Raw genomic sequence first — 56,627 nt, forward strand, 5'->3', positions numbered from 1 at the left:
TTATTTGAGTTACACTTAGATCAAATATATTCAATTTAAGTAACTTTAAATGTTTAAATCATAAATACAGATTACTTCAATTTGTTATTGCAATTTATAATAAAAAAATTTATTTTAAAAATATAATTTATATTTTTAAAGAATATATATTCTTTTATAAAATTTATTCTTCAAAAAAGGAAGACTATCTTATCTCTAGATAGCCTTCCTTTAATATAAAGAAATTTAATTTACTTCAATATTAATATAACCCCTTTAACTTCTATACTTTTATTTATAATAAACTAAAATGCTTTCGTATGGTTTTAACTCCATTTCTTCTAATATTTCTTTTCTTGTATAATTAGTCTCTAAAATTATATAGTTATCTTTACCTATATATTCCTTTGGTAAATTCCACGCTACATTCTTATCACTAAAATTACTAATAACAAGTATTCTCTCATCATCTAATTTTCTTTCATATACATATAAATGTTCATTGTCCTCATTAATTATATTATAGCTACCATCTACAAAGATATCATAATCCTTTCTATATTGAATTAATCTTTTATATGTATAGAATATAGATCTATCATCTTTTAATTCACTTTCCGCAGTTATATCATCATTATTAATTCTTAACCACGGAGTACCAGTAGTAAATCCTTTATTTAATTCATTATTCCATTGCATTGGTGTTCTAGCATTATCTCTAGATTTTTGTTGTAATATTAGTAACGCTTCCTTTTCATCAATGCCCTTGCTTAGCATATCATAATATGCACCTTTAGATTCAGCGTCATCATACTGATCAATAGATGTAAAATATGCATTTGTCATAGCAAGTTCCTCGCCTTGGTATATATAAGTAGTTCCTTGTAAACCAAATAGTGTTATAGCAAGCATCTTAGCACTCTCTTGTCTAAAAAACCTATCATCACCAAATCTTGATACCGCTCTTGGTTGGTCATGGTTTGTATAGAATAGTGCATTCCATCCTTTACCCTTGTCCATCTCTACTTGAAACTCTGATTGTGCTTTCTTTAGCTTTGCTAAATCAAACATCTCATTCGTCCACTTAACTCCATCCTTATAGTCTGTCTTCATATGATGAAAACTAAATACCATGCTTAATTCTTCTCTATCTTCTCTAGTATACTTAATACATTCAGCTGCATTAGTTGAAGACATTTCTCCTACAGTAACTAAGTTTTTAGGTCCAAAAACCTTTTTATTCATATTATGTAGATATTCATGAATTCTTGGACCATCTGCATAGTGGGTTCTCCCATCACCTTTAGGCCCAACTATTGGATCATCTGGTAAACCAGGTGTTTTAGATAACAAATTAACTACATCTAATCTGAATCCATCAACTCCCTTATTCGCCCAAAACTCTAAAATCTTATAACATTCTTCTCTAACTTCTTCATTTTCCCAATTTAAATCAGCTTGAGTTTCTTCAAATAAATGAAGGTAGTATTGATTAGTTTTCTCATCTAACTTCCAAGCTGGTCCACTAAATCTCGATATCCAATTATTAGGAACACTTCCATCTTCCTTTGCATCTTTCCAGAAATAATAATCTCTATACTTATTATCTTTGTTTTCTCTAGCCTTTTTGAACCACTCATGTTCCGTAGATGTATGGTTTAATACCATATCTAACATTATTTTTATGTTTCTGTTATGAGCCTCACTAAGTAATTCTTCAAAATCTTCCATAGTTCCATATTGAGGTTCTATATTATAATAATCTGATATATCATATCCATTATCTCTTTGAGGGGAAACATATATAGGAGTAATCCACAATAAGTCTACACCTAAATTAGATAAGTAATCTAATTTCTCAGTTATACCTCTAATATCTCCTATACCATCTCCATTACTATCATTAAAGCTTCTTGGATATATTTGATAAACCGTAGCCTTTTTCCACCAATTATTCATTTTAAGTACTCCTTTTACTATAATTAATCTACATTTATTACTTTTTCCCTTTAGCTCTTCCAACTACTAGTGTTAATACTAATGGTACTAAACCAGCTACTGCCATTGCCATAAATTGAGGTCCCCAAAATTCTCTTGGAACTGATAAAAATGATAATAATCCAGATACACCAAGTGAGAATGCTTCAACTCCATTCATCATAATAATCATTCCCGATAATCCTGTACCTATAAGCGCACATATAAATGGGAACTTAGCTCTTAAGTTAACACCAAATATTGCTGGCTCTGTTACACCTAAGTACGCTGATCCCATAGCAGTTAATGCCATAGATTTCTCCTTCTTGTTCTTTGCTAATATTGACATAGCTAGACATGAAGAACCTTGCGCTAAACATGATAATGCTATAACAGGGAATAAGAATGTTGTTCCTGTACTTGCTATTAACTCTAAGTTAACTGCTATAAATGCATGATGCATTCCTGTTATAACCATAAGTTCAAATGTACCACCAACTATTAATCCAGCTAATATTGGATAAGTCTTAAATAACCAAACAACGCTTCCTGTTAACTTACTTGCAATACCATATGTTATTGGTCCTACTATTAAGAATGTTAAGAAAGAAGTTACTAATAATGCAATTGGAGCAACTAAAATTAATTGCAATGAGTCCGGTACTAGCTTCTTTAACTTAATTTCTAATTTAGCTAGGATAAATGATGATGCTAAAACAGGTAATACTTGAGCTTGATATCCTATTTTATCTATTGTTAATCCAAAAATATTCCAAACCTCTGGTTCAGTTTGTCCAATTTGATATGCATTCATTAATGCTGGATTAACCATAACTAGGCCTAAAACTATACCTAATAATGGATTTCCACCAAATCTTTTTACTGCAGACCATCCTACTAATACTGGTAAGAATGAGAATGCCGTACTTGCTATCATATTTATAAGATCCGCTATATCTGCAATTCCTGTATATACTTGTACTAATGATTCTTCAAAGAATATTCCAGGTCCAGTTAAAACATTATTAACACCTAATAATAAACCCGCTGTAATAATAGCAGGTAATATCGGAATAAATACATCGGATAATACCTTTACTAACCTCTGAAGTGGATTTAATTTTTCTTCTTGAATCGATTTCAAATCAGATTTAGTAGCTTCTTTAACTCCAGTTTGTTTAATCACTTCATCGTAAGCTAAATTTACAGCTCCTTGTCCAATAATTACTTGAAATTGACCATTCGAATTAAAACACCCTTTTACTATATCGATTTCCTCTAATTGTTTAACGTCAACCTTTGATTCATCATTTAAAACAAATCTTAATCTAGTTACACAGTGTGTTAACATATTGATGTTTTCTTTACCACCAACATATTCAATAATTTTACTTACATTTTGTGAATTAACCTTAGCCATTTTAATTCCTCCTCCCAATGTTTACCTTTACATAGTAATATCTATTGAACAACTTGTCAATATATTTTCAAAAATTTGTTTAAACAATTTTTGATATCAACGATTAAAGCTTGTATTATAAACACATTGCTCCTTTTTATTGTTTTAAAATATTGTTTAAACAACTTTCTATTTCAAAGATATTTGTATATGTTTTGATTTTGTTTAAACATATTCATTCAAATTTTTAATGAGATAAAGTATAATATTAATATAAAGTTTTAAGGAGGCATTTCTTTGGCACAAGTAAAGTTTAAAAGCATCTATGAAAAACTAAGAAAAGATATTAAAAATGATGTATATAAAGATTCAATGATGTTACCTACAGAAATGGAATTAATAAAAGAATTCTCTTGTAGTCGTAATACTGTTCGTCGTGCAATTGATGAATTAAGTAGAGAAGGATTAGTTAAAAGCGTTAAAGGAAAAGGTGTTATTATTTTAGAAAACCGTAACTCTATAGAATTTTCCATAAGTAGTCTATCTGGCTTAAAAGAACAAAGCAGAAGAGATAATAAAACTTTTACTACTAGTGTTGCACACTTTTCCAAAATTTTAATTGATGAAGAATTATCTAAAAAAACATCTTTAAAGGAAGGTACGGAAGTTTATCATCTACATAGAATTAGATATGTTGACAACGAGGCTATGATTCTTGATATAAACTACTTTGACATTGATGTAGTTAAAGACCTTACTGTTGAAGTAGCTCAAGATTCCATTTATGAATATATAGAATCTAAACTTAGCACTAAAATACTAACCTCAAGAAAAGTAATTGTTGTTGAAAAAGCTACTGAACTAGATAAAAGATTTTTAGACCTTGGTTCCTATGATTGCGTGGCTGTTATAAGAAATTATGTTTATACCGATGCAGGAAAACTCTTTGAATATACTGAGTCTAGGCATAGACCTGATAAATTCATATTCGTTGAGTCTGATTCTAGGAGGTATAAAACAAATATATAACAAAACCTCAGGCTTATTAAGCCTGAGGTTTACATGGCATTCATATCTTTAACTATTTCGTTTATACAATCTTCCACTTGAGGATAATATCCACATTTATCTATAAATGCATGATCCATGCCTTTATATCTTATTCCCTTAGCTTTTACTCCAGAATCAATTAATTTCTTTAAATAAGCTTCTCCTTGAACTCTTAGAAAATCATATTCAGCAGTAATAACCAAAGTCTCAGGTAAACCTCTCAGATCACTTAATAATGGAGATACCTCAACATTATCGTCGCTAACTTTCCCCTGTAAATATAACTTCTTAACTATATCCATAGTACTTTCTAAACTCCTTATTGTTCTTTCCATAAGCTTATTATCACTACGTATATCATACTTATCTATATCCCAACTATAATATGAATCCTCTTTATCTGATAAGGTAACTACAGGATATAATAATGCTACATATTTAATCATATTTGTTTTTAAATTTCTATCTCTAATTGAGCAAACTGTAGCAATATTACCACCAGCACTATCTCCTGAAATTGCAATCTTGTTTTTATCTATATTAAATTCACCTGGATTATTATATACGTACATCAATATATCAAAACAATCATCTAGACCACATGGGAATGGATTTTCAGGTGCTAATCTATAATTTATAGAAATAACTACTGCATTAGCTTTATCAGCAATTAATTTACATGGATTCTCTACAACATCTATATCTCCACCAAAAAAGCCCCCTCCATGTATAAATATCATACATTTCATATTCCTATAATGTGTTATTGGTGAATATATTCTAATATCAATATTTCTATCTCCTAAGTTAATAATTTTTGTTCTTGTTACCACATCTTTTGAAATATCAATATTCGGCCATCCCATTCCTAACCTCATTTCTCCTACAGGTACTCCATCAAAAATATATTGATTAGGAATAATGTATCTCTTTTTGGGTTTTAACTTTTCATTGTATACCCTTGGATCCAGTATCCCTTCTTCACTTGAATCTGGGATACTCTTAATTAAAATATCTATATCATCAGTATTTACTATCTCGCCATTATTTGATAATATATCCACTAAATTTTTATAATTAGTATTTTTCATTTATGCTTCCTCTCAAATATTATGTTAAATTCACTTGTTCGCCGCCTTTAATCTCGTATATCTCTCCATTAACACTTATCCATACTGTTTGTACTGAAGGATTATAAACGAATGAACTATCCATTGAAAATCTTAAATTTTTAAATGCATTCATATAATCTACAATTTCAATATTTGTAGCATACCAAATATCATCTCTATTACCTATCTTCTCACAGAACTCTTCTATAAGCTCCCAATTATCATCTCTATTGAATTCATAACTATGTCCCCAAACATAGAATAGGTATAGTAATTGACTTCTATATAATCCAAGGAATTCATCTGTTAATTCTAATAATCCATTATTGTGATGACATGTTGCTTTCCATTCATATAAATCTGCAGGTAATTCAAAATTTCTTGTTTCCTCAACAACTCTAGAATATTCTATACCAACATGAGGTAACATATTCTTAATTTCTTCACTATATGATCCATTAGGGTATGACATTCCCCTCACAGGATACTTTACTATCTCCTCAAGCCCTCTTCTATCTTCTACAACTTCATTTACTACATGTGGCATAGGGCACCTTGCTACAGTTGGGTGTGTCATAGTATGAGCTGATACTTCATGACCTGTATAAACATCTACTATTTCATTTCTTGGAATTCTATGCCCATACTTATCATTAGGAACTTGATTCTCCATATCTATTAGCCCTGCATTTAAATGAAATGTTCCCTTAATTCCATATTTATTAAATAATTTTATAAGTCTTTTATCAGCTTCTCTTCCATCATCATAACTCATTGTTAATGCTTTAAATTTCCCTCCTGGAAAACAAATATAAATAGTCTTCATAGTTTCAATCCCCTCTTCTTCTATTTTAATCAAATATTAATATAAACGAAAAACAGAGTCAATAAAAATCCAAAAATTTGTTTAAACAAATTTTATTTTTCCCAAAAAAGCTGCTTCTTAAATAAAGAAACAGCTTTCTCTTGCTAAACTATTAATCTCCAAATTTGAGTTGTTATTAAACAAACTACTATTCCTGCTATAGTTGGAATTAGGAATGATAGTATCGTCCATTTCCAACTCTTTGTTTCCTTCTTGATTGTCCATAACGTTGTTCCACAAGGATAGTGCATAAGACAAATTATCATCATATTAATAGATGTTAACAGTGTCCACCCATTAGCAACTAATAATTCTTTTAATGCAATCATACTATCAAGCTCCAACATTGTAGTCGCCCTCATATAACTCATAATGATTATAGGCATAACTATCTCATTAGCAGGAAGACCTAATACGAATGCCATTAAAATATAACCATCTAATCCTATTAAATTAGCAAAGGGTTGTAGGAAATCAGCACAATAAGTTAACAAACTTACTTCTCCTACAGGAACGTTAGCAAAAATCCATATAACTATCCCAGCAGGTGCTGCTACTGCCATAGCTCGTCCAAGCACATATAATGTTCTATCTAATAATGATCTAACAAGAACTTTACCTATTTGAGGTTTTCTATATGGAGGTAACTCTAATATAAAGTTTGATGGTACTCCTTTTAAAACAGTCTTTGATAAAACCTTAGACGTTATAAGTGTCATAAATACACCCACTATTATAACTGATGTTACAGCTAGCGCAGATACAAGGCTACCAGTAAATCCACCAATTACAGATCCCCCTATAAATAAAGACGCTACTGTTATTAAGGTAGGAAACCTTCCATTGCAAGGCATAAAAACATTGGTTAATATAGCTATTAATCTTTCTCTTGGGGAATTAATTATTCTACATCCTATTACACCAGCTGCATTACATCCTAATCCCATACACATAGTTAGGGCTTGTTTACCACAAGAACAGCACTTTTTAAAACACTTATCTAAGTTAAAAGCTATTCTTGGTAAATATCCTAAGTCTTCAAGCAAGGTAAACATAGGGAAGAATATAGCCATTGGAGGTAACATAACAGATATTACCCAAGCTAAAGTAACATATATACCATCCATTAAAACACTACTAATCCATGAAGGTATAAAACTATTTGCAAGTATTCCTCTTAACCAAACCTCAATATTACCAAACATGTTTGATAATAATTCTGACGGATAGTTTGCAAGAGTTATTGTAATCCAAAGTACTATTAATAGTAAAACTATCATTATAGGAATTCCAGTAATCTTTGATACTAGTAACTTATCTATCTTCTTATGGAATTCGTTATATTTATCTCTTTCTTTTACTACATCTTTTGCTACCATTTCTGCATTCTTAACTAATGTTTCTACTATCTCATCTTCTATTGATTTTTCAACGCTTACTTCTTCTCTTATTTTGTTTACTTTATCCATAGAATCATTATCAATATTAAACTTTTTAACTAATGAGCTTACTATCCCCTTATTATTTTCTAATAACCTAATAGATGCCCATCTTAACTTTTTTTTGTCATTAGATAACATCTCATTATTAGATAGAACAGCTTGTATATCTTTTATGGATTCTTCAATTGTTTTTTCATATCTTACAAGAGCATAAGTATCTCTTTTCTTATTTATTTCATCTAGTACTTTCTTCTTTAGATCATCTATTCCTTCATTTTGCCTCGCTGCTGTAACAACAACACAAGTATTAAGCTCTTTAGCTAATTTTCTTTCATCAATTGATATGCCTTGTTTTTTAGCCTCATCTATTAAATTAACACAAAGTATAACCTTTTCTGTTATTTCAGATATCTGATAAAATAAATTTAAGTTTCTTTCTAAAGATGTAGCATCTGCTACCACTACAACTAAATCAGGATCTTCAAAACATATATAATCCCTTGCAATCTCTTCTTCTTCAGAATTAGATAGCAACGAATAAGTTCCTGGTAAATCTACCACCTTAATTTTTTCTCCATTAACTTGGAATATACCTTCAGCATTTGCTACAGTCTTCCCAGGCCAGTTTCCTGTGTGTTGATTTAAACCTGTTAATGCATTAAAAACTGTACTTTTACCTACATTAGGATTACCAGCCAGCCCTATTCTGTACTTATAATCACCACTAGCTTTTCCATTTTCTCCTGATAGAACTCCAATACCTGTTGAATTTTTACTTAAGCCCATGTCTCCTCCTACTTATAACTTACTACCTGAATCTTTTCACTATCTTCTCCCCTTAATGCTATTAAGGCTCCTCTTATTAGATAAGCTGTTGGGTCACCAAATGGTCCTCTATACATGACATCTATTTCGGTTCCCTCAATTATCCCCAAATCAAAAAATCTTCTCCTAAGTTCTCCCTCCGCATCTACACCTACAACTTTAACAGTTGAAGCTAAATCTGCATTTACTAGATTCATAATATTTTCTCCCTTCGTTTAATTTTAGATATAGATTTATTTATATATATATTTTTATCCCTATTCTTAAACTATGACAGATTAATATATATTGTGTCTTTTATCATCATAAATTTTTATATTACGATTAATTATAAGAAAGAGGTTGGTACTTAAATTTACCAACCTCTTTCTTATTCAAAAATAGAATTTAAAATTTCATCTTTATATAATAGTTCTTTTGCCTCTTTTCTATATTCTTCTTCATGAATAAATGTATGTCTATTAGGTTTTATGCTTGGTGCAATGTCAATGGCATTTTCAAAATCTTCTCTTTTAATTTTCAATGTTTTTACATAATCCCAAAATCCTGTAGTAGTTAATACTTCATTAACTCTTTTATATCTATGTTCTTGAACCTTACTCATGATATATGTAGCAATTCCAACCTGTACTCCATGAAGTTGTGGCTGATCTAATATCTTATCTAAAGCATGAGAAATCAAATGTTCACTACCACTAGTTGGAGAACTATTACCAGCTATCTCATTGGCTATTCCACTCATAGCAAGGGAATCTACTAACTCTTTTAAGAACAAGTCATCTTTTATAGATTTAAATGGAGTTCTAATAAAACTATTTACTGCCTTTTTAGCTATCATTAATGCAAAATCATCTAATTCACCTACACCTTTATTAGCTTCATAAATCCAATCATATAAAGCTGTTATCTTAGAAATTAAATCTCCTATTCCTGAATAAATAAATTTTTCAGGTGCACTTTTTATCACATCTAAATCAACTACTATTCCATAAGCCAACCTTGCTGGTACTGAGGTTCTCTTACCATCTACAAGTAATGATGCACTAGAACTTGAAAACCCATCACTAGATGATGATGTTGGTATACTTATAAATGGTATTTTTCTTAGAAACCCAACATACTTTGCTACATCAATTACCTTTCCTCCTCCAATACCTATAACTGCATCTATATTATTAGATATTGAAAAAGCTAGCCTTGTAATATCTTCAATATCGGTAGTATCTAGTTCTTCATAGTGTAAAAGTTCTATATCTTCTTTCTCTAAGGACTCAAATACCTTATTTCCAAACAATTCAATAAGACCATTACCAAAAAATATACATACTCTATTAAATTTATTTTCACTTAAAAATTGACCTAAATATCCTAAAGTACCTCTTCCAACCTTTAAGAAAGCTGGTATAGAAATACTATGTGACTTTACTTTCATTCTTCTATTACCCTCTTTTCAATTAAACTTTTTTCTATATCCCTATAATCACTTATAGGGATAAAATTCACACCTTCCTCTTGTAACATTCCTTGAAGTTTTCCCTTGGCAAAGCATATATCTGCTAACTTACATGGTGGAATATCTGGTGCACTATCTCCAGCATAATAAACATATGAATATTTATGTTTTAAATCTGCCACAACTTTTCCTTTATCTATTCCATACACCTCAGAATAATATGGATTATTTTTATCTATATTTAAATGAATACCTCTATCCTTATATTCCCCTGGATTAGAATAAACTTTAATATTGGACAGCCCTTTTTCCTTAAGTAATCTATCTATATAGTAATTAGTTCCTGCACTTAAAATAATAAAATCTCCACCAGCTTCTTTTACCTTTTGAATTACTTTATCTGCATTTTTATCCCATTCAATTTTTAATATATCTTCTAATATTTCATCTTCATCTCTATTAATTGAACTATAAATCTTATGTAAAAAATCCTTATCTTTATATTCACTCCTACGCCATGCTTTGTATAACTCTTTTCCCTCTTCACCTAAGTATTCATCTATTATCATTTTATAAAAATCTTTATGTGTTAATGTTCCATCAAAATCTGATATAAAAGCAAACTTTTTATGTTCCATAATTTACGACCTCCTAAGTTATTTATCTTAGTTTTCCTTAGTTATCTCTGTTTATACTAGCTATGCATTTCTTATTCAATCCAATGAGATGGTCTAACTATGGAGGTAGGAATCACTGTACTAATATCTCCTTTAGCTGAATTAATTTGAGCTTGTGTAATAAATATACTCTCTCTTAGGTTAGCTCCTCTTAAATCTGCATCTCTTAAATCTGCTCCAATAAGGTCTGTTCCAATTAAACTCACACCTCTTAAATCTGATGCAATAAGGAGGGCTCCACTTAAATCCTCTCCTACTAAATTAACCTTTTTAAGATCTGCTCCAATTAAATTTAGTCTTCCTGATATCATCTTTCTATTTCTTAATCTATTATTACTATTTTTATTTAACTTATTTCTAATACCCTTACTAGTATTTAATAATAGCTTATTTACCCTAAACCTATGTCCAACTAAATCAATTTTAATGATAGAATCCTTATCTAACTTTGTAAGACTTTCTGTTTCATCTATCATATTACTTATTTCCTCTTTTATCTTATCATCTTTTTATAATCTATAAGCTTCTGCTAAATACCATAGCATCTCATGTAGTTGCCTCATTACTATGAATACATCATACATCTTATTTGAATACTCAGGACTTTCTCTCCAATAATGTCCTTTATATGTAACCTGAGCAACTTTTTGTCCTGCACCAAAACAATCATATGCAGTACATCCCTTTAGTCCTTTTTTTCTTAAATCCCTATGTACCTTACACTTAAAATCACTTTGTAAATTAATGCATGGCTTACCAGGCTCCTTATCCTCAGGAAATCCATCTACTTTTGAAAAATATAACGCTATGCAACAAAAACCAAAACACTTTTCACAATCTATTTTTAACTCTTTATATATATCTTTATTTATATATTTCATCTAACTTCTCCTAACTAACTTTGCTTTACTAAATTATATCATTTATTTCCACTTCTGTATATTAATTGAAATAAAAAGATATACTAACTGAACAAAACTAGAGGAATAAAAAAAGACTAGTTATTTAATATAAATAACTAACCTTTTAACTTTTTATCTTATTATAACTTAATATTTCTAACAAAAAATTCAACACAATTTATAAACCATTCACTTAAATTAGGATATTCTTTCTGTATTAGTATTTTTATATCTTCTATTTGAGTATCTAATGGTAATACATTTGCTCCTTGAACCTTATTTCCTATAGCCATATTCGCTCTTGCATAATCTCCTATTGCTATATCTGATGCTATAGCTGCTGCTCCAATTGAGTATTTTCCTATAGATATCGCTCCCAAAGAAAAAACTCCAATAGATATAGCTCCCATTGAAAAAGTTCCTATAGATATAACACCAATAGCTAAAAGCAATGCTATTGATATAGCTGCTAGACTAATTATACCTATGGACATACAACCAAAACTTAATACTCCTAAAGAAATAATACCTGCTGATACAATTCCATATGATATATTTCCTATAGCAACTATTCCTTTAGCTTTCTTAAATCCCTTACCTATATTAATATGAATAAGTGGTAAGCCAAGTAATGTCCTTTTGCTCCTATATTCATACTCTAATCTTCCTCCGTGAAGATTTATAATAATTTGAGTTGATTTAGTATCATTGTCTATTATATTAACCTTTGAATCCTTAGCATCTTTTTCTTGTAATATATCATACTCATCACTATCTTTAACTAAATTATCAATAGTAACATTATATATATCTGATAATATTATTAATTTCTTTAAATCTGGTACAGACTGTCCAGATTCCCACTTTGAAACTGATTGTCTTGATATGCCTAATCTCTCTGCTAATTCTTCCTGAGACATTCCATTCTTACTTCTTAATAATTGTAGCTTCTCACCTAATTGCATGCCTCTCACCTCCATGAAAAAGTATAGTAACTTTTCATATAAAACTCTACCAACTATCCCTTTCTTTTTGTCAACTAGCAGTTGCAACTGTGTATTTTCAACAACTTTATTCTAAAATCATTTTTACGTGAGGTATATCAACTTCTTCATATACATCCGAAATCACCTTAAAACCAACCTTTTCATAAAGATCTTTGGCATATAGTTGAGCAGACAAAGTAATCTTATTCTCCTTTAATTCTTTTTGTATAAATTCAATACCTCTCTTCATTAATTCAGAAGCAATGCCTTTTCTTCTATATTCATTTAATACTAATACTCTTCCTATAGCTGCAGTATCATATGTTATTCCACTAGGAATTAATCTAGCATAAGCAACTATCTTCCCTTCATCTTCTAAAAATATATGAAATACCTTTTTATCAACATCATCAAAATCATTTTCTTGATAAATTTTCTGTCCACATACAAAGACCTCATACCTTACTTTACAAATTTCATATAACTCATCTAGCGTTAAATCATAAAATCTTTTTATCTTCCAGTTCATTGTTAAATATTCTCCCCTAACTATCTATACATTTATATTTTTAAAAATATATAAATATAAGAAGCCACCTTAGTAGCTCCTTAAAAATTTATCTTATTTGTCCATTACCATAGATAATATACTTTGTGGTTGTTAATTCAGTTAACCCCATTGGCCCTCTAGCATGTAATTTTTGAGTACTTATTCCTATTTCAGCTCCAAAGCCAAATTCACTTCCATCAGTAAATCTTGTTGATGCATTAACATATACAGCAGCAGCATCTACTCTTTGTAAAAACCTTTGAGAATTATCATAGCTCTTAGTAACTATTGCTTCTGAATGTCCTGAACCATACTTATTTATGTGTGAAATAGCTTCATCTACATCTTTAACTATTTTAACTCCAATAATATAATCAAGATATTCTCTTCCCCAATCTTCCTCAGTTGCTGCCTGAACATCTTCTATTATAGTTCTAACATTTTCATCACCTATTACTTTTACATTCTTTTCTCTTAATGCATTAATAACCATAGGTATAAATTTATCAGCAACCTTTTCACTTACTAAAAGCTTTTCTTCTGCATTACAAACAGCTGGCCTACTTGTCTTTGCATTTATTACTATATTTTTAGCCATTTCTAAATCTGCATCACAATCAACATAAACATGACAGTTTCCTGTACCAGTTTCAATAACTGGTACTGTAGCATTCTTTACTACAGCTTTTATAAGACCTGCTCCCCCTCTAGGTATAAGCACATCTATATATTCATTTAACCTCATCATTTCTGTTGCAACTTCTCTACTTGTATCTTCTACTAGTTGTAATGAATACTCTGGAAGTCCTGTTTCCTTTATTCCTTCCACTAAAGCTTTAACTATAGCCATATTAGAGTTTATAGCTTCACTTCCACCTCTTAGTATAACTGCATTACCAGTCTTTAAACATAAACCTGCTGCATCACAAGTGACGTTAGGTCTTGCTTCATATATTATACCTATTACACCCATAGGAACTCTTTGCTTACCTATTTGTAATCCATTTGGTCTCCTCCACATTGAAGTAACTTCTCCAACTGGATCTGCTAATGCTACTACTTCTCTTAATCCATCTGCCATATCAGCTAATATTTTTTCATCTAGCTTTAGTCTATCTAACATCGCTTCAGTAGTGCCTTTTTCAATAGCCTTATCTAAATCTCTCTTATTTTCTGCTATTATATAATCCTTATTTTCTATAAGTTTTTCAGCCATCTTAAGTAAAGCTTCATTCTTTTTTGTTGTAGTTGCATTCATAAGTTCATATGACGCTTCTTTTGCTCTTTGTCCTTTTAAAATTAATTTACTCATTCTTTGCCCCCTTATATTACCTCTTACCTAAAAATAAAGTACCAATATTTTCTCCTGCTAATATATCTAGTAATATATTTGGCTCACTTCCATTAGCTAATACCATATTAACTCCAGCCTCTGCAGAAACCTTAGCTGCCATTAATTTAGTAATCATTCCTCCAGTTCCTAAATTAGATCCTGCACCACCAGCACATTCTTCTAATTCAGGAGTAACCTCTTCTACTATTTCTAGCATCCTTGCATCTTCATTACTTCTTGGATCTGAATCGTAGAATCCATCTATATCTGATAGTATTACTAAAAGATCTGCTTTTACTAATCCTGATACTATTGCAGATAGGTTATCATTATCCCCAAACTTAACTATATTTTCAATTTCATCTATAGAAACTGTATCATTTTCATTTACTATTGGAACTATTCCATTTTCTAATAACGTTTCAAATGTATTACATACATTTTCTCTTATGTGATCATCCTCAACAACATCCCTAGTAAGTAAAACCTGTCCTACAACATGACTATACTCACCAAAGAATTTACTATATATATGCATCAATTCACATTGTCCTACAGCTGCTACTGCTTGTTTTTCTCTTATAGTCTTGGGCTTTTCTTTTAACTTTAACTTGCTTACTCCAACTCCAATTGCACCAGATGTAACAAGTACAACTTCCTTACCTGAATTCATCATATCAGATAATATTCTTGTTAATCTTTCAATTCTTGTTAAATTAATATTTCCATTTTCATAAGTTAACGTAGAAGTTCCTACTTTAACTACTACTCTTTTCGCTTCTTTTAATTGTTTACGAAAGCCCATTTCTACATCCCCCTAATATTTTATTTATAACATTTATATTACTATACCTTTTTTATCTTATCAATAAAAGGGATTTTTACATAATTACTTTCTATAAAGCATTTTATTATTAATTTTAATAAAGAATATATTGGTACTATGCAAAAGGCAACCAATGGTCCTCCTATTGCTGCTCCACCTACTACTAAAAATATATCAGTAATTGGATGTATATTCATTGTTTTTCCCATTATAAATGGAACAACTACTCTTCCCTTTAATGTTTGAGCTATTATAAATAACAATGTTAATTTTATCAACATGTTAAAACCTATTATTGTTGCAACTATGTATGGAATTATCATAGAAATAAAAAATCCTACAAATGGAATAAATGCTAGTATGAATGTAGTAAATGCTAATAATAATGCACTAGGCATACCTATTATTATGTATCCCACAAAGACCATAGTTGCTAAAGATAATGCTACTATAGCCTGACCTATTATATATGTAGATAGAATATCATCACATTTAGGTAATAACTTTTCAATAGTATCTTTATATTTTCCCGGGCAATATTTTAAAATAACATTTTTAAAATTATGACCGTCTCTTAATAAAAAGAATGTAATTAATATAACTAATAACACATTAGAAAATAACATCATTCCTTTATCAAATATATCTTTAGCATTTGTAACTAATAATGAAATATAATTCATTATCTCTGTACATAATGAACTTATTGATGATTGTATACTATCATTATTTATAACCTCATTAGTAAACTCAGCTATCTGATTTCTATCGATATAAGCTAGTATTAATGATTTAAGTTGTACTAACTGAATTACAAGGTATTCTCCAAAATATCTAATAACAGCAGCTAGTATAAATGCTGTTATTGATAGTGTTAATAAGGCTGACTTTGAAGTTTTCATTCCCTTTTTTATGAATATATCATTCAATGGTTTTAGAATATAAAAAAGAAATACACCAAATATTATAGGTGCTACTATTACTAATAATATAACCTGTAAAAATTCATGTATTATACCAAATTTACCCAACATATATAATAAAAATATTGTTAAGTTAGCTATAATTAAATTGTTAATAACCTTCTTTTTATCCATAATAAACTCTCCTTTATTAGAGTTAGTTTATCCATAAAATAATTAAAAATTCTATTTGTTAGATAGTTATATGAAAGTTTTTTCTTCATATACTTACAATTTTTATAGTAACCTTTTAAGATTTTTACTTTTGTTAATATGATAGCTAAAGAATCAGGATAAATTTAAAAGGAGTTTAGATAATCATCTAAACTCCCTTTAATATTAATAGAAATTTTAATACAGAATAATACTGGGGATAGTATTATTTCATGAGTCTAAAGTTATCAAAGATTAATTAATATTGGCAAGTTTCATATTCTCTTTAAATAACTTTAGCTTGATGGCTTAATTTAGCTATCTCTACCACAATTTTAATATATATACTTTTTAATATAAACCATAAAATTTAAATACTGTACCCATACAGCATTATATTTGTTCTCCATTTGATTTAATTACATTCTTATACCAGAAAAAACTCTTCTTTCTTATTCTTCTTAAATCTTTTAAATCAAACTCATCTCTATTCACATATATAAAACCATATCTCTTTTTAAATCCTTGATGTGTGCTAATTAAATCTATAGCAGACCATGGACAATAACCTAATAACTCTACACCATCAGTTATAGCAAGTTTTGCTTGCTCTATATGCTTTCTTAAATAGTCAATTCTATAATCATCGTTTATAGTATCATCATCTTCTAAGTTATCATAAGCTCCCAAACCATTTTCAGTTACTATTAATGGTAAGTTATATCTTCCATATATCTCTCTTAATGTTGTTCTAAATCCTACTGGATCTATTTCCCATCCAAATTCAGTTTTCTCTAAGAAATCATTATGTGCTCCATTAAATACTCCTAAATCTCCTGTAGCAATTTGTTGATCTCCACCGACAAACTTACCTTCTGAATCATCAATTTTACTTTCTTTAACTGTAGCTGTACTATAGTAATTAAATGCTATAAAGTCAGGGTCTCCCCCCTTTAATATTTCCATATCTCCATCTTCTATCTTAGGTTCAATTCCCTTTTCCTTCATATAGCTCCATGCTATTGCATTGTATCTTCCATATACAGCCATATCTAAGTATAGCCAATTTCTTATTGCATTAAAGTTTTGAGCAGCTAGTACATCTTCTGGTTTTGGTGATGCAGGATATATAGCACTTATATTTGGTGCAGGTCCTATCTTACCACCTTCAACCATCTTATGACATAGTTTCATAGTCATAGCTTGTGCAAGCATCATGTGATGATTTTGTTGATATAACTCTTTTTGTATATCTTCACAACCTTCATTTACAGTACCTATTGCTGCACCATGTAAAATCATCATATTTTGTTCATTTATAGTTAACCAGTACTTAACCCTATCTCCAAAATTCTCAAACAATACCTTTGCATATTCTACAAAAGCATCTACTGTATCCCTGTTAGACCATCCTCCTCTTTGTTGTAATACATCTGGCAAATCAAAATGATACATTGTTACTAATGGTTCAATATCATACTTCTTTAGTTCATCAATTAAATTATTATAAAATTCTATACCTTTTTTATTAACTTCACCAGTGCCATTTGGAATAATTCTTGTCCATGATATTGAAAATCTATAAGTTTTAAAACCCATTTCTGCAAATAGTGCTATATCTTCTTTATAGTGGTGATAATGGTCACTTGATACCTTAAAATCAGCTGTTCCTTCTGGTAGTGCCTTAGTATCTTGTACTGATGCTCCTTTTCCATCTTCATTATAAGCTCCTTCTACTTGATATGCTGATGTAGATGCCCCCCATAAAAAATTCTTTGGAAATTTACTCTCAACTTTATGATACATATTTTATACCTCCTAGCTTTTCCTTCTATACCTCCATTCTAATTCATGTTTCTTCCGATTTACACATCTATTTCCTCATACTGTACCCAAACAGTTTTTTCACCATCCAGCTCTGCATCCATAAGATCTTGCTACTCAAAAATTTTTATAACGTAAAAAGGTGTAGCGGATATTTATTTCGCTTGTTCCGTCGCAAGCTCCAAGTCATATCAAAACAAATATCCACCCCACCCGTACTAAAGGTAAGGAAATTATAAAATCACTATCCCTTATTTTATATTTTTTAATATGAAAATGTAATAATACATTTGATTTATAGCTAATTGAAATTTTATACTTTTCTAGACAGTAAAAAAGCTCGCTATATCAGCAAGCTTTTTTTATTCTACTAAATTCATAAATCCTTTTCCTAAAACTTCACTTGTAGCATTAACTGTTATAAATGCTTCAGGATCTTCTTTTTTTATAAATTGTTTTAATTGTATAAATTGCCTTCTACTTAAAATAGTTAATATAACAGTATTTTCTCTTCCCGTATATCCGCCTTTACCTTTAAATACAGTGCAACCTCTATCTACATCTTTATTAATGTACTCTACAACTTTTTCTTCCTCTTGAGTAAAAATAAGTACTTGTTTACAAGAATTAAAACCATCTATAAATTTATCTATTAGTGTTCCAATTAAGTAAACACTCAATAATCCAAATAACCCTAGCTCCATACCAAATGTATACATAGCAAGTAATATTACTATAGAATCAGATATAAGTTGTCCCATACCATATCCAATATGAAGATACTTACTTAATAATTTAGCTATTATACTAGTTCCACCTGTAGAAGCATCCTGAGTAAACATTATCGCTGTTCCCATAGCTAATAATGCACTACCAAAAATAGTTGCAAGTATTAAGTTGTTTGTTAATGCAAATGATATTCCCGACTTTTCAGTTATAGAAAGTATTGTTGAAAGACCAAAGGCCGCATAAATACTCTTTATCCCAAACTCTCCACCAATAAATATAAATGCAACACCAAATAATATTATATTTGCAACAAACATAATAATTCCTGACTCTATTCCAGTTATATCATGTAATACTAAAGCTAACCCTGATACTCCACCACATGCTATATTATTAGGAAAAAAGAAAAATATAAATGAAGCTACTACCAATAATACTCCAAATGTTATAATTGCATACTCTTTTACCTTCTTCATCTTGTTCCCCCTATTATGTATTTATCTACAATATATATTAACACAATAGTCTTTATTTCATAGGCTTGAATAGATAATTTAATTTTTTTATATAAGAATTAAATATTTCTAAATACCTAACTCTTTATATATAGCTTTAGCTACTCCACTATTATCATTAGTATCTGTTATATTTTTTGCAATTTCTTTTATCTCTGGAATAGCATTTTCCATAGCATATGCTTTTTCAAATTCAGTGAATAATGAATAATCATTAAAACTATCTCCAAAAGCTATAACTTCTTCATTCTTTATTCCCATCTTCTCAGTAACTTTCTTTAATATATAACCTTTTTGAGCTCTTTCATCTGTTATTTCAATATTAGTTATAAAAGATGATAAAACTGCTAATCCCCCAATATTATTTAATTCTACCTTAGTTTTATTAATAACTTCTACATCATTGCTAAATGTAATTATTTTTCTTATTTCTATACGACTTTCTATAAACTTATCAATATCATCTATATACTTAAGTGTTTTAAAATGCTCATGTTCTTTAGCTATTTCTAAAGCTTTATCATAGTCTTGAACTTTTTCAAAGTTTTGTACTCTATAAACCATCTCTTTTAGAGCTTCTTCCTTTGTACTTGTTGTATATGAACCCTCATCAGTATATAATTCAACTATTAAATCTTCTTTACAAAGAATATTAAGTATATCTTTTATCTTTCTTTTATCCATGCTTATGCTTTCAACGAGTTCACCATTTTCATTTCTAAATTCTGCACCATTCATTAGTATATACTCACACTTTATTCCATGCTTATCCATAAAAGGTTTTACACTATCATACATTCTTCCTGTGGCTATTATAAAATGTACTCCTAACTCTTTAGCCTTTAATATAGCCTTTACATTCTCTTCTGTTATATCATGCTGAGAATTTAATAATGTTCCATCCATATCTGACGCTATTACCCTTATCAACTTCATATCCTCCATTTTCATTAGCATTCCCTTAATATTATATCAGATGCTGTCTAGTACTATTATTTAATACTTCCACTACATTTTTTCGATAATCAATTCTTAATTTATTTAATATTTCTATGTAATTATTAAATTTTTTGATTATTTATACTATCTTTTTTGTAAAAAGTATAATAAAATATAATTATTGTATAATTATAAACTTAAAGGAGATAAAAATGAATAAAAATTCAAATATAAAAATTTCATCTTTTTTTAAATTTTTTATTCCTTCTATTATAGGTATACTACTTTTTATGATACCTATAAATATAGGTGGTGAAGTTACTATACCGGTAGCATTTCTTTCTAACTATACAGTTAATTTACTAGGTGATATTCTTCCTTTAATTGCTGTATTACTTATTTTAATTTCAGCTTTAGGAAGTATTTTAGTAAAATTTATAAAACCTGAAAATAAAGTTTTAAATGAACTTTTTTCAGTTTCACCAATCTGGCTTTTTGCTAGAATAACTGGAATGATACTTGCTATAATGTCATATTTTAAAATTGGACCTGAATTTATATGGTCTGAAAGTACTGGTTCTATGATTTTATTTGATTTACTACCAGTATTAACATCAATATTCTTATTTGCAGGTTTATTTCTTCCACTTCTACTTAATCATGGATTATTAGAATTTGTTGGTGCATTATTTACAAAAATAATGAGACCTATATTTAAATTACCTGGAAGATCATCCATAGACTGTATTACTTCATGGTTAGGAGATGGAACAATAGGAATCCTTTTAACAAGTAAGCAGTACGAAGAAGGATTTTATACCAAAAAGGAAGCAGCAATAATAGGTACTTCTTTTTCTGCAGTATCTATAACTTTTAGCTTAATGGTTATATCTCAAGTTGGACTATCTCACATGTTTGTTCCTTTTTACATAACAGTTACTTTAGCTGGTATTATAGCGGCAATTATTATATCTAGAATACCTCCTCTTTCAAGGAAACCAGATACATATATCGATGGAAGTTCCAAAAAAGGAGATATTGATTTAATTCCAGATGGATACACTACTTTCTCATGGGGATTACATAATGCATTAAACAAAGCTGAAAAAAATTCTAGTATCAAAAATATTTTATTAGATGGATTCAAAAATGTTTTAGATATGTGGATAGGTGTTTTACCTGTTGTTATGGCTATGGGTGGAATAGCAGTTATAATTGCTGAATATACAACCTTTTTCCAACTACTGGGAATGCCTTTTATTCCTCTTTTAGAATTATTAAGAATTCCTGAAGCCGTACAGGCTTCTCAAACATTAGTTGTTGGATTTGCTGATATGTTTATTCCTTCAGTATTAGCCTCTTCAATAGAAAGTGAAATAACTAGATTTATAATAGCTGCAACATCAGTAACTCAGCTAATATATATGTCAGAGGTAGGGGGCTTATTATTAGGTTCAAAGATACCTGTTAACTTAAAAGACTTAATAATAATCTTTATTCAAAGAACTTTAGTTACTCTACCTATTATTACATTAATAGCAAACATAATCTTTTAAATAGAAATAAGCCAAGTAAAACTTGGCTTATTCTAATATCTATAAGTAAATAAAACTCTAATTCTATTAACCCATACTTTATAACTTTAACAATCTAAATCTATTGTATGCACACATAATTTCCTGACGTCTTGGCTTTGATAGTCTTCCGTTTCCACCAGACATATTACTTACTTTTATTAGTCCATTCTTATCTATATAATTCATAATATTATCTACTACTTCTCTAAGGGTTAGCTTATTATCTATAATATTATCTTCAGCCCACTTGATTATCTCTCCTATTGCATATACCTGCTCACTATCTACTAATTGTTCTACTAACTTAAGATCTATATTTTCCTTATTAATACTTAGCCCATCAATTCCAAGCCCTTTAACTTTTACTCCCTTAGGTCCCCTTTCAATGCTTCCCTTTCTTACTACCCTATTAAAATCAATATTTATTTCAATGTTATTATTTTTTATTCTCTCTAGAATTTTACCACTACTTAGTTCCTTAGCTTCATTTGTAACAACCTTAGGCTCATAAGCTTCCATTTGTATAACATTATCTGCTATATCAAAATAATCTCCTGAGCTACCTACTACAATTATAGTTGATAACTCTATTTGTTCATATAATGCTTTAGCTACTTCAATAAAAGGAGTTATTGGCTCACTTTCTTTTGCTACTAATTTCTGCATTATATCATCTCTAATCATAAAATTAGTTGCTGATGTATCTTCATCAATTAAAATTAGTCTTGATCCAGACTCTATACTCTCAATAATATTAGCTGCTTGTGATGTACTTCCACTTGCATTATCACTTACAAAGTTCTTTGTATCCTTTTTATTAGGTAAATTATTTATAAATAACGATATGTCATCCTTATGAATAACCCTTCCATCTTCTGCTCTTACTTTCATTGCAGAATCATTAGTTATTACAAATTCTCTTCCATCACCTTCAATATGATTATATACACCTAACTCTAATGCCTTTAATAAAGTAGATTTACCATGATATCCTCCACCAACAATTAAAGTTATTCCTTTAGGTATTCCCATTCCTTTTATTATCCCTGAATTAGGAGTATTAAAACTCACTTCTAATTCTTTTGGCGAAATGAACTTAATTCCATTCCTAAGGGGCATTGAAGATACCCCACTTTCTCTTGGTAATATTGAACCATTTCCTATAAAAGCAACTAACCCACAATCTTCTAAACCTTGCCTTATATATTGTTGGTCCTCAACTAATTCTACCCTTTTTCTTAAAGCATCTTTATTAATATTATTGTAGACTATTGACTCATCTATTATCTTTGGAAGATAATCATATAATATCTTTTCTAATTCTCTAGCTAATACACTCCTCCCCCTTGCAGGAAAACCAACTTCTATTCTTACTTCTACCTTATCATTATCTATTAATATAGCCGTTCTATCTAATATTTCTTGAGTACACTTACTAATAGAGATTAATCCACTTTTCCCTGAACCAAAAACCCTTGAACTATACTTATTTATATTTTTGTAGAAAACTCTAACTAAAAAGTCTTGAACTGCAACCTTTTTATTATAGTTATCAAATAAGTTATTAGGTATTTGAGAATATTTTTGACTCATTATTACTCTAACTCTAGATGGGGACGCAAATGGATCTCCTTGAACATGATCTATAGCTAATTTGTAATTATTAAATTCATATATTCCTTCAAGAGACTTGTATGCCTTATAACCTCTACCATCTATATCATAAAGCATTTTTCTTAATTCATTTAAGTTCTTCATTTATTTATCACCTTCTGCAAAATATTCATCCACCATAGCTTCTGCTAACCTTCTATACATATTGCTCATTGAAACCATAGAACATATAAATAAAAACTTTTCTTCATACTCATTAAAGTCTTCATTATCATCTACAATTTCTTTTACACTTTCTAACTGTTTATGTATATTATCCAAAAAATCTTTAAAATTAGATTTGTTTGTATCCAAATATAACTTATACAGACTTCTTAAGTCATATTCCTTATCTTCATCGTACTTTTTTACTATATTGTCAAATAAGTCTTTAATATCACTTATTGATAGAGAACCCTTTAAATCATATATCATGCTCATCAATAATAAATGTTCTTTAGAATACTTTTTATTTTTTATGCTCATTAATAACTTTGCTTTAGCATAATTATTAATCATTGTTTTAGTTAATACCTTATCACTATCCTTTCTTTTAGAGCTAGATAGCTTTTGTTCAAATATTTGAATTACCTGATCCATATATAAATCTATTTCTGGTATATCTTTCTCTTCTACTCTTTCAGTTAAAGATAACTTCTTTATTATTTCGTCAATCCTTGTTTCGTTCATATAAAATCTCCTTAAACTAGTTTTAAAAACTACTTATTGTTATATTTTAATTTTAATAGTAAATAAGAGATATTTCAAGAAAATGGTACACCTTATTATTTAGAACAGCTATGAAACTTTTTTATTAGATTTGACTATAATATATCTATATATAATAATTTAAATATAATTTCAAGTAGTTATTAAAACTACTTGACTTAGATCGGAGGATTTTATGGATAAATATCTTAGAGAACCAATTAATGGATTGACTCACCTTATAGGAGCTATACTTTCATTAATAGGTCTAATACTTATGATAATAAAAATATCTTTAGATAATGGAACATTACTTGAATATACTGTTGCAATTATATTTGGATTAAGTATGGTACTTCTATATTCCGCTTCCGCAACTTATCACTCTGTTATATCTAGTGACAAAGTAATAAAAACATTAAAACGATTGGATCACTCAATGATATTTATACTTATAGCTGGTTCCTATGCACCCCCCTGTCTGTTGGCATTACACAATAAAACTGGGTATATTCTTTTTGGAATTGTAGCTGCTACAGGTATCTTAGGTATAGTTTTTAAAATGATTTGGATTACTTGCCCTAAGTGGATTAGTAGTGTTATGTATATAACCATTGGTTGGTTTGCTATATTTGCAATTTATCCTTTATCAAAAGCCCTTAATCCTATAGCTATATTTTTACTAATTTTAGGTGGAGTTCTATATACTATAGGTGGAGTTATCTATGCTATTAAGTCTGATAAAATAAAAATTGGTGCTTTTGGTGGACATGAAATATTCCATATTTTCATAATGCTTGGTTCCCTATGCCATTTCATATGTTTCTTTAAATATATATTGTAATAAAGCCTACTCTTCATTAATTAGGATAACTTCCAAATTAATGAATTAATAAAAGAAAGCATTTGGCTTCCTCCATTGCCAACTTGCTTTCTATTTTTACATTATTAAATCTTCATATTTTCCATTAATTAAATTTAATATATCATCTGGATTTGCTTCAATTTGCATTCCTATCTTTCCACCACTGAAAATAATTTTTTCTAATGCTTTAGCAGACTCATGTATAAATGTTTTATATAACTTTTTCATTCCTATAGGAGAACATCCACCTCTTATATATCCTGTATACTTGTTTATATCTTTTACGTGTATCATTTCAACATTCTTTTCACCTGCAACTTTTGCAGCTTTTTTTAAATTTAATTCCTCACTAACAGGAATTACAAATACATATAATTCTCTTGAGTTTCCTTGTGCAACTAATGTTTTAAATACCATACTTACATCTTGTGAGAGTTTGTTTGCAACAGATACTCCATCAATATGACCATCGCCTGCTTCGTATGTATATGTATTATATTTTATTTTTGATTTATCTAAAATTCTCATTGCATTTGTTTTTTGCATATCTCTACTCCTCACAATTAATCTTATTTATTATTATACTCCTAATAATTTTCATTTAAAATGCTCTAAGTTCTCGTTTTTTTACCTTATAGTAAAAATTTACTTATATTAAAAACTCTGCTTGTCGATTAAAGCGTTATTCTATGTTATAATAACTGAATGAAAGAATAAATGAAATGAGGTAGAAACTATTGATAACAGTATCTAATGTTAGCTTAAGATATGGCGGTAGAAAATTATTTGAAGATGTTAACTTAAAATTCACTCCAGGTAACTGCTATGGTGTTATAGGTGCAAATGGTGCAGGTAAATCTACATTCCTTAAGATTTTATCTGGTGACGTTGAACCAAATACAGGAGAAGTTATCTTGGCTCCAAATACAAGAATGTCTGTATTAAAGCAAGAGCACAACCTGTACGATAATTATCAAGTTTTAGAAACTGTAATTATGGGTAATGAAAGACTTTACCAAATTATGAAGGAAAAAGATGAATTATATGCAAAGCCAGATTTCAGTGATGAAGATGGTATAAGAGCTTCTGAATTAGAAGGTGAATTTGCAGACTTAAATGGATGGGAAGCAGAATCTGAAGCTTCATCCCTACTTCAAGGTTTAGGAATTGGAACTGAATCTCACTACAAAATGGTTTCAGAATTAACAGGTGCTGAAAAAGTTAAAGTTCTTTTAGCTCAAGCTTTATTTGGTAATCCTGGTGTTCTAGTTCTAGACGAACCTACAAACCACTTAGACCTTAAAGCTGTAAATTGGTTAGAAGATTTCTTATCAAAATTTGAAGGTACTGTTATAGTAGTATCCCATGATAGACACTTTTTAAATACAGTTTGTACACATATGGCCGATGTTGACTTTGGTAAAATTAAGTTATTTGTTGGTAACTACGACTTCTGGTATGAATCAAGTCAATTAGCTTTACAAATGGCTAAAGATCAAAATAAGAAGAAAGAAGAAAAAATTAAAGAACTTCAAGACTTTATTGCAAGATTTAGTGCTAATGCATCTAAGTCAAAGCAAGCTACATCTCGTAAAAAGTTATTAGATAAGATTACTTTAGATGATATTCAACCATCTAGCAGAAGATATCCATTCGTTGGATTTAAACCAGAAAGAGAAGTTGGTAATGATATATTAACAGTAAAAGACTTATCTAAAACTATTGACGGAGTTAAGGTTTTAGACAATGTAAACTTTATGGTTAACAAAGGTGATAAAATTGCTTTAATAGGTAATGAAATAGCTGTTACTACACTATTTAAAATATTAGCTGGAGAAATAGAAGCAGATAGTGGAGAATTTAAATGGGGAATTACTATAACTAAAGCATACTTCCCTAAAGATAATTCTCAATACTTCAATGATTGCCACTTATCTTTAGTTGATTGGTTAAGACAATACTCTGATGAGAAGGCAGAAAGTTATATAAGAGGATTCTTAGGAAGAATGTTATTCTCTGGTGAAGAAGCATTAAAAGAAGCTTCTGTTTTATCAGGAGGAGAAAAGGTTAGATGTATGCTATCTAGAATGATGCTTTCTAATGCAAATGTATTAATGCTAGATCAACCTACAAACCACTTAGACCTTGAATCAATTACAGCTGTAAATAATGGACTAAAAGACTTCAATAGTAATATACTATTTGCTTCACATGACCACCAATTCGTTCAAACAATAGCAAATAGAATTATTGATATTAAGGATGATGGTTCTATAGTTGATAGAACTATGACATTTGATGAATACTTAGAATTTTCTAATGCAATAAACTAATAAAAATAGGTTTCGTATTTTACGAAACCTATTTTTATTTGCTTCTCACTAATTCATTTCAAAACCGCATTTTCCCTATAACTTCTTAACTTCTTAAAAATATATAAATATATATTTTTAATCTTTAATTTAGAAATTCTGCTTTAACTAATAATAGCTGTACTAAACTTCGTACAGCTATTATTATTATTCTACATTGAATCCCGAGTCTTCTATACAATTTTTAATTTTTGATTCATTAGCTTCACCACTATAAATAACTTCCACAGTGCCTCTTGCCATATCAACACAAACGTTTTGAACCCCTTCCACTTTATCTAAAGCATTCTTAAGCTGTGTTTTACTTGTTGAATTAACTAAATTATTTACCTCATAGTGAACTCTATTAATAACTATTTCTCCTTTTCATAAGTTAAAATTAATAGTATGTTCAAGTTCACATTTTTATATTAAATAACTTCTTCTGAAGTTTCTTTTTTCTTATATTTGTAATGTAATAGTTCATGAGCCTTTCCATGACCTGGTTGTCCCATATACTCATCATACATTTTCATTAAAGCAACATTTTCATGTGACTTTCTCTTCTTAGCACTCTTATCTTGATTATAAAGAACAGACGCTCTTACCGATTTAATATCAATCTTTTCTCTTTCTAAATTATTAATATGAGGTTGTCCACCACCATTTACGCATCCACCTGGACATGTCATAACTTCAATAAAGTGATATTCTTTACTATTCATTCTTCCACTTTCAATGAATTCAAATAAGTTGGCAGAACCATTAATTACTGCAACATTATAGTTTTCTCCACCTATATTTACAGAAGCTTCTTTAATTCCATTTAATCCTCTTACTTCTGTATAATCTAAGTTTTCTAGTTCTTTCTTTTCAACAAATTCTTTTGCAGTTCTTATAGCTGCTTCCATTACTCCACCAGTAGCTCCAAATATAGCTCCTGCTCCAGTATATTCTCCCATTGCAGGATCTGCTTGACTATCTTCTAGCTTAGCAAAAGCAATCTTCTTTTCTTTTATAAGTTTAGCTAACTCTCTTGTAGTTAAAACTGCATCTATATTTCTTAATCCGTCAAATTCCATATCTTCTCTATCTGCTTCAAACTTCTTAGCTGTACATGGCATAATTGTTACTGTAAATATCTTTTCAGGAGCTATTCCGGCTATATGCGGATAGTATGTCTTACTTGCTGTACCAAAAATTTGTTGAGGTGACTTAGCAGAAGATAAATTTTCTAATAAATCTGGATAATAATTTTCCACTTGTCTTACCCAACCTGGACAACATGATGTAAACATAGGGAATGGGCCTTTTTTCTCTATTCTTTCTAAAAGTTCAGTAGCTTCTTCCATAATAGTCATATCTGCGCCAAAATTTATATCAAATATCTTATCAAATCCTAATTCTCTTAATGCTGTATATAACTTACCAGTTACATCAACTCCATAGCCCATATTAAATAATTCTCCCATTGCTGTTCTTACAGCAGGAGCCATAGCTACTATTACATGCTTTTCTGGGTCTTCTAAGGCTTCTTTTACCCTATCAATATGAGTTTTTTCTGATAATGCACCAACTGGACAAGCAGCTACACATTGACCACATAATAAACAATTTGTTTCATCAAAACATTTTTGTTCTTCTGGAGTAACTATTCTTTTACCATTAACATTTACTAGCTTAATAGAGCTTGTACCTGTTTTTTCAGTACATGCTGCTGCACATCTTCCACATAAAATACATTTTGATCTATCTATTGTTATAGATTTACTTCTAACATCAACGTACTCTTCTTTATTTTCTACAACAAAAGGAGTATTTGCTTTAGCTTTAGTTTTTATAACTAACTTTAACAATTCACAATTTTCTCTTCTAGGACAAGGACCGCACTTAAATTCATGCTTATTAAGTATTGTTGAAACTCTTGCTTTTACTCTTTCTTGAACCTTTTCTGTATCAGTTCTTACAACCATTCCATCTTCAACTTTTGTTAAACAAGCTAAAGCTAAATTATTTTTCCCTTCTATTTCAACTGCGCATACACCACATTTACCAACATTACCGCATTCCTTTAAGTAGCATAAAGTAGGTATGTCAATTCCATTTTCTCTTGCAACTTCTAATACTGTTTTACCTTCCGTTGCTTTACACACCTTATCATTGATTATGATATTCTCCATCCTGTACCTCCATAAATTTCTTCTTATAAATCAAAATTCTATTTTCTTCCTCTAGTTTATCATATAAATTTAAAAAAACTCTAATTTTCAGATAATTCGTTAAATTTTTATCAAACTGTTTGTCACCTTTATTTTAACGCTAAAAAAGAATTAGTTCAATGTGAATTAAAGCCAATGTTGTTCAAGTATACTTTTCATAAGAATATAATTAAATTTTTATAAATAACTTCATCTTTCTTTTCTTAATAGAATTATAAATTTTGTTTACAATAAATTTATGTGGTAAACTTTAATTTATAATAGAATTTTTTAATAGTTGCATGAGGTAATGTATGATAAAAATTTATGATAGAAAAAAAGACTCTTATGAGATAGAAAAAGTAGCTGGATCAAAATATATAAAATGGTGTTATGAATCACCTATTGGCAAAAGCCTTACAGAATTACTAATCAAAAAGAAACTAGTATCAAAGGTATACGGAAAATACTGTGATACAAAACTTAGTAAAAGGAAAATCCCTAAATTTATAAAAGACTTTGATATAGACATTGATATAGCTATTAAAAAAACTAATGATTTTTCATCATTTAATGACTTCTTCATTAGAGAACTTAATAACAATTCAAGACCTATAGATATGAATTCAAATATTTTAGTGTCCCCAGGAGATGGAAGACTTTTTGCTTATGAAAATATCTCTATGAATAAGCTTGTACAAGTAAAAGGAATTACTTATAGTCTATCTGAATTAATAGGAGATAGTAAAGTAGCCTACCAATATGAAGGTGGCACTTGTTTGGTATTAAGACTTTGTCCTACAGATTACCATAGATTTCATTTTATTGATAATGGTATACCTAAAGAAAGTCACTTTATCGATGGCTCTTACTATTCTGTAAATCCTACAGCTTTAGAAAGAATTCCAAAGTTATACTGCCAAAATAAAAGAGAATGGTCAATTTTTGAATCCGAAAATTTTGGAGATATTATTCATATAGAAGTTGGGGCAACTTGTGTTGGCACAATAATTCAAACTTATGAACCTGGTAAAAAAGTCCTTAAAGGTGATGAAAAAGGATATTTTAAGTTTGGTGGTTCAACAACAATACTATTCTTCAAAAAGGATATGATTGAAATTGATGAAGATATACTTGCTCAAACTGACTTTGGTTTTGAATGCAAAGTTCAATTAGGTGAAAAAATAGGACATAAAAAGAAGACAGATTAAACTGTCTTCTTTTTTATCAAATCTATTAATACCTTCTTAAATATATCTATATTTTTATCTAAAATAACTATGTTAATATTCATTTCTTTTGCTCTATCCATTACAGTCTTCTTTACGGGCTGCTTTGTAGCAACCAATATCTTTATAGCATTTCTTCCCCCTAATCTTTCACTATAAACCTGTAGTTCATTTAAGGCATCTTCATCATACTTATCACTATCTTTACATGATATACATATTAAAACAGAATCTCTTATAGCTACAACATCTAATTCATTACGTACTCTCTTTAAATCATCTCCCCAATAAAATATTAAACCACTTTTTACTTCATCAATATCTTTAATACTTTGAACTACTAGTGTTGTTACTACCTCTAGCCAAGTACCACTCTTAAATATAAATCCCTTTAAATAATCATTTTTAAATACTACTTCAATATTATCCTTATCTTCTATAAACTCAATTTCATTCTTTTCTTTTAAATAATTTAATATGCTATGAATTAATTTTAACTCTTCAGCTTCTACAAGACACTTATTTATATTTATCTTAGAAGTATCCTTGTAATCATGTTTAAAAATATTATTGTCATATAACTTCTGCTTATATCTATGCCATATATCCAAATTACTTAGTATTGCTTTCGTAAATTCTTGAATATCACTTTTTTCTGCCAAACTAGTAGAATCTAATGTTATATTAGCTCCAGAAAGATGTATTGCATCAGATATACTTATATCTTCTAAAGGTTGCTCTATTATTCTATACCCCTTATCAAAAATATATCTTCTCTTTTTCAATAAATCTACATAAACACACTGTAAATTTAATTCAATTGCTATTTTTAACATTATTAAAGATGTTATTCTATTACCACTAGTAAGATTAATTATTATCTCTTTTTCCTTGTATTTTGAAATTATATTTTTAAGATTATCATAATTATCTTCATCTATTAACTCATCAATTACTTCTATCTTATTTAAATCTAGATACAATTGTTTAAATTTATCTAACTTCTTTTTTTCTTTATTTCTATATAACATTACTACAGATTTTATTTTATATTTTTGAGCTAATAAAATTCCAACTTCATTATGTTCATCTAATTGGTTAATAAGTAAATTAAATTTCATCAAACTATCATCCTTATAATTATTCTCCATTTTAATTTAACCAGTTAACTACTTTTTAATCCATATATTAGATTTATAATTTTATCTTTAATTTATAGCTAATTAAAACTTTATATTTTCCCCTATACAAAAAAAGAGAGTCCTAAAAAAGACTCTCTTAATGGCAGGGCGTACAGGAATCGAACCCATAATCTACCGTCCGTAGCGGTATGTTATATCCGTTTAACTAACACCCCACATAATATAAATAACAGAATTATATTATCATAAAGGTTGAAATATATCAAGACTAATTAATGACAATTATTTAAAGGTATATATCTGAAAACTCTATTTCTAGCATTTCTACTTTATCTCTTTTAAATAAATCTTTATAATCATTTTTTCCATCTACTAATGTTATAGGTAAAGATACAGTAAATTTCGATCCCTTTCCTTCAATACTTTCTAACTTTACTTCTCCATTATGAGATTTAGTTAGATAGTTTACTAAATCTAATCCAATTCCACTTCCTTTATACTCACTTTCCTTATTTAATGTTGATTGCTTAAATCTATTAAATATAAGTCCTTGTTCAATTTTAGGTATTCCTGGACCATGATCTTCTACTGATATATTTACTGTATTATTATTCTTTATAATATTAACTAATATATCAGAATCACTTGGTGCAAACTTTATAGCATTGGATAATAAATTCATAACTATTCTATCTATTGCATTAGGGTCTGCTGCTACTATACACTCTTCCACATTAGTATCAAATACCATTTGTATATTTTTACATTGTGAATACTTTTCTATAGAATCAACTATATTCTCTACAACACATACTATATCTATATTCTTTTTATTTAATTCATAATATTGATTCTCTAATTTTGTAGTATCTATTAAGTTATCAATTAATTTAATTATCTTTAGGCTATTTCTTTTTATCATTTCATTATATTCTTCTTTTTTATCTTCAGTTTTAGTATATTTAAAACATTGAAGTATACTTAATATTACATTTATAGGACTCCTTAAATCATGTGATATATTTAATAAAAAATCTTCTTGTAATTTAATTTTTCCATTAAGCTCATTAATTTTTTCTAACAACTCTTCTTTGGTCATATTATTTATAGAAATATTCTCTGTCATATTAATCCCCTTCATTATACAATTAAATTATATCTCATATTTTTTCCATATATTTGAAATTACATATACATATTATCACATTCAATTCATTAAGACAATTAATTTTTGTAAAAAAAAGGAAATGCACATTGTAAAAAAGGGTGTAGCAGATATTTATTTTGCTTGTTTAGTCGCAAGCTCCAAGTCACATTAAAACAAATATCCACCCCACCCGTACTAAAAGTAAGGAAATTATAAAATTACTATCCTTTATTTTATATTTTTTAATATAAAAATGTAATAATACCTTTGATTTATAGCTAATTGAAATTTTATACTTTTCTAGATAGTAAAAATAGAGGGATTTCTCCCTCTAAACTAATTTATATTGAATTTTGTACTACTACCTTCTGCAGATACATTTATTTCTAATTGAGCTTCTATTCTTTCTTTTAATTCTGGTACATGCGATATTATTCCTACCAGTCTTCCACTTCTTTGTAGCTCTAATAATGTGTTTATTGCATTTTCTAAGGATTCAGGATCTAATGTTCCAAAACCTTCATCTATAAACATAGTATCTAATGATATTCCCCCTGCATTAGCTTGAACTACATCAGATAAACCTAATGCTAATGATAATGAAGCCTTAAAGCTTTCACCTCCAGATAGAGTTTTAACATGTCGGCTTTTGCCTGTATAATTATCATATACCTCTAACTCTAACCCTTGCTGCGATGTTCCCTTTCCTTTATCTTCTTTTCTTTTTAATATAAATCTATCGTTAGTCATTTTTGATAATCTTATATTAGCAGAATCTATTATTTCTTGGAAATATGATGCTAAAACAAACCTTTCAAATGTAATATATGGACTCTTTTTACCATTTGCTAGATTTGATAATTCACCTATTACTTTGTATTCTTCTTCTTTATATGAAATTAATTTTTCTATAGCCTTTATTTCTTTTAATATTGCTGAATTATTATTAATTAGCGAATAAACTTCTTTTATGTTTTGATCTACTTCTTTTAAATTAACCTGTTTGCTATTTATCTCCAAATCTAATTCTTCTAAATTCACAAAATTAAAGTTCTCTGTCTTTTTTATTAAATCTTTCTCTCTATCCTTTAAGGATTTTATATCTTCCCTGTAAGAATTAATCTCTAAAGTATATGAATCTATTAGTGAAATATACTTTTTAGAATCTTCATATTCCTCATAGTTAATAAAGTTTAACTCTTTCAGCTTAATATTTATGCTAGTTTTAATATCTTTTATATCATTGTTTAACTCATCTATTGCTTTCTCTAATTCTTTTACCTTTGATTGCTCTGAAGTTAACTTATTATTAAGGCTATTTTTTAACTCTCTTGTATAATCTAAATTCTTTATTAATGTATTTAAATATTCTTCAAGGCTAACTATTTTTTTATTTAATAAGTTTAGCGACCTTAATTCTTCTGGAACTTCCTTCTCTATATTATTTAAAGTCTCTTCTTCAGCTCTTAATTCACCAAATAAATTTGTATATTCATTATTTAACTTATTTAAAGTCTCCTCTTTATCATTAAGTAACTTTTCTATGTCTAATAATCTTAATTCAAGTTTTTCCCTTTTACTTATTTCTTTTTCTAGTGATTCCCTTTGAATTTTTAACTTATTTAATTCATTACTTAACTCTATTCCTTTAATTTTTATTTCTTCAAATGAATTGTCATTAAATATCTCACTACAATTAATTTCACTAGATAACTCTTTTAACCTAGGAGTTATAGCATCACTTATTACTACATCAACTGATTGCTTCACCTTGGCCATTTCCATTAGAATCTTATTATATTCATCTTGTTTTTTCTCATATATATTTTTAATACTCTTTAATTCTTCTTCTGTAGGTATATTATCCATCCTTTTTGCTGGACTAGGATGTTCTAAAGATCCACATACAGGACAAGGAGTATCTTTCTTTAAGTTAAGAGCTAATATTCCTGCCTGTTCCTTCATGTATATTTCTTCTTTTCTTTCGTACTCTTCTTTTTGGTTCTTATAAGAAACTTCAATTCCTTCAAATGTTACTGCGATTTCCCTATGTTTCTTTTTTTCTTCATAAAATCTAGCTATATTTTTATAAACTTCTCTAACCTTAATAATTAATTCATTCTTTTCCTTCTCAATCCCCTCTAACTTAATTCTATCTTTTTCTAACTCATTAATAGCTTTTAATCTCTCAGTAACTTCTTCCTTTTCTTTTTTTAACTCTTTTATTAATCTATTTTCCTCTTCCGATTTCAGCTTATTTAAATCTATACTTCTGTTAAGTATCTTTATCTTACTTTTTTTATCTTCAATACTTTTAACCTTTGATTCCTTTTCCTTAAGGACACTTATCTCTTCTCTTATTTTAGTTCGTTCTTCTTCTTTTTCTTCTTGAGCTTTTAAGTTTTCCTCAGCCTTACTTAATTCATCTTTTACTCTATTTAAAATATTTTTACTATGTTCTACCTCTTCTTCTTTCTGCTTTTTGCTTCTTTCCCTAGAAGATAAATTATCTTCTACATATATTATTTCTTTAGCATTAATAGCTCTTTTTAAAATAACTTCTTTTTTATCTATTTCATTCTTTCTCAAAAGCATATCATTAATTTTTTCAGATATACTTTCTTTTTCTTTCAACAAGTCATTAGTGTTTTTTGATTTTATCCTTCTTTCCTGTAAAACTAATATTTCCTTGGAAATATCGTTATACCTTTTTTCTAATTCTTTATATGATGAAGCATCCTGTTCTAATATTAAATCTATCTTATTTATTAAATAATCAAATTCTATAAAATCATCAATATTTATAGCTTCTTTACTTTTTATATTTTTAACATTCGTTCTAACTCTATCTTGTGACTTTTCTAACTCTTTTCTTAATGTGCTAGCCTTATCATTTAATATTGATTGTATCTTTTCATAAGTATATGTGCTAAATATTTTTCTAAATATACCTTCACGCTCTTTTGAGTCCGCAAGTAATAGCCTTTTAAACTCTCCTTGAGGCAACATAACAATTTGCTTGAATTGTTCTTTATTTATTCCCATTAAAGCATTTATTTCATTTGTTACATTCATGGCACCAGTCTTTACTTTACCATCAGGTAACACTAATTCAGCTTCTGCAGAATGATTAGTAAATCCCTCTCCCTTTACCTTAGGTTTTAGCTGTTGAGGAACTCTTCTTATATGATACACTTCACCTCTAAGTTCAAAGTCTAGTTCTACATATGTTAATTTATCTTTTTGTGCAAAATCACTTCTTAAAGAGTCATTCTCTCTACTACTCCCACTTGCCTCTCCAAATAATGCGTAACTAATTGCATCAAAAATAGTTGTTTTTCCTGCACCAGTAGGACCAGTAATTAAAAATATATTCTTCCCGTTCAAAATTTCAAAGTCTATTACTTCCTCACTTGCATAAGGACCAAATGCAGACATTATTAACTTTATTGGTTTCAATTACTTCCCCTCCTCTCTAAAAACTTCATTTATTACATTTCTTATTACTTCCTTCTTCTCTTCTGTAAATTCACCAGAACCTAGTCTATCATAATATTCTTCAAATAATTCTAATTCACTTTTACTTTTATATCCTTTTGATGCAGCTGTAAGGCTTGTTCCTATATTCTTCTTTTCTTCTCTCTTAAGAATCATTATGTTAGGATAAGCACTCCTTAACTTTCCTATAGGGTCTATTATCTCCCTTTCATCTGTTAGTATTGCTTGAATATAATCTTCTCTATTAGAACAATCTTCTAACCCTGCTTTTATTAATTCATCTAATGGCCCCTTTATAATTCTCATATTTCTTTTTGGGCTTAACTCTTCTTGCCTTATGTTAATATTCTTATTTCCATCAATCTCAATAATAACTACACCTTTTTTATGATTAATTTCTGAAAATGAATATTTCATTAATGACCCTGAATATCTTATTTCTTCTCTTCCAACTTTTTGTCTACCATGTAAATGCCCTAAAGCTACATAATCAAAACAATCAAAATTATCACTATCAATTAAATCTGTTCCTCCAATTGATAAAGGTCTTTCAGAATCTGATACCTCTAACTCAGCTAACTCATATAGATTCTCTACATCTTTATCCATGGCATCCTTCCTCTTATATGTTACATACCCATGTGTAACTACTATATTTCTCTCACCTTCATTTAAGCTTGGCTTAATCCTATTAATTAATTCTTTCATTGCATCATTATGGTTTCTTATTTCAGGGTTATTAAACTTTCTTCTTAATATTGCTGGATCAACATAAGGAATCATATAAAAGTTAACACTACCTTCCTCATCATCTATCCTTATACTTTTTATTTCATCTTCAATTATTCCTTGTATATATAGACCTTCTTTTTCTAATATTTTGCTACCAAAAGATACCCTCTCTCCACTATCGTGATTTCCAGATATAGCTACAATCTTAACCTTATTATCTATCAATATTTTACTAAAAACTTCATTTAATAAATCAACTGCTTCTACTGGTGGAATAGATCTATCATAAATATCACCAGCAATAATAAGAACATCTGGTTTTTCAAAATTTATTAATTTAATAAGCTCATTTAAAATATATCTTTGATCATCTATCATCGAAAACTCATTTACTATTTTTCCTATGTGCCAATCACCAGTATGAATTATTTTCATTTTAACCCCTCCAAAATTTATTCTTAACTTAATTATAAAATATAAAAAGGTGGCATAGCCACCTCTTTATTGAATATTCATATTTTCATCAATTTCACTTCTCATATTTCTTAATACTATAAAAGAATAAAGGAAGGTTCCAAGTACCCTTACAGAATCCAAATATACATTAGGAACAATTATATTTAAAATAAGTATTAATATTGCTGGTAAAGTAGCTGCATATATAGCTAAAGAAAATAATTGAGAAAATCTTAACCCTAATTTAAATATAAAATTCGTTAATAATAACATTATACCTATTATTAATGCATCCATAATTAACGTCATAAATGTTTCAAGTATCGTAATTATAGGTATAATTACATAAATAAATTTACTACTTAATCTTAGGGTTTCTACAATATTATCATTAGTAATAATCATACCACCTAAAAAGTCACTATATTTTGCTTGAGAAAATCCTAGCATTACTTCTGAATTTGTAACAATACCATCCTTTAATATAAGTATGTACGAATCTAAATGAACCGTTATATTTTTTAATTCCTCAGATTGACTAATATCCTTGTTCTCATCTAAATAAATTAATGTACTTCCATTTTCTATTTTTAGTGGTGAAGTAACTAAATCTAAAGTTCCATTTTCTATCTTAAACTTATATTTATCATCTTCTAAAGTTTGTATAGCTAAATTTATATCCTTATTTAAAGTAAATGTTGTAGTTATACCTTTTATCCCACCCAAAATAATACTTAATATTAAAGCATATAATATTGCTTTTCCAACACCTTCTCTTATATAGTTTGGAAACTCTCTTATGTTATATATAGAATTTTTAAATTTCTCAAAAAAGCTTTTATTTTTCATTATATCCTCCATAATCTCAATATTAATTATAAATACATTCTACATCTTTATTAACACTTAATTCAACTAGTATCTATATATCCTATGATTAATATTAGTGTTTTTAGTCAATGATTATTATATATTGCATTATCAAGGAGGAGTTTTATGTATAATAATAGCTCGCATTTATTTGTTAATAATAAACGTAATAAATCAAATTTTAAATTATATTTATCTATTCTACTTTTTGTATTAATTATAGCATCTGTAATTATATATGAGTTTTTTAGTTATAAATTATTAGTACGCAACTTTACTTATTATTTTGATGAAAAGAAGTTTTCTAATGCAAATAATATTGTATTAACTACAGAAAACCTTAATCCATTTAAGGCTATCTTATTAGAAAAAGACCTTTCTCAATATTTTAACAATAAATTAGATTATTTATCTGAAGCTATTTCTGATGAGGAAATATCTTTAAATGATGCTCTTGACATAACTAAAGAAATATATAGATATAACTTATCTTCTTCAGATAATACTACACTTTTTACTAATTCAGATAATGATGATTTTAATAAAGGCGTATCCCTATTTAATTCACAGCAATATGCCAAGGCATATGATTCATTTAATAAAATTAATTCTAGTGACTCTGAATATAAAAACGCTCTATCCTATATGGATAAATGTAAAACAAATATAAAATCTGACTTATTAAATCAAGTTGATTCATTATCTAGTAATCATTATTATACAAAGGCATTGGGCCTAATTGAAGATTTTAATTATATACTAGGAAATGATAATGAAATACTTGATAAAACTAATGAAATAAAAAATAGTAGAGCTAATTATCTAGCAAAACAAAATGAAGCTGCTCAAGCTGCTTCTGCATCTATTATCAACAATATATCAACTTCAAATATAAATGAATTAGTTATTGAAAGCTTGACTCCTTATTTAATTCATGTAGATTTAAATGCTCAAAAAACTTATATTTATAATGGAAAATTAAAAAATTGGAATCTAGAAAAGACTTTTACTTGCTCTACAGGTATAAAGGGAGAAGAAACTCCTCAAGGTGTTTATACTATCAAAGAAAAAGGACAATGGTTCTTCTCTGAGCAATATAACCAAGGGGGAAAATACTGGGTTCAGTTCTTAGGGGACTACTTATTCCACTCACTTCCTTATAATAAAGAAAAAACAAATATAGTAGATCATACACTAGGAACTCCTGCATCTCATGGATGCATTAGATTAAAGGATGAAGATTCTAAATGGATATATGATAATATTCCAAAGGGTACCAAGGTAATAATTAAATAAAAACTAGTTAATATTGTTTTTATAAGTATTACATGAGACCATAGAATTAATTAAACTTAAAGTATCTTAAGCTTAACTTACCTCAATGGATACCTTATAATATTCATTGAGGTAAATTTTTTAGGAGGAATAATATGAACTTTAATATTCCTAGCAATGTAAAATTAATTATAGACACATTTTATAAGAATGGATATGAAGCTTTCATGGTAGGTGGATGTATTAGGGATTTACTTCTTAACAAAACTCCAACAGACTATGATATTGCTACTTCTGCTCCACCAGATATTACACAGAAATTATTTTTAAAAACTATTCCTACTGGAATTAAACATGGGACTATTACAGTAATTATTAATGAAATACCATATGAAGTTACTACATATAGAACAGAAGGAAAGTATATAGATAATAGACATCCTAATGAAGTAAACTTTGTTACTAATATAAAAGAAGATCTATCTAGAAGAGACTTTACTGTAAATGCATTTGCTTACAACTATAAGGCTGGTCTATTGGACTATTTTAATGGATTAAGTGATTTAGATAGTAAGCTAATAAAATGTGTGGGTGATCCAAATACCCGTTTTAATGAAGATGCTTTAAGAATGCTTAGAGCTATAAGATTTAGTGCTCAATTAAATTTTAATATTGATAAAAAAACTTATTGTAGTATAAAGAACAACTATAAACTTATAAATAACATTAGTAAAGAAAGAATTAGAGATGAACTTGAAAAAATTTTACTATGTCATAATCCTATTAATGGATTAAATTATTTAAACGAAACTAAAATTTCTTCACTTATTTTCTCAAATATAGGTGAAGTTATTCAATTAAATAAAAATCTATCACTTTTACCCAAAGACATTTGTATAAGAATTAGTGGATTATTTAGAAATACTGATCCTGATAAAGTAAAACTATTATTGAAGGACCTTAGATTTAGCAATAATGAAATAAACAAAATATATTTATTTATTAGTAACTATAAGTATATAAGTAATACTGCCTCTAAAATTGAAGTTAAAAATATTATTGCTAATGTTGGGAGAAATAACATTAATAATTTAATTAGTATGTATGAAGTCTTAGAAGAAAAAAAGTTAGATAATTTTAAAAAACACTCTAATTATATAATTTCTAATAATGATACTCTGTATATAAAAGAACTTAATATAAATGGTTCTATACTAAAAAGTAACCTTCAACTCAACTCTGGAAAAATACTTGGTGAAACCTTAAATTACTTATTAACTCTTGTTATTAATGAAACCATAAATAACGATACTACACTTCTTCTTGAAGAAGCAAAAAAATATATAAAAAAGGAGGTGGACTAGATATTTTCTAGTTCACCTCAACTAATATTTCCTTTTCTAAATAAAATGAATATAAGTAACATTCCTTTATCTTTGTCTTAGTTATTTTTTCTAAAGCTTCTTTATAATACTGAATTTGCATTTTATACTTATTTATTAACTCTTCTTCGTTACCTTGTTCAACATAGTCAGTCTTATAATCTAAAAGTATAACTTCATCTTCTTCATAAAAGAAACTATCAATAACACCTTGTAACCTAACTTTATCCCCTTCAACCTCTTTCGGTAAATCAGGATCTATTCTATGAACGTCTATTTCCGTATAGAATGGTAATTCTCTATATACTCTATCTCCCCTATTATATGCCCTTAGCATTCTTTCCCCAAGTTTACTAACAAAAAACTTCTTAATCTTATATGGACTTATTACTCTATATTCTTCCTTACTAAGTAGTTCCATATCAACAAACTCTTTTAATTGTTCTTTTATTTCTTCAACAGTGTTTACTCTACTTAAATCTACCTTCTGCATTACAAAGTGCATAGCTGTTCCCTTTTCAGCCCCTGTAAGACCTCTTTCCTCTTGTAAGAACTTAGGCTTTATATTACATATATCTTCTTTAAATAATTCTTCTGTATCTATTACAGGAATCTGTTCAAAATTCTTCTTTTTTAATTCAGAAACTGAGAAGTTACTTTTTATTAATGTAGATTCTCTAAATTTATATCTAAAATCTAATCTTCTTTCTATTTCCTTATCCACAGATGAACAATCAAAATTTATCAACAGGTTCTCTTCATTAATTTCATCCACATCAGAATTTTTTTTATCCACAATTAAATCAGATTTAGTCCATGTTTTTACACTCCATGTGGATAAGTCATCTTTTATGCTTATGTCATTTACTCCAACTAACTCTCTTAAACTTTCACCATCTCTATGCTTACATATAGACATACCAATCCAATCTAAATAAGACTTACCCTTTAATACTTCTGATGGAAGTATTATATCCTTATCCAGAGCTGCTGCATTGCAACACTTAGTTATCCACTTTTCCAATCCATTAACAGCTCCAGTTATGATTAATTTTTCCTTAGCTCTAGTAAATGCAACATAAAGAATTCTTACTTCTTCTGATAATGTTTCAAGCCGTATTCTCTGCTTTATTGCTTCTTTAGGTAAAGTTGGATAACTTACTCTCTTATCTAAATCAACAAGTTCTGGACCAAATCCTAGTTCTTCATGATATAAGATATTATTATTTAAATCCATTAAATTAAATTGCTTTCCTGATCCACATACAAATACTACTGGGAACTCAAGCCCTTTGCTTTTATGTATACTCATTATTCTAACAACATCTTCATTTTCACCTAAAACCTTAGCACTTCCCATATCCCCTGAAGACTTTCTTAACTTATTGATAAAATTGATAAAATTAAATAATCCTTTAAAACTTGTTTGTTCATATTGCTTAGCTCTTTGAAAAAGAATTCTTAAATTAGCCTGTCTTAACACTCCATTTGGCATTGCTCCAACATATCCATAATAAGCAGTATCAGTATATAGATACCATATAAATTCATCTATTGGCGTATATATAGATTTCTTTCTCCATACATTTAATCTCTCTAAAAAAATATTACACTTTTCAACAAGTTCCTTTTCACAATCAAATTCTTCATTTGATATAGATATTATATTCTCATAAAAGTATTTATCTTTATCTATTAATCTAATATTAGTAAGATCTTCAGCTGAAAAACTCATTATAGGTGATCTTAATAGAGCTATTAAAGGTATATCCTGCATAGGATTATCTATAACTTTAAGTAAAGACATTATAGTTCTTATCTCTATTGATTCAAAATATCCTGACCCTGTATCTGCATAAACTGGTATTCCCTCGGCACCAAGTTCATCTAAAAATACTTCTGACCAGTTCTTTGTAGCCCTTAATAGTATAACTATATCCTTGTAAGTTACAGGTCTGTATTCTCCTGTTCCTTTATCTAATACCTTGAACACTTTTCCATCTTTATTACTTAATAACTCTTTTATTCTGTTAGCAACAATTCTAGCCTCTAGGTTTATGGCTCCTAAATCTTCCTCTTCATCAATTAATATTTCTTCCTCAACCTCTGTTGACTTATCCAATATATTTAATTCTATTTTTCCTCCAACTACATAGTTATCCTCTTCTGCTTCCCTATAACTAGCACCTAAATTCAAAGCTTCTTCATCGGTATACTCCAGCTCACCAACAACCCTGGACATTATCTCTTTAAAGATATAATTTACACCTTTAATTACTTCATCTCTACTTCTAAAGTTTTTATAAAGTTGAATTTTTATATTTTTTCCTTGTTCTTTTGAATAAGTATTATACTTTTCAAGAAATAATTCTGGTTTTGCCTGTCTAAATCTATATATACTTTGCTTAACATCTCCAACCATAAATACATTTGGATTATCACTATACTTTCTAGATACTAAATCTATAATCGCTTCTTGAACTGCATTTGAATCTTGATATTCATCTACTAATACTTCATCAAAATATTCCTTAAAATTATCAGCAACCCCTGAGTTCTCACTAGTTAATATTTTTAAACATAAATGTTCTAAATCATTAAAATCTAAAGCTCCTCTTTCCTTTTTAGCATTAGAGAACTTATCTTGAAATTCTATCACTAAGTTAGATAGTGTTTTCATATAAGGATATGATGCTTTAACTGAATGCAACATTTCATCTGGAGTCATAGAGAATATCTCATCTCTTAACTTATTTATTTTCTTTTTAACGTCATCTCTTATAGCTTTTACTCTACTTTGAACATTCTCATCAGATACATTGGCTTTCCTTACAGTTTTTAACTTTGAAAAGCTAGCTGAAGATAATCTATTATATATATTTTCTACTCCAGTACCTAAATGTTCATAAATCATCTGTAGCATTGTTATATCATCTCTAAAGGTATCTATATAAGGTTCTAGGCCACTAGTTTCTCCACATAACTCTAATGCCTTTTCCTCCATACTAATTAATCCTTGCAACTCAATAACTAAGTTTTCTATAAATACCTTCATCCATGAACTCTTATCTAGCTCTTCAATAGTACTTATATTAAATTCTTCACTCTTGTCTCTTAACCATCTTTGAGGCCATGGTCCACTCATTGAGAATTTATATAAGTCTAATACTATATCTTTTAATTTATCATCACTTTTTGAATCACTATACGCTTCTACTAAGTCTAAAAACTCTTTATCATCATTTTCATATTTATCTTCAAATAATTCCTCTAATACTTCACTTCTTAATAACATTCCTTCTGTTTCATCTAATATTCTAAAGGCAGGGTCTAAATCAATTATATGAAAGTTATTTTTTATAACATCTAAACAAAAGGAATGCATTGTAGTTATATTAGCTCTACTTAATAATGTAAGTTGCTTTTGAAGGTTCCTTGAATTTGGAATTTTCTCTAACGCTTTTGTTATAGCTGATGCTATTCTTTCCCTCATTTCTGATGCAGCCGCACTAGTAAAGGTAACTACTAATAATCTATCTATATCTACTGGGCTCTCTTCATTTGTTATAATTCTTATTATTCTTTCAACTAATACAGCTGTTTTTCCTGAACCAGCTGCTGCTGCTATTAATAAGTTGCACTTTCTTGTCTCTATAGCCTTCTGCTGTTCTTCTGTCCACTTAGTTTCCCCCATCCTCTGAACCTCCTTTAACCTTTTCTATCATGTCATTCCATATTTCTTTATCATCTTTCTTTAAAACAAGTTTATATTTATTATCTTTTATACTAGTATCAAATTGACATATAGCTGAATAATCACAGTAATCACAATAAGCAGTTCTTTGATTCTTACATGGCTCTATTCTTATTTTCCCACTTAACATATCCTCACATAGCTCAATCATCTTAAAATTAACGTATTCTCTTAATATGTTAAATTGCTCTTCAGTAATTACTGAACTATTTGATGAAAAATCTCCATCCTTTTTAAATGTGGCTGGTATTACTAACGAATATGTCTCCATATCATTATCCATAGCTTTTACCAATTCAGCATCCTTTAAAAGTAACCCATTCATCTTTAGCTTATCTAATACTTGTTTTCTTATCTCCTCATCTTGAAGCTCTGACTTACTTTTTATAATAGGATCATCAATTTTAAAATATAATATTGCCCCTGGCATAGCTTGAGTATGAAGTATATATTGTGAATTCTTAAGAATCGCATCTAAATAAACTAATAACTGAATTTGTAATCCATAATATAATTCATTTAAATCGAATTTCTTAGAACCTGATTTATAATCTATTACTCTTATATAAGTGTTTCCATTAAGATCTAAACTATCTATTCTATCTATTCTTCCAGTGAGATATACATCTTCTCCTGAAGGTAGTTCTAGCTTAATTGGAGCTCCATCTCTTAAATTACCAAACTGAAATTCATTACTAAATATCTCAAATTGTCCTTTCCTCATTTGTTCAGCTAAAACTGATACAGACTTTGCTATAACTCTTTTAAACCTATTAGTAAAATACTTATATTTTTTACTACTATTAAGTATAGAATTGCTATCTTCAATAAGCTTTCTTTCTATTAAATCAGATACTATACTTCTACACCTTTCAGAGTTTAATTCTGACCAAGATATTCTTTCTCTCTTAACCTTATTAGTGAACTCATCCAAAATTTCATGCATAAAAGACCCTAAATCTGGAGCTGAAAATTCATATACCTTTCTATCTCTAGCTTTAAGACCATATTTTATAAAATATGAAAATGGACATTCTGCATAATTTTCTAATCTTGAAACACTAAATAATAACCTACCATCTTTTATGCTATATAACTTCTTAAGCTTTTCTCTAGCTACTACTTCTCCATCATTAGAATATTTTAACCCTTCAAGTATATTTCCTGACTTATTATAGAACTCTTCCTTATCTTTATACCAACAATATACATCTTTCCAATAAGCCTCTACCTCTTCATTCTCATAGTTTCTTCTTAAGGCTAATATTAATTCATTAAATGTTGGTATTGGAGCAGTAACTTTACTATACTTATCTGCTTTTTCCTTTAAATTAAATAAATCACTTTCTTCTACTAACTTAGGAAAAATCCTCTTTAATCTTGGTATTACAATAGATGATCTCAATGACTTTCCTTCAAAGTCAGCCATAGGATAACTTATCATTAAGTAGTCACTAGCTAAGGTTAATGCAGTGTATACCATATACTGTTCTTCAAAGACTTTGGCCCTAGTACTTGATGATAATTCTATGCCATTTTCTTTAAGTAAATCTCTATCCCTATCAGATAAAATACCTTCATCCTTATTTGCTGCTGGTAATATCCCGTCATTAACTCCAACTATAAATAGTACTTTTACATTTCTACCCTTTATTCTTGCTATATCTCCTATATTTACTTGATCTAATGCTATTGGTATTATCCCTATCTCTTTATTTTGAAAACCTGCATTTAAGATCTTATAGAATTCATTTATTGTAATTAAATCGTTCCCTATAACATCAACTGCCTGATCTAATATATCTATCACTATTTCTGATACTTGTTGGTACTCCATAACCTTACCTTGCATACCATATTCATCAAATTCACTTATCCATTCTTCTATCCTATTAAAACAATTTAGTTCAACTAAGAACTCGTAAATAGCAGTACATATTGCTTTTACACTCTTATTGCTTCTTATTTTAGAATGTAGGTTAATTAATGGTTCTCTAACCTTAATCATAACTTTTATAGGATCTATTTCATCATTATCTTCTTCTGATATACTTAATTCATTTGTCCACTTAAATCCCTTTATCCCATTAGCAAGCACATAGTTTTCTAAAATATCTATTTCATGTCTATCAATGTTAACTAAACCACTCTTCAGATATTTAAATACACTTTCATATGACCAATTTCTGATCATAACTTCTATTGATGATAATATAAGAACGATTAATGGATTGCTTAATATATCAATCTTTTTATCTAAGAAAAATGGTATATCATATTCATTAAATATAACTGCAGCTATTTTTTCATAATCATCTATATTTCTACACACAACTGAAATATCTCTAAATCTATATCCCTTATCTCTTACAAAGCTTAATATTTCCTTTGCTACATTCTCAACTTCATCATAAGAATTATTTGCTTTATACAAACGTATAGTATTTACATCTTGCTTATAACCTTTAAACGGATACGTAAAAAAATACTTTTCAAGGTGCTTTAACTCATCATTATATTTAAACCTATTATTTTTATTATTATTTAAATTAACTGGCTTTTCATATCCTATATGTTCATCCCTCATCATATTAAGTATTCTTAATTCTGTTGTTTTTAATGAATTAAATATATCAGTTACTTCACTACCATCACCACTGCTAACTTCATCCATACAAAGAGCTATATTTACCCCTTTACACCTTTTAGCTAATACTTTTATTACCTCCATCTGCTGAGGAGTAAATGTAGTAAATTCATCTATCCATATCTCTGCGTCATCATATAACCCACAACTACTTAACTTATTCGCTAAGTATGTTAACTCATCATCAGTATCAATTAAGTTTTCTGAAATACTTAAGTCAAATTTCTCAAATATATTAGCTAAATCTGTTAACTTTGATTGTAATTCCTCATCATCTACCTTGGTTATTCCTTCTCTTAATACACCTGGAGTAACATTATACTTCTTAAATTCAGTTATTGTATCTGATATTATATCTGTAAACCCCTGCTCTTTCGAAATTCTATTAAAATATTGAAGGTCTTCTTCACTTTCTTGCAATATTTTATGAATAAGCATGCTTTTTCCAGAATCCCTCATTCTGCCATGAACTCTTCCACCACATTCTTCGAAAACTCTTTGAGCCATAGTTTTAAAACTTAAAACTTGAGCTCTTAATAAACCTTCTTCACCTACATCTTTTAATAACATAGTTTCTCTTTGAAATGTATATTGTTCAGGTACTAAGTAAATTAATCTATTACTATTATTATCATTTAGCCTATTCTTTATTGAATTTAAACAATATGTACTTTTTCCGCTTCCTGCCCTGCCATAAATAAATCTTATTCCCATACTTTTTACTCCTATAAGAATTTAATCTCTTCTTTTTAATACTTTCCCTATATTTCTATTTTATAAGTATTATAAATATAAAAAAAGAGTATCTTTGTTAGATACTCTAATTAACTTCTTCTAAATCTATACCATACTCATTTTTATACGCTTCTTTTAATAATTTAACTTGCTCATCAGTACTTATTTTTAAATCATATATTGTCTTTGAAAGCTTGGCTATAGGTTCAGTATTAATAGATTGCGTATAAACAGATAATGAATATGGTCTTTCTAAATATACTATTCCTGTATCATGTGTATATTCGTTATAATTTCCTACTTTATGAGCTACTACCTTATAAGGTATATACTTATCTAATCTATCATGAAAGATAGTATTTTTCATGTATTCTATTATAGTGTCATAAAGTGGATTATTATCTGGATTATCATATAATCTCTTCAATATTATCCCTTGTTGTTTTGCTGTTAAATTATTTATTTCATCATTTCTAGGCTCACCAGTTATTCTTAATACATACGAACTTATTGGTTCACAGGTCTTTTTTAACATCTGTGTAGCTATATTATCAGAATAAATTATAGCTAATTCAATAAGCTTAGAAACCTCTACCTCTGTTTTACCAGCAAGCACATAATCTTGAAGTATCCCAGCTCCTCCTTCATATTCTTCAGATGTATAAAGTACTGTATCAGTTTCTTTTAATTCTCCTCTCTGTATTGTATCTGCAACATTCATAACAAGTGCCACTTTAATTGTACTTGCTGCAGTGAAATATTTATTTTCATTGTAAGCTATAACTTGTCCACTTATTAAATCCTCATAATAAACTCCATAACTATTCGATTCATTTACCATATTATTTATAGCTTCCTCTATAGCATAATTTTCATTATCATATATTCCTTTAATTTGTTTATTTAACTCTATTATTTTTTCATTCTTAACTTTTAATTTTTCTCGTTCAGCTGCCTTTGTTGTAATTACATTAGATACCCAAGTAAATCCAACGCTAGAAATTATGATAATCATCATAATTACTATAGCCACTTTCTTCTTCTTTACATTATTCTTTATTTCACCTCTCATTTTATCCCCCTAAAGTTTATCAATACAATATAAATTGTAACATATATAATTTTATGAACAAATAAAATTTGTTACCTTTTTGTAATATTTTTAATATAAAAAAAAAGCATCTAACTTTTGTTAGATGCCTTTTGGCGGAGAATCCGGGATTTGAACCCGGGCGCCAGTTGCCCAGCCTACGCCCTTAGCAGGGGCGCCTCTTCAGCCACTTGAGTAATTCTCCATGTGCCTTCTATATAAAAATATAATGGCGGAGAGACAGGGATTCGAACCCTGGGTACCCGTGAAGGTACGCCGGTTTTCAAGACCGGTGCCTTAAACCAACTCGACCATCTCTCCATAACTTACAGATGCTATTATATCAACCATACAATATATTGTCAACAGATTATTTAAAATTAAATTATATTTTTATAGATTATTTTAAAATAATTAATTTATATTATATAATAAAGTATCTTTTATTAGGAGGTAAAGTATGACTTTATTTGTTTCAGACTTAGATGGTACTTTATTGAATAATTCTGCTGAAGTATCTAAAGAAAGTGCTATTTTATTAAATAAATCAATAGAAAGTGGTATTAATTTTACTATTGCAACTGCAAGAACTCCAGCGACTATTGTTAATATACTAAAAGATATTAATATAAAGCTTCCCATAATAACTATGAATGGTTCTGCAATATATGATATAAAAAATAATAAATATTTAAACTTCACTTCTTTACCAAAGGAAAAAGGGTTAGAAGTATATCAACTAATAAAATCTTTTAATATTAATGCTTTTGTTTATACTATTAATAATAATCACCTTTACGTATATTATGATAAACTTACACATCCTTACCAGTTAGAATTTTATAATTCAAGAAAAGCAACTAAATATAAAACCTTTATCCAGGGAGAATTAAATCCAAATTTTGATGTTTTATATTTTACAATCATGGACTATGAAGATAAAATTATCACATTATATGAAAAATTAAAATTACTTAATGACTTATATATTGTTAAATATAGAGATACCTACAATAAGGATATAGTTAATCTAGAGATATATGATATAAAATCTTCAAAAGCAAATGCTATTAGAATAATAAAAGATAAATATAATTTTGAAAACTTAATAACCTTTGGCGATAATTTAAATGATATTCCTATGTTTAATATATCTGATGAATGTTATGCTATTGGAAATGCTGTACAAGATCTAAAAGATATTTCAACTGAAGTAATTGGAAAGAATACAGATAACTCTGTTGCAAAGTTCATTTACGAATGTATTTAGAAATAAAAAAACCTCAACAATTTGTTGAGGTTTTTTGTGGCGGAGAGACAGGGATTCGAACCCTGGGTACCCGTGAAGGTACGCCGGTTTTCAAGACCGGTGCCTTAAACCAACTCGACCATCTCTCCATATCACGAATTGTATTATACCAAGTTTTTATATAGTATGTCAACAAAAAAAATAACTTTTTTTATTTAAAATATAAAAGAAGGCTAGTTATCCATTGATAACTAGCCTAAATTATTACTTTATAACAGTCATTCCACCCATATATGGTTGTAATGCTTTTGGAATATTTACAGATCCATCTTCATTTAAATTATTTTCTAAGAATGCTATTAACATTCTAGGTGGTGCAACTACAGTATTATTTAATGTATGAGCGAAGTACTTACCATCCTTACCATTTACACGTATCTTTAATCTACGAGCTTGTGCATCTCCTAAATTAGAGCAACTTCCAACTTCAAAGTACTTCTTTTGTCTTGGTGACCAAGCCTCTACATCTATAGACTTAACTTTTAGATCTGCTAGATCTCCTGAACAACATTCTAAAGTTCTTACTGGTATATCTAAAGTTCTAAATAAATCAACTGTATTTTTCCATAACTTATCGAACCACATCTTACTTTCATCTGGATGACATACAACTATCATTTCTTGTTTTTCAAACTGGTGAATTCTATATATACCTCTTTCTTCTATTCCATGTGCTCCCTTTTCTTTTCTAAAGCAAGGTGAATAACTAGTTAAAGTTTGAGGTAATGATTCCTCTGGTAATATTGTATCTATGTACTTACCAATCATTGAATGTTCACTTGTACCTATTAAATATAAATCTTCACCTTCAATTTTATACATCATTGCATCCATTTCAGCAAAGCTCATTACTCCAGTAACCACATTACTTCTTATCATAAATGGAGGTATACAGTATGTGAATCCTCTATCTATCATGAAGTCTCTTGCATATGAGATAATAGCTGAATGAAGTCTAGCGACATTTCCCATAAGGTAGTAGAACCCATTCCCAGCAACCTTTCTTGCACTATCTAAATCTATTCCCTTTAACTTTTCAATTATATCTGTATGATATGGAATTTCAAATTCAGGTACAACTGGATCTCCAAAAATCTCTAACTCAACATTTTCGCTATCATCTTTTCCTATTGGAACAGTTGGGTCAATAATATTAGGTAAAACCATCATAATATCATTAATCTTCTTATCTAATTCTGATTCTTTTTCTTCTAATTGTGCTAAACGCTCAGATTGAGCTGTAACTTGCTTCTTTATTTCTTCAGCTTCCTCTTTCTTACCTTGCCCCATTAAAGCACCAATTTGCTTTGATATCTTATTTCTTGATGCTCTTAATTCATCAGCTTCTGTTTTTGTCTTTCTATTTTCAATATCTAAAGCTATAACTTCATCTACTAATGGAAGTTTGCTATCTTGAAACTTATTTTGAATATTCTTTTTTACAACTTCAGGATTTTCTCTTACAAATTTTAATTCTAACATTTATTAAATTCCTCCTACATATTAATTTACATATAAAAAAGAGTCCATTCATCCCTTGAAAAGGGACGAAAGACTCCGCGTTGCCACCCTAATTGATAGAAGTATCTATCCACTTAAATAATTTAACGATTTCCCGTACTGCTCATCACAGTCCCTCTAAGGTGGATTCATAATAATTAAATATCAGTTTACACCATCCACTGACTCTCTAAAATTGCAATTATTATTACTAGCCTCTTCATAGGTTTAATATTAAATTATAATATATCATTACTATATTATAACTTATTGTTTCTTGTCAATATTTAACTAAATATTATTATCTATATTCTTTGTACAAATTATATCTATACCTGTATTAAGTATATTTTTACATATAATATCACCAGCTTTAGTTGAACTTCCAACATATATTCTACCTAGTACCTTAGAAAATTCAACAAAATCACTTCTATCTACTTCTTTATTACTTTTTACAGATATAACACGATTTCTTTCATCGCCCTTTATCCTTACTATACTTGTAAATGTCTCTTTCATACTATCCCCCTAAACACCATTAAATTCCTTAATTCTACTAGGCCATAATTGGGAATTCTTTGAATCTTCTACTACATCACTAGGTCTTTTATTCATTTCCCTTGCTAAAATACTTAATATTTTTCTATCACAATACGAACCATAACAACTTCCAAGGCCAGCACCAGTCCTTCTCTTTATTCCCTCTATAGTTCTTGCACCCAATGGTCTTCTTATGCAATCAACTATTTCTCCTTCAGATACCTGATTACAAATACATACTATATTTCCATATCTCTTATCTAGCGAAATTATTTCATTCCTTTGATCTTTATTCATTTCCCTAAATCTATATACTTCTCTCCTCTTATCAACAAAGTTCTTTTTATAAGTAGCTTTCATATTATTTGCTATAGTATAGCTCATTGTTTTAGCTATAGCAGGTGCAATTGTAATTTTCCCATAGTGAGTTCCCGTTATACTTATATACCCCATATCAATTTTACTATCATCAATATACATTAGGTTTTTATTACACTCTTCATTAAATATGTTACTTATATTATTTCTTCTAACCTCTGGAAATACCTTATTAGCATATTTTATTCCATCTTCTACAGTTAATTGATGAGAACTTTTAATTCCAATAATATAGCCATTAGATAGGTTAGGTATATTTAAAACAAACTTATCTTCATCTATTGTATTAATAATAACTTTACTTAGTTCATTACCATCATCCCCATCTACTACTAAATAAGTTGTGTTATTCATTATTTCATGTTTATTTATTTCTTCATCATCTATCATGTATTTCTTATTTGGAATAGTATTAATTACAACCTTACATGTAAATTTATTTTTACTTGTAGTTACTTTAAATCCCTTTGATATGCTCTTTATATCTAGTACCTTCTCTTCAAATCGAAAATTTACTCCGTTATCTGCTGCTACCTCTCCATATGCTATAGCTAAATCATAGGGTGCTATTATCGCTACATTTTCTGAGTATAATGATTTTTTTACATCATATTTTATATTAGCCTCTATATCATATACATCTGAGCTATCAATTAAATGTACATTTTCTATTCCCCTCTTTTTAGCCCTATCATACATATTAATTATATCTTTTATACCTTTTTCATCAGATGCTATTCTTAAAGCTCCAACCTTCTTATAGGCAACATTAAATTTGGAACATGCCTCTTCAATTAGCTTACTTCCATTTTTCTCAAGGGATGACATTAATTCATTTGATGTCTCTGAACCATCATAAACCACTGATGTATTCACAAATGAGATATCATCGACTATATCATAATCTTTTTCTATTAATGCAATATTCAAATTATACTTTGACATTTCATAAGCAACAGAACATCCTAGTATTCCACCACCTAAAATTAATACATCATAATCCATTAAATATTATTCCTCCACCCTATTTAATTAAAAAACCTCTTTTATTTAGTTCATCTAATATTAAATTAATATTGTCCTGTGTATCAGCAGATATAGTATGTAAATGTATTCCATTTGTTAATATAGATAACATCTTTGCACTACTATCATTATATTTTTTTATAAAGTTCTCTAAATCATTTAGGTTTTTTATCATTAACATTCCTTTTATCTCTCCATATAGAGGGTGCTCTACAATAACATCTTCCACAACCCCTCCATACTTAATTATAGCTCCTAATTCATACTCTAAGTCATCTTCTTTATGGTTAACAGCAACTATAACTGTAATCTTATTAAATTTATCCCCACCTACCATATATCCATCTGGTGTTGCTATAATATTTTCTCCTCTTGCTCTTAATAAGGCTATATCCTTAACGATTATTTGTCTTGTTACATTATATTTTTTTGCTAAACTACTTCCTTTAACTGGTTCATTTAAGTTTACTAACATTTTTATAATGTCGTTTCGTCTCTCATTAGAATTCATCTATATCCCCCTATCTTAATTATTATCATCACACTCTTTTATAATATTTAAATAAATATTAGATCCTACATTTTTATAATGATGTTTTTCTATAGCCTCTAAAAATTCTCTATCATATATTCCATTTGATTTCTTTAAAATATTAATAGATTTCTTAGGATGATTATAATATAAATCTATCTTTTTATTATTACTATATTTTATAAGATTCCCATTCATAAACTTATCTAAGATAACTAAAGCTGATTTATCAATTACATTCAATTTATGTTCACTCTTCCCTATATCATGTAATAAAGCTATCTTAGCTAGTTTTTTTTCATCTATATTAGTTTTATTTGAATATATATTTAATGCATCTTTACAAACTCTTATAGAATGATGCTTATCCGATGTACCTAGCTTATTAAATAAACATTTTTCTTCCTTACTTAAATATTTATTTAATATTTCTTCATTAATAGGTATAAATGGTGCTGTAATAGCCCATAGAAATTGTTTTACTCTATATAACATAATAACATATACCTCTCACTTAAACTTATGCACGTAATAATGATATCACTATCAATATCTACTATCAATTATCTCACAATATTTGATATATAAACAAAAAAGGCCATTATTTAATTAAAAATTTAAATAATAACGCTTTTATGTAACGCAATAAGTTCAAGTATTAATTTTTTTATCTTATTGCGATACTACTTCATTCTTAATGTCTTTTACGAACTTTAATTTTATAAGAATACTACATACTATAAAAAAACTTATGCCTTTTCATATGATAAACTACAATATAAAGTGCAACACTAATTAAGCATAAAAAATAACCCATCAGGGCACGTTCAATAATTGACTAGAAAACCACTTTAAAGTACATGACTGAATCAGTTACAAACATATTACTATAAATTAACGTTGCTATTTATATTTAGTATGGAATGTATCTAAATAGCTAAGGAGCTTAATAAAAACAAATCTACTATTTCAAGAGAAATTAATATAAATATAATTAATGGTAAATATAGCCCTCATATTACCCAATATAATTACAAGGCTATAAGAATAAAAAGCTATCCATATAGCAAGAATACTGATGTCTCATTAATTAACCATTAGTCACCAAATCAGTTTTCTGATCGTATTATACTTTATATATCTAATAAAAAAATTGTATTTAGTAATATCTATAATTAGTTATATATGGTATATTAAATAAATTCTCCATTGAGCTGCTATGCAGAAAAAATTATAAAAAGAATAGCCATAGATCGTTAGGAAGTTACCCAAAAAGAAGTTGATATTGTTAAAGGTTATGCTAACAATATACCAAGAAAGTATCTTAGATATGAGACCCATTTAGAAGTATTTAACAAAAAACAAGCTAATTGTTACACTTAGCCTAAGAATTTATCATAAAAAAAAAGGAATTACTTTTGTAATTCCTTTTATGGTGGAGATAAAGAGATTCGAACTCTTGACCCCCTGCGTGCAAGGCAGGTGCTCTCCCAACTGAGCTATACCCCCAAAAATGGTGGACCTTCAGGGAC

At 28.5% G+C, this 56,627-nt stretch carries 42 protein-coding genes, 5 tRNA genes, 1 pseudogene and 1 other annotated feature; of the genes and pseudogenes, 8 read left to right on the plus strand and 40 right to left on the minus strand.

The window, feature by feature from the left end:
- Positions 1 to 270: 270 nt before the first annotated feature.
- Both KIB46_RS06790 and treB read right to left on the minus strand, forming a co-directional pair.
- The gene (locus KIB46_RS06790) at positions 271 to 1,938 is read right to left on the minus strand and encodes an alpha,alpha-phosphotrehalase (RefSeq protein WP_291671249.1); all 1,668 of its coding nucleotides are present in this window, start codon (positions 1,936 to 1,938) and stop codon (positions 271 to 273) included.
- Positions 1,939 to 1,975: 37 nt separating this feature from the next.
- Positions 1,976 to 3,376, minus strand: coding sequence for a PTS trehalose transporter subunit IIBC (gene treB, locus KIB46_RS06795; RefSeq protein ID WP_291671250.1), 1,401 nt, complete (start codon positions 3,374 to 3,376; stop codon positions 1,976 to 1,978).
- A gap of 276 nt (positions 3,377 to 3,652) precedes the next feature.
- Here treB and treR point away from each other — a divergent pair, with 276 nt between their 5' ends.
- Entirely contained in the window at positions 3,653 to 4,384 is a 732-nt protein-coding gene (gene treR, locus KIB46_RS06800) for a trehalose operon repressor (protein ID WP_291671251.1), read from the plus strand.
- A 29-nt stretch (positions 4,385 to 4,413) separates the two neighbouring features.
- Here the strand turns inward: treR and KIB46_RS06805 are convergent, their stop codons facing one another.
- The 15 genes and pseudogenes from KIB46_RS06805 to KIB46_RS06875 all read right to left on the minus strand — a co-directional run bounded on the left by KIB46_RS06805 (position 4,414) and on the right by KIB46_RS06875 (position 20,489).
- Complete coding sequence (locus KIB46_RS06805; RefSeq protein ID WP_291671252.1) at positions 4,414 to 5,496, minus strand: alpha/beta hydrolase; 1,083 nt, start codon at positions 5,494 to 5,496, stop codon at positions 4,414 to 4,416.
- A gap of 19 nt (positions 5,497 to 5,515) precedes the next feature.
- Positions 5,516 to 6,343 (minus strand): polysaccharide deacetylase family protein, encoded by an 828-nt coding sequence (locus tag KIB46_RS06810; RefSeq protein WP_291671253.1) that lies wholly within the window; start codon positions 6,341 to 6,343, stop codon positions 5,516 to 5,518.
- 143 nt (positions 6,344 to 6,486) lie between these two features.
- Positions 6,487 to 8,610, minus strand: a complete 2,124-nt coding sequence (gene feoB / locus KIB46_RS06815; RefSeq protein ID WP_291671254.1) for a ferrous iron transport protein B — start codon at positions 8,608 to 8,610, stop codon at positions 6,487 to 6,489.
- A gap of 8 nt (positions 8,611 to 8,618) precedes the next feature.
- Entirely contained in the window at positions 8,619 to 8,846 is a 228-nt protein-coding gene (locus KIB46_RS06820) for a FeoA family protein (protein ID WP_156562622.1), read from the minus strand.
- Positions 8,847 to 9,019: 173 nt separating this feature from the next.
- Positions 9,020 to 10,081: an iron-containing alcohol dehydrogenase family protein gene (locus tag KIB46_RS06825; RefSeq protein ID WP_291671255.1), complete on the minus strand. Its 1,062-nt coding sequence runs from the start codon at positions 10,079 to 10,081 to the stop codon at positions 9,020 to 9,022.
- Positions 10,078 to 10,740, minus strand: a complete 663-nt coding sequence (locus tag KIB46_RS06830; RefSeq protein ID WP_291671256.1) for an MtnX-like HAD-IB family phosphatase — start codon at positions 10,738 to 10,740, stop codon at positions 10,078 to 10,080. Before KIB46_RS06830 ends, KIB46_RS06825 begins: the two co-directional genes overlap by 4 nt.
- A gap of 71 nt (positions 10,741 to 10,811) precedes the next feature.
- Positions 10,812 to 11,660, minus strand: a pseudogene (locus KIB46_RS06835) (pentapeptide repeat-containing protein).
- Between the two features lie 161 nt (positions 11,661 to 11,821).
- Positions 11,822 to 12,646: a helix-turn-helix transcriptional regulator gene (locus KIB46_RS06840; RefSeq protein WP_291671257.1), complete on the minus strand. Its 825-nt coding sequence runs from the start codon at positions 12,644 to 12,646 to the stop codon at positions 11,822 to 11,824.
- A 106-nt stretch (positions 12,647 to 12,752) separates the two neighbouring features.
- Positions 12,753 to 13,196 (minus strand): GNAT family N-acetyltransferase, encoded by a 444-nt coding sequence (locus KIB46_RS06845; protein ID WP_156562609.1) that lies wholly within the window; start codon positions 13,194 to 13,196, stop codon positions 12,753 to 12,755.
- 88 nt (positions 13,197 to 13,284) lie between these two features.
- A complete protein-coding gene (locus KIB46_RS06850) occupies positions 13,285 to 14,529 on the minus strand; it encodes a glutamate-5-semialdehyde dehydrogenase (protein ID WP_291671258.1) in 1,245 nt (414 codons plus the stop codon).
- 16 nt (positions 14,530 to 14,545) lie between these two features.
- Positions 14,546 to 15,355, minus strand: a complete 810-nt coding sequence (proB, locus tag KIB46_RS06855) for a glutamate 5-kinase (protein ID WP_156562604.1) — start codon at positions 15,353 to 15,355, stop codon at positions 14,546 to 14,548.
- Between the two features lie 41 nt (positions 15,356 to 15,396).
- Positions 15,397 to 16,473 carry an AI-2E family transporter gene (locus KIB46_RS06860; RefSeq protein WP_291671259.1) on the minus strand — a complete coding sequence of 359 codons (1,077 nt, stop codon included), beginning with the start codon at positions 16,471 to 16,473 and terminating at the stop codon, positions 15,397 to 15,399.
- Positions 16,474 to 16,884: 411 nt separating this feature from the next.
- Positions 16,885 to 18,297 (minus strand): glycoside hydrolase family 1 protein, encoded by a 1,413-nt coding sequence (locus tag KIB46_RS06865; protein WP_156562599.1) that lies wholly within the window; start codon positions 18,295 to 18,297, stop codon positions 16,885 to 16,887.
- 380 nt (positions 18,298 to 18,677) lie between these two features.
- A complete protein-coding gene (locus KIB46_RS06870; RefSeq protein WP_156562597.1) occupies positions 18,678 to 19,520 on the minus strand; it encodes a YitT family protein in 843 nt (280 codons plus the stop codon).
- Positions 19,521 to 19,628: 108 nt separating this feature from the next.
- Complete coding sequence (locus KIB46_RS06875; RefSeq protein ID WP_156562594.1) at positions 19,629 to 20,489, minus strand: Cof-type HAD-IIB family hydrolase; 861 nt, start codon at positions 20,487 to 20,489, stop codon at positions 19,629 to 19,631.
- A 221-nt stretch (positions 20,490 to 20,710) separates the two neighbouring features.
- On the opposite strand from KIB46_RS06875, the gene KIB46_RS06880 reads away from it, so the two are divergent.
- Positions 20,711 to 22,054, plus strand: coding sequence for a YjiH family protein (locus KIB46_RS06880; RefSeq protein ID WP_156562591.1), 1,344 nt, complete (start codon positions 20,711 to 20,713; stop codon positions 22,052 to 22,054).
- A 78-nt stretch (positions 22,055 to 22,132) separates the two neighbouring features.
- Here the strand turns inward: KIB46_RS06880 and KIB46_RS06885 are convergent, their stop codons facing one another.
- Both KIB46_RS06885 and KIB46_RS06890 read right to left on the minus strand, forming a co-directional pair.
- Positions 22,133 to 23,833, minus strand: a complete 1,701-nt coding sequence (locus KIB46_RS06885) for an ABC-ATPase domain-containing protein (protein ID WP_291671260.1) — start codon at positions 23,831 to 23,833, stop codon at positions 22,133 to 22,135.
- Positions 23,834 to 24,418, minus strand: coding sequence for a DUF1836 domain-containing protein (locus KIB46_RS06890; RefSeq protein WP_291671261.1), 585 nt, complete (start codon positions 24,416 to 24,418; stop codon positions 23,834 to 23,836). It lies immediately after the preceding gene.
- A gap of 214 nt (positions 24,419 to 24,632) precedes the next feature.
- On the opposite strand from KIB46_RS06890, the gene KIB46_RS06895 reads away from it, so the two are divergent.
- A complete protein-coding gene (locus tag KIB46_RS06895; protein WP_156562584.1) occupies positions 24,633 to 25,280 on the plus strand; it encodes a hemolysin III family protein in 648 nt (215 codons plus the stop codon).
- A 96-nt stretch (positions 25,281 to 25,376) separates the two neighbouring features.
- Here the strand turns inward: KIB46_RS06895 and ybaK are convergent, their stop codons facing one another.
- Positions 25,377 to 25,847 (minus strand): Cys-tRNA(Pro) deacylase, encoded by a 471-nt coding sequence (ybaK, locus tag KIB46_RS06900; RefSeq protein ID WP_291671262.1) that lies wholly within the window; start codon positions 25,845 to 25,847, stop codon positions 25,377 to 25,379.
- A gap of 191 nt (positions 25,848 to 26,038) precedes the next feature.
- Between ybaK and KIB46_RS06905 the strand changes: the two genes are divergently transcribed.
- The gene (locus KIB46_RS06905) at positions 26,039 to 27,634 is read left to right on the plus strand and encodes an ATP-binding cassette domain-containing protein (RefSeq protein ID WP_291671263.1); all 1,596 of its coding nucleotides are present in this window, start codon (positions 26,039 to 26,041) and stop codon (positions 27,632 to 27,634) included.
- Positions 27,635 to 27,820: 186 nt separating this feature from the next.
- Here the strand turns inward: KIB46_RS06905 and KIB46_RS06910 are convergent, their stop codons facing one another.
- Entirely contained in the window at positions 27,821 to 28,024 is a 204-nt protein-coding gene (locus KIB46_RS06910) for a heavy metal-associated domain-containing protein (RefSeq protein ID WP_291671277.1), read from the minus strand.
- Between the two features lie 59 nt (positions 28,025 to 28,083).
- Complete coding sequence (locus tag KIB46_RS06915) at positions 28,084 to 29,832, minus strand: ferredoxin hydrogenase (protein ID WP_156562578.1); 1,749 nt, start codon at positions 29,830 to 29,832, stop codon at positions 28,084 to 28,086.
- Positions 29,833 to 30,164: 332 nt separating this feature from the next.
- Between KIB46_RS06915 and KIB46_RS06920 the strand changes: the two genes are divergently transcribed.
- Positions 30,165 to 31,061: a phosphatidylserine decarboxylase gene (locus KIB46_RS06920; RefSeq protein WP_156562576.1), complete on the plus strand. Its 897-nt coding sequence runs from the start codon at positions 30,165 to 30,167 to the stop codon at positions 31,059 to 31,061.
- On the opposite strand, the gene KIB46_RS06925 is transcribed toward KIB46_RS06920, so the two are convergent.
- From KIB46_RS06925 to KIB46_RS06950, 6 genes are all read right to left on the minus strand, one after another.
- Positions 31,058 to 32,200, minus strand: a complete 1,143-nt coding sequence (locus KIB46_RS06925; RefSeq protein ID WP_291671264.1) for a DUF1887 family CARF protein — start codon at positions 32,198 to 32,200, stop codon at positions 31,058 to 31,060. The genes KIB46_RS06920 and KIB46_RS06925 overlap by 4 nt on opposite strands.
- A 161-nt stretch (positions 32,201 to 32,361) precedes the next feature.
- Positions 32,362 to 32,436 (minus strand) — tRNA-Arg (locus KIB46_RS06930).
- Positions 32,437 to 32,507: 71 nt separating this feature from the next.
- Positions 32,508 to 33,347, minus strand: a complete 840-nt coding sequence (locus KIB46_RS06935) for a HAMP domain-containing sensor histidine kinase (protein ID WP_291671265.1) — start codon at positions 33,345 to 33,347, stop codon at positions 32,508 to 32,510.
- A 357-nt stretch (positions 33,348 to 33,704) separates the two neighbouring features.
- Positions 33,705 to 36,827 (minus strand): AAA family ATPase, encoded by a 3,123-nt coding sequence (locus KIB46_RS06940; protein ID WP_291671266.1) that lies wholly within the window; start codon positions 36,825 to 36,827, stop codon positions 33,705 to 33,707.
- On the minus strand, positions 36,828 to 38,033 hold the full coding sequence (locus tag KIB46_RS06945; protein WP_291671267.1) for an exonuclease SbcCD subunit D: 1,206 nt from the start codon (positions 38,031 to 38,033) through the stop codon (positions 36,828 to 36,830).
- Positions 38,034 to 38,099: 66 nt separating this feature from the next.
- A complete protein-coding gene (locus tag KIB46_RS06950; protein ID WP_291671268.1) occupies positions 38,100 to 38,903 on the minus strand; it encodes a DUF1189 family protein in 804 nt (267 codons plus the stop codon).
- 147 nt (positions 38,904 to 39,050) lie between these two features.
- Between KIB46_RS06950 and KIB46_RS06955 the strand changes: the two genes are divergently transcribed.
- A complete protein-coding gene (locus KIB46_RS06955) occupies positions 39,051 to 40,220 on the plus strand; it encodes a L,D-transpeptidase (RefSeq protein WP_291671269.1) in 1,170 nt (389 codons plus the stop codon).
- Between the two features lie 134 nt (positions 40,221 to 40,354).
- The gene (locus tag KIB46_RS06960; RefSeq protein WP_291671270.1) at positions 40,355 to 41,563 is read left to right on the plus strand and encodes a CCA tRNA nucleotidyltransferase; all 1,209 of its coding nucleotides are present in this window, start codon (positions 40,355 to 40,357) and stop codon (positions 41,561 to 41,563) included.
- Positions 41,564 to 41,570: 7 nt separating this feature from the next.
- On the opposite strand, the gene addA is transcribed toward KIB46_RS06960, so the two are convergent.
- The 5 genes from addA to KIB46_RS06985 form a co-directional block, all read right to left on the minus strand.
- On the minus strand, positions 41,571 to 45,275 hold the full coding sequence (gene addA / locus KIB46_RS06965) for a helicase-exonuclease AddAB subunit AddA (RefSeq protein ID WP_291671271.1): 3,705 nt from the start codon (positions 45,273 to 45,275) through the stop codon (positions 41,571 to 41,573).
- Positions 45,262 to 48,696, minus strand: coding sequence for a helicase-exonuclease AddAB subunit AddB (gene addB / locus KIB46_RS06970; RefSeq protein ID WP_291671272.1), 3,435 nt, complete (start codon positions 48,694 to 48,696; stop codon positions 45,262 to 45,264). Before addB ends, addA begins: the two co-directional genes overlap by 14 nt.
- A gap of 106 nt (positions 48,697 to 48,802) precedes the next feature.
- Positions 48,803 to 49,789, minus strand: a complete 987-nt coding sequence (locus KIB46_RS06975; RefSeq protein WP_291671273.1) for a serine hydrolase — start codon at positions 49,787 to 49,789, stop codon at positions 48,803 to 48,805.
- Positions 49,790 to 49,921: 132 nt separating this feature from the next.
- A tRNA-Ser gene (locus KIB46_RS06980) sits at positions 49,922 to 50,012 on the minus strand.
- Positions 50,013 to 50,037: 25 nt separating this feature from the next.
- Positions 50,038 to 50,128: transfer RNA gene (locus KIB46_RS06985), tRNA-Ser, on the minus strand.
- Between the two features lie 139 nt (positions 50,129 to 50,267).
- On the opposite strand from KIB46_RS06985, the gene KIB46_RS06990 reads away from it, so the two are divergent.
- Positions 50,268 to 51,077: an HAD-IIB family hydrolase gene (locus KIB46_RS06990; RefSeq protein WP_291671274.1), complete on the plus strand. Its 810-nt coding sequence runs from the start codon at positions 50,268 to 50,270 to the stop codon at positions 51,075 to 51,077.
- Between the two features lie 37 nt (positions 51,078 to 51,114).
- On the opposite strand, the gene KIB46_RS06995 is transcribed toward KIB46_RS06990, so the two are convergent.
- The 7 genes from KIB46_RS06995 to KIB46_RS07025 form a co-directional block, all read right to left on the minus strand.
- A tRNA-Ser gene (locus KIB46_RS06995) sits at positions 51,115 to 51,205 on the minus strand.
- Between the two features lie 115 nt (positions 51,206 to 51,320).
- On the minus strand, positions 51,321 to 52,598 hold the full coding sequence (gene serS, locus KIB46_RS07000) for a serine--tRNA ligase (protein WP_156558613.1): 1,278 nt from the start codon (positions 52,596 to 52,598) through the stop codon (positions 51,321 to 51,323).
- A gap of 58 nt (positions 52,599 to 52,656) precedes the next feature.
- Positions 52,657 to 52,849: a binding site (T-box leader), on the minus strand.
- Between the two features lie 58 nt (positions 52,850 to 52,907).
- Positions 52,908 to 53,138, minus strand: coding sequence for a DUF1667 domain-containing protein (locus KIB46_RS07005; protein ID WP_156558612.1), 231 nt, complete (start codon positions 53,136 to 53,138; stop codon positions 52,908 to 52,910).
- 9 nt (positions 53,139 to 53,147) lie between these two features.
- Entirely contained in the window at positions 53,148 to 54,542 is a 1,395-nt protein-coding gene (locus KIB46_RS07010; protein WP_291671275.1) for an FAD-dependent oxidoreductase, read from the minus strand.
- A gap of 19 nt (positions 54,543 to 54,561) precedes the next feature.
- Complete coding sequence (locus KIB46_RS07015) at positions 54,562 to 55,074, minus strand: transcription repressor NadR (RefSeq protein ID WP_156558610.1); 513 nt, start codon at positions 55,072 to 55,074, stop codon at positions 54,562 to 54,564.
- Between the two features lie 15 nt (positions 55,075 to 55,089).
- Positions 55,090 to 55,590, minus strand: coding sequence for an HD domain-containing protein (locus tag KIB46_RS07020; protein WP_291671276.1), 501 nt, complete (start codon positions 55,588 to 55,590; stop codon positions 55,090 to 55,092).
- A 938-nt stretch (positions 55,591 to 56,528) separates the two neighbouring features.
- A tRNA-Ala gene (locus KIB46_RS07025) sits at positions 56,529 to 56,604 on the minus strand.
- Positions 56,605 to 56,627: the final 23 nt, after the last annotated feature.

The organism is Clostridium sp., from assembly GCF_018372875.1.
Classification (GTDB): domain Bacteria; phylum Bacillota; class Clostridia; order Clostridiales; family Clostridiaceae; genus Clostridium.

What these genes read in the sequence shown, in the direction of transcription:
- KIB46_RS06790 (WP_291671249.1), bottom strand. Translation starts at nt 1,938, where the DNA reads ATGAATAATTGGTGGAAAAAGGCTACGGTTTATCAAATATATCCAAGA.
- treB (WP_291671250.1), bottom strand. Translation starts at nt 3,376, where the DNA reads ATGGCTAAGGTTAATTCACAAAATGTAAGTAAAATTATTGAATATGTT.
- KIB46_RS06805 (WP_291671252.1), bottom strand. Translation starts at nt 5,496, where the DNA reads ATGAAAAATACTAATTATAAAAATTTAGTGGATATATTATCAAATAAT.
- KIB46_RS06810 (WP_291671253.1), bottom strand. Translation starts at nt 6,343, where the DNA reads ATGAAGACTATTTATATTTGTTTTCCAGGAGGGAAATTTAAAGCATTA.
- feoB (WP_291671254.1), bottom strand. Translation starts at nt 8,610, where the DNA reads ATGGGCTTAAGTAAAAATTCAACAGGTATTGGAGTTCTATCAGGAGAA.
- KIB46_RS06820 (WP_156562622.1), bottom strand. Translation starts at nt 8,846, where the DNA reads ATGAATCTAGTAAATGCAGATTTAGCTTCAACTGTTAAAGTTGTAGGT.
- KIB46_RS06825 (WP_291671255.1), bottom strand. Translation starts at nt 10,081, where the DNA reads ATGAAAGTAAAGTCACATAGTATTTCTATACCAGCTTTCTTAAAGGTT.
- KIB46_RS06830 (WP_291671256.1), bottom strand. Translation starts at nt 10,740, where the DNA reads ATGGAACATAAAAAGTTTGCTTTTATATCAGATTTTGATGGAACATTA.
- KIB46_RS06840 (WP_291671257.1), bottom strand. Translation starts at nt 12,646, where the DNA reads ATGCAATTAGGTGAGAAGCTACAATTATTAAGAAGTAAGAATGGAATG.
- KIB46_RS06845 (WP_156562609.1), bottom strand. Translation starts at nt 13,196, where the DNA reads ATGAACTGGAAGATAAAAAGATTTTATGATTTAACGCTAGATGAGTTA.
- KIB46_RS06850 (WP_291671258.1), bottom strand. Translation starts at nt 14,529, where the DNA reads ATGAGTAAATTAATTTTAAAAGGACAAAGAGCAAAAGAAGCGTCATAT.
- proB (WP_156562604.1), bottom strand. Translation starts at nt 15,355, where the DNA reads ATGGGCTTTCGTAAACAATTAAAAGAAGCGAAAAGAGTAGTAGTTAAA.
- KIB46_RS06860 (WP_291671259.1), bottom strand. Translation starts at nt 16,473, where the DNA reads ATGGATAAAAAGAAGGTTATTAACAATTTAATTATAGCTAACTTAACA.
- KIB46_RS06865 (WP_156562599.1), bottom strand. Translation starts at nt 18,297, where the DNA reads ATGTATCATAAAGTTGAGAGTAAATTTCCAAAGAATTTTTTATGGGGG.
- KIB46_RS06870 (WP_156562597.1), bottom strand. Translation starts at nt 19,520, where the DNA reads ATGAAGAAGGTAAAAGAGTATGCAATTATAACATTTGGAGTATTATTG.
- KIB46_RS06880 (WP_156562591.1), top strand. Translation starts at nt 20,711, where the DNA reads ATGAATAAAAATTCAAATATAAAAATTTCATCTTTTTTTAAATTTTTT.
- KIB46_RS06885 (WP_291671260.1), bottom strand. Translation starts at nt 23,833, where the DNA reads ATGAAGAACTTAAATGAATTAAGAAAAATGCTTTATGATATAGATGGT.
- KIB46_RS06890 (WP_291671261.1), bottom strand. Translation starts at nt 24,418, where the DNA reads ATGAACGAAACAAGGATTGACGAAATAATAAAGAAGTTATCTTTAACT.
- KIB46_RS06895 (WP_156562584.1), top strand. Translation starts at nt 24,633, where the DNA reads ATGGATAAATATCTTAGAGAACCAATTAATGGATTGACTCACCTTATA.
- ybaK (WP_291671262.1), bottom strand. Translation starts at nt 25,847, where the DNA reads ATGCAAAAAACAAATGCAATGAGAATTTTAGATAAATCAAAAATAAAA.
- KIB46_RS06915 (WP_156562578.1), bottom strand. Translation starts at nt 29,832, where the DNA reads ATGGAGAATATCATAATCAATGATAAGGTGTGTAAAGCAACGGAAGGT.
- KIB46_RS06920 (WP_156562576.1), top strand. Translation starts at nt 30,165, where the DNA reads ATGATAAAAATTTATGATAGAAAAAAAGACTCTTATGAGATAGAAAAA.
- KIB46_RS06925 (WP_291671264.1), bottom strand. Translation starts at nt 32,200, where the DNA reads ATGAAATTTAATTTACTTATTAACCAATTAGATGAACATAATGAAGTT.
- KIB46_RS06935 (WP_291671265.1), bottom strand. Translation starts at nt 33,347, where the DNA reads ATGACAGAGAATATTTCTATAAATAATATGACCAAAGAAGAGTTGTTA.
- KIB46_RS06945 (WP_291671267.1), bottom strand. Translation starts at nt 38,033, where the DNA reads ATGAAAATAATTCATACTGGTGATTGGCACATAGGAAAAATAGTAAAT.
- KIB46_RS06950 (WP_291671268.1), bottom strand. Translation starts at nt 38,903, where the DNA reads ATGAAAAATAAAAGCTTTTTTGAGAAATTTAAAAATTCTATATATAAC.
- KIB46_RS06955 (WP_291671269.1), top strand. Translation starts at nt 39,051, where the DNA reads ATGTATAATAATAGCTCGCATTTATTTGTTAATAATAAACGTAATAAA.
- KIB46_RS06960 (WP_291671270.1), top strand. Translation starts at nt 40,355, where the DNA reads ATGAACTTTAATATTCCTAGCAATGTAAAATTAATTATAGACACATTT.
- addA (WP_291671271.1), bottom strand. Translation starts at nt 45,275, where the DNA reads ATGGGGGAAACTAAGTGGACAGAAGAACAGCAGAAGGCTATAGAGACA.
- addB (WP_291671272.1), bottom strand. Translation starts at nt 48,696, where the DNA reads ATGGGAATAAGATTTATTTATGGCAGGGCAGGAAGCGGAAAAAGTACA.
- KIB46_RS06975 (WP_291671273.1), bottom strand. Translation starts at nt 49,789, where the DNA reads ATGAGAGGTGAAATAAAGAATAATGTAAAGAAGAAGAAAGTGGCTATA.
- KIB46_RS06990 (WP_291671274.1), top strand. Translation starts at nt 50,268, where the DNA reads ATGACTTTATTTGTTTCAGACTTAGATGGTACTTTATTGAATAATTCT.
- serS (WP_156558613.1), bottom strand. Translation starts at nt 52,598, where the DNA reads ATGTTAGAATTAAAATTTGTAAGAGAAAATCCTGAAGTTGTAAAAAAG.
- KIB46_RS07005 (WP_156558612.1), bottom strand. Translation starts at nt 53,138, where the DNA reads ATGAAAGAGACATTTACAAGTATAGTAAGGATAAAGGGCGATGAAAGA.
- KIB46_RS07010 (WP_291671275.1), bottom strand. Translation starts at nt 54,542, where the DNA reads ATGGATTATGATGTATTAATTTTAGGTGGTGGAATACTAGGATGTTCT.
- KIB46_RS07015 (WP_156558610.1), bottom strand. Translation starts at nt 55,074, where the DNA reads ATGAATTCTAATGAGAGACGAAACGACATTATAAAAATGTTAGTAAAC.
- KIB46_RS07020 (WP_291671276.1), bottom strand. Translation starts at nt 55,590, where the DNA reads ATGTTATATAGAGTAAAACAATTTCTATGGGCTATTACAGCACCATTT.